Annotated in this window: 59 protein-coding genes and 1 pseudogene (2 of these 60 only partly in view); 23 read left to right on the forward strand and 37 right to left on the reverse strand. The window is 58.6% G+C overall.

What is annotated here, in order from left to right:
- Positions 1–209: the 5' portion of a c-type cytochrome gene (locus ACA059_RS00260; protein ID WP_008156007.1), read on the reverse strand. Its footprint begins 82 nt before the window's first position; only the first 209 of its 291 coding nucleotides appear in the window; the start codon lies at positions 207–209; the stop codon falls past the left edge of the window.
- A gap of 191 nt (positions 210–400) precedes the next feature.
- On the opposite strand from ACA059_RS00260, the gene yihA reads away from it, so the two are divergent.
- Positions 401–1,042: a ribosome biogenesis GTP-binding protein YihA/YsxC gene (gene yihA / locus ACA059_RS00265; RefSeq protein WP_046044882.1), complete on the forward strand. Its 642-nt coding sequence runs from the start codon at positions 401–403 to the stop codon at positions 1,040–1,042.
- Between the two features lie 301 nt (positions 1,043–1,343).
- On the opposite strand, the gene polA is transcribed toward yihA, so the two are convergent.
- Positions 1,344–4,115, reverse strand: a complete 2,772-nt coding sequence (polA, locus tag ACA059_RS00270) for a DNA polymerase I (RefSeq protein WP_497632256.1) — start codon at positions 4,113–4,115, stop codon at positions 1,344–1,346.
- 74 nt (positions 4,116–4,189) lie between these two features.
- Here polA and ACA059_RS00275 point away from each other — a divergent pair, with 74 nt between their 5' ends.
- Positions 4,190–4,480, forward strand: coding sequence for a DUF2782 domain-containing protein (locus ACA059_RS00275; protein WP_046055305.1), 291 nt, complete (start codon positions 4,190–4,192; stop codon positions 4,478–4,480).
- Between the two features lie 58 nt (positions 4,481–4,538).
- Positions 4,539–5,489, forward strand: a complete 951-nt coding sequence (locus ACA059_RS00280; RefSeq protein WP_497632258.1) for a homoserine kinase — start codon at positions 4,539–4,541, stop codon at positions 5,487–5,489.
- Positions 5,490–5,622: 133 nt separating this feature from the next.
- Here the strand turns inward: ACA059_RS00280 and ACA059_RS00285 are convergent, their stop codons facing one another.
- Entirely contained in the window at positions 5,623–6,543 is a 921-nt protein-coding gene (locus ACA059_RS00285) for a zinc ABC transporter substrate-binding protein (RefSeq protein ID WP_497632259.1), read from the reverse strand.
- Positions 6,544–6,609: 66 nt separating this feature from the next.
- On the opposite strand from ACA059_RS00285, the gene zur reads away from it, so the two are divergent.
- From zur to ACA059_RS00305, 4 genes are read left to right on the forward strand one after another with little or no spacing between them, the layout of a single operon-like run.
- Positions 6,610–7,092 (forward strand): zinc uptake transcriptional repressor Zur, encoded by a 483-nt coding sequence (zur, locus tag ACA059_RS00290; RefSeq protein WP_033059798.1) that lies wholly within the window; start codon positions 6,610–6,612, stop codon positions 7,090–7,092.
- Positions 7,092–7,877, forward strand: a complete 786-nt coding sequence (gene znuC, locus ACA059_RS00295) for a zinc ABC transporter ATP-binding protein ZnuC (protein ID WP_497632260.1) — start codon at positions 7,092–7,094, stop codon at positions 7,875–7,877. The genes zur and znuC overlap by 1 nt, the downstream gene beginning before the upstream one ends.
- Positions 7,870–8,658, forward strand: a complete 789-nt coding sequence (znuB, locus tag ACA059_RS00300; RefSeq protein ID WP_497632261.1) for a zinc ABC transporter permease subunit ZnuB — start codon at positions 7,870–7,872, stop codon at positions 8,656–8,658. The genes znuC and znuB overlap by 8 nt, the downstream gene beginning before the upstream one ends.
- A 37-nt stretch (positions 8,659–8,695) precedes the next feature.
- Positions 8,696–9,412: a PA5502 family lipoprotein gene (locus tag ACA059_RS00305; RefSeq protein WP_497632262.1), complete on the forward strand. Its 717-nt coding sequence runs from the start codon at positions 8,696–8,698 to the stop codon at positions 9,410–9,412.
- Positions 9,413–9,547: 135 nt separating this feature from the next.
- Here the strand turns inward: ACA059_RS00305 and katE are convergent, their stop codons facing one another.
- Entirely contained in the window at positions 9,548–11,686 is a 2,139-nt protein-coding gene (katE, locus tag ACA059_RS00310) for a catalase HPII (RefSeq protein ID WP_497632263.1), read from the reverse strand.
- Positions 11,687–11,949: 263 nt separating this feature from the next.
- On the opposite strand from katE, the gene ACA059_RS00315 reads away from it, so the two are divergent.
- From ACA059_RS00315 to ACA059_RS00325, 3 genes are all read left to right on the forward strand, one after another.
- Positions 11,950–12,957, forward strand: a complete 1,008-nt coding sequence (locus ACA059_RS00315) for a methionine ABC transporter ATP-binding protein (protein ID WP_056738424.1) — start codon at positions 11,950–11,952, stop codon at positions 12,955–12,957.
- Positions 12,957–13,631, forward strand: coding sequence for a methionine ABC transporter permease (locus tag ACA059_RS00320; RefSeq protein WP_033059807.1), 675 nt, complete (start codon positions 12,957–12,959; stop codon positions 13,629–13,631). The genes ACA059_RS00315 and ACA059_RS00320 overlap by 1 nt, the downstream gene beginning before the upstream one ends.
- A 79-nt stretch (positions 13,632–13,710) precedes the next feature.
- The gene (locus tag ACA059_RS00325) at positions 13,711–14,484 is read left to right on the forward strand and encodes a MetQ/NlpA family ABC transporter substrate-binding protein (RefSeq protein ID WP_497632264.1); all 774 of its coding nucleotides are present in this window, start codon (positions 13,711–13,713) and stop codon (positions 14,482–14,484) included.
- 176 nt (positions 14,485–14,660) lie between these two features.
- Here the strand turns inward: ACA059_RS00325 and ACA059_RS00330 are convergent, their stop codons facing one another.
- From ACA059_RS00330 to ACA059_RS00350, 5 genes are read right to left on the reverse strand one after another with little or no spacing between them, the layout of a single operon-like run.
- Positions 14,661–15,296 carry an SCO family protein gene (locus ACA059_RS00330; RefSeq protein WP_497632265.1) on the reverse strand — a complete coding sequence of 212 codons (636 nt, stop codon included), beginning with the start codon at positions 15,294–15,296 and terminating at the stop codon, positions 14,661–14,663.
- Positions 15,293–16,192 carry a heme o synthase gene (cyoE, locus tag ACA059_RS00335; protein WP_140676021.1) on the reverse strand — a complete coding sequence of 300 codons (900 nt, stop codon included), beginning with the start codon at positions 16,190–16,192 and terminating at the stop codon, positions 15,293–15,295. Before cyoE ends, ACA059_RS00330 begins: the two co-directional genes overlap by 4 nt.
- Positions 16,180–17,259, reverse strand: coding sequence for a COX15/CtaA family protein (locus tag ACA059_RS00340; RefSeq protein WP_123367407.1), 1,080 nt, complete (start codon positions 17,257–17,259; stop codon positions 16,180–16,182). The genes cyoE and ACA059_RS00340 overlap by 13 nt, the downstream gene beginning before the upstream one ends.
- A gap of 10 nt (positions 17,260–17,269) precedes the next feature.
- Positions 17,270–17,878, reverse strand: a complete 609-nt coding sequence (locus ACA059_RS00345) for a PA_0111/PP_0108 family redox-active disulfide protein (RefSeq protein WP_150746559.1) — start codon at positions 17,876–17,878, stop codon at positions 17,270–17,272.
- Positions 17,844–18,584, reverse strand: a complete 741-nt coding sequence (locus ACA059_RS00350; protein WP_497632266.1) for an SURF1 family protein — start codon at positions 18,582–18,584, stop codon at positions 17,844–17,846. The genes ACA059_RS00345 and ACA059_RS00350 overlap by 35 nt, the downstream gene beginning before the upstream one ends.
- Positions 18,585–18,654: 70 nt before the next feature.
- Between ACA059_RS00350 and ACA059_RS00355 the strand changes: the two genes are divergently transcribed.
- Complete coding sequence (locus tag ACA059_RS00355; protein ID WP_008152470.1) at positions 18,655–18,858, forward strand: twin transmembrane helix small protein; 204 nt, start codon at positions 18,655–18,657, stop codon at positions 18,856–18,858.
- 3 nt (positions 18,859–18,861) lie between these two features.
- Here ACA059_RS00355 and ACA059_RS00360 read toward each other — a convergent pair whose 3' ends face one another.
- From ACA059_RS00360 to coxB, 4 genes are all read right to left on the reverse strand, one after another.
- On the reverse strand, positions 18,862–19,749 hold the full coding sequence (locus ACA059_RS00360; RefSeq protein ID WP_497632268.1) for a cytochrome c oxidase subunit 3: 888 nt from the start codon (positions 19,747–19,749) through the stop codon (positions 18,862–18,864).
- A gap of 33 nt (positions 19,750–19,782) precedes the next feature.
- Positions 19,783–20,340: a cytochrome c oxidase assembly protein gene (locus tag ACA059_RS00365; RefSeq protein ID WP_497632270.1), complete on the reverse strand. Its 558-nt coding sequence runs from the start codon at positions 20,338–20,340 to the stop codon at positions 19,783–19,785.
- Positions 20,341–20,532: 192 nt separating this feature from the next.
- The gene (gene ctaD / locus ACA059_RS00370) at positions 20,533–22,125 is read right to left on the reverse strand and encodes a cytochrome c oxidase subunit I (RefSeq protein ID WP_008152477.1); all 1,593 of its coding nucleotides are present in this window, start codon (positions 22,123–22,125) and stop codon (positions 20,533–20,535) included.
- A gap of 82 nt (positions 22,126–22,207) precedes the next feature.
- Complete coding sequence (gene coxB, locus ACA059_RS00375) at positions 22,208–23,335, reverse strand: cytochrome c oxidase subunit II (protein WP_497632271.1); 1,128 nt, start codon at positions 23,333–23,335, stop codon at positions 22,208–22,210.
- 371 nt (positions 23,336–23,706) lie between these two features.
- Here coxB and ACA059_RS00380 point away from each other — a divergent pair, with 371 nt between their 5' ends.
- A complete protein-coding gene (locus tag ACA059_RS00380) occupies positions 23,707–24,357 on the forward strand; it encodes a hypothetical protein (protein ID WP_497632272.1) in 651 nt (216 codons plus the stop codon).
- Between the two features lie 119 nt (positions 24,358–24,476).
- Here ACA059_RS00380 and ACA059_RS00385 read toward each other — a convergent pair whose 3' ends face one another.
- The 5 genes and pseudogenes from ACA059_RS00385 to ACA059_RS00405 form a co-directional block, all read right to left on the reverse strand.
- The gene (locus tag ACA059_RS00385; protein ID WP_497632273.1) at positions 24,477–26,003 is read right to left on the reverse strand and encodes a SulP family inorganic anion transporter; all 1,527 of its coding nucleotides are present in this window, start codon (positions 26,001–26,003) and stop codon (positions 24,477–24,479) included.
- A gap of 90 nt (positions 26,004–26,093) precedes the next feature.
- A complete protein-coding gene (locus ACA059_RS00390) occupies positions 26,094–26,825 on the reverse strand; it encodes a carbonic anhydrase (RefSeq protein WP_033059830.1) in 732 nt (243 codons plus the stop codon).
- A gap of 243 nt (positions 26,826–27,068) precedes the next feature.
- On the reverse strand, positions 27,069–28,127 hold the full coding sequence (locus ACA059_RS00395; RefSeq protein ID WP_497632274.1) for a PA0069 family radical SAM protein: 1,059 nt from the start codon (positions 28,125–28,127) through the stop codon (positions 27,069–27,071).
- A gap of 137 nt (positions 28,128–28,264) precedes the next feature.
- Positions 28,265–28,504, reverse strand: coding sequence for a pyocin S6 family toxin immunity protein (locus tag ACA059_RS00400; protein WP_497632275.1), 240 nt, complete (start codon positions 28,502–28,504; stop codon positions 28,265–28,267).
- 14 nt (positions 28,505–28,518) lie between these two features.
- Positions 28,519–29,662: pseudogene (locus ACA059_RS00405) on the reverse strand (colicin E3/pyocin S6 family cytotoxin).
- A gap of 304 nt (positions 29,663–29,966) precedes the next feature.
- On the opposite strand from ACA059_RS00405, the gene ACA059_RS00410 reads away from it, so the two are divergent.
- A complete protein-coding gene (locus ACA059_RS00410; protein ID WP_497632276.1) occupies positions 29,967–30,272 on the forward strand; it encodes a hypothetical protein in 306 nt (101 codons plus the stop codon).
- Between the two features lie 102 nt (positions 30,273–30,374).
- Here ACA059_RS00410 and ACA059_RS00415 read toward each other — a convergent pair whose 3' ends face one another.
- The 3 genes from ACA059_RS00415 to ACA059_RS00425 are packed head-to-tail and all read right to left on the reverse strand — an operon-like array spanning position 30,375 to position 34,216.
- Positions 30,375–31,676, reverse strand: coding sequence for a c-type cytochrome (locus tag ACA059_RS00415; RefSeq protein ID WP_497632277.1), 1,302 nt, complete (start codon positions 31,674–31,676; stop codon positions 30,375–30,377).
- A 12-nt stretch (positions 31,677–31,688) separates the two neighbouring features.
- The gene (locus ACA059_RS00420; RefSeq protein WP_497632278.1) at positions 31,689–33,473 is read right to left on the reverse strand and encodes a GMC family oxidoreductase; all 1,785 of its coding nucleotides are present in this window, start codon (positions 33,471–33,473) and stop codon (positions 31,689–31,691) included.
- A gap of 2 nt (positions 33,474–33,475) precedes the next feature.
- Positions 33,476–34,216: a gluconate 2-dehydrogenase subunit 3 family protein gene (locus tag ACA059_RS00425; RefSeq protein WP_497632279.1), complete on the reverse strand. Its 741-nt coding sequence runs from the start codon at positions 34,214–34,216 to the stop codon at positions 33,476–33,478.
- A 299-nt stretch (positions 34,217–34,515) separates the two neighbouring features.
- On the opposite strand from ACA059_RS00425, the gene ACA059_RS00430 reads away from it, so the two are divergent.
- Positions 34,516–35,160: a phosphatase domain-containing protein gene (locus ACA059_RS00430; protein WP_497632280.1), complete on the forward strand. Its 645-nt coding sequence runs from the start codon at positions 34,516–34,518 to the stop codon at positions 35,158–35,160.
- Positions 35,161–35,169: 9 nt separating this feature from the next.
- Here ACA059_RS00430 and ACA059_RS00435 read toward each other — a convergent pair whose 3' ends face one another.
- The 3 genes from ACA059_RS00435 to prlC all read right to left on the reverse strand — a co-directional run bounded on the left by ACA059_RS00435 (position 35,170) and on the right by prlC (position 39,686).
- Positions 35,170–37,212 (reverse strand): M3 family metallopeptidase, encoded by a 2,043-nt coding sequence (locus tag ACA059_RS00435; RefSeq protein WP_497632282.1) that lies wholly within the window; start codon positions 37,210–37,212, stop codon positions 35,170–35,172.
- Positions 37,213–37,323: 111 nt separating this feature from the next.
- Positions 37,324–37,611, reverse strand: coding sequence for a YheV family putative zinc ribbon protein (locus tag ACA059_RS00440; protein WP_497627505.1), 288 nt, complete (start codon positions 37,609–37,611; stop codon positions 37,324–37,326).
- On the reverse strand, positions 37,608–39,686 hold the full coding sequence (gene prlC / locus ACA059_RS00445; RefSeq protein ID WP_497632283.1) for an oligopeptidase A: 2,079 nt from the start codon (positions 39,684–39,686) through the stop codon (positions 37,608–37,610). The genes ACA059_RS00440 and prlC overlap by 4 nt, the downstream gene beginning before the upstream one ends.
- A 62-nt stretch (positions 39,687–39,748) precedes the next feature.
- Between prlC and ACA059_RS00450 the strand changes: the two genes are divergently transcribed.
- Both ACA059_RS00450 and ACA059_RS00455 read left to right on the forward strand, forming a co-directional pair.
- Positions 39,749–40,294 carry a gamma carbonic anhydrase family protein gene (locus ACA059_RS00450; protein ID WP_497632284.1) on the forward strand — a complete coding sequence of 182 codons (546 nt, stop codon included), beginning with the start codon at positions 39,749–39,751 and terminating at the stop codon, positions 40,292–40,294.
- 26 nt (positions 40,295–40,320) lie between these two features.
- Positions 40,321–40,971: an HAD family hydrolase gene (locus ACA059_RS00455; RefSeq protein WP_497632285.1), complete on the forward strand. Its 651-nt coding sequence runs from the start codon at positions 40,321–40,323 to the stop codon at positions 40,969–40,971.
- Between the two features lie 117 nt (positions 40,972–41,088).
- Here ACA059_RS00455 and ACA059_RS00460 read toward each other — a convergent pair whose 3' ends face one another.
- Positions 41,089–42,165 carry an aminopeptidase gene (locus tag ACA059_RS00460; protein ID WP_497632286.1) on the reverse strand — a complete coding sequence of 359 codons (1,077 nt, stop codon included), beginning with the start codon at positions 42,163–42,165 and terminating at the stop codon, positions 41,089–41,091.
- Between the two features lie 59 nt (positions 42,166–42,224).
- Between ACA059_RS00460 and ACA059_RS00465 the strand changes: the two genes are divergently transcribed.
- On the forward strand, positions 42,225–42,647 hold the full coding sequence (locus ACA059_RS00465; RefSeq protein ID WP_497632287.1) for a PA0061/PA0062 family lipoprotein: 423 nt from the start codon (positions 42,225–42,227) through the stop codon (positions 42,645–42,647).
- Positions 42,648–42,687: 40 nt separating this feature from the next.
- A complete protein-coding gene (locus ACA059_RS00470; RefSeq protein ID WP_497632288.1) occupies positions 42,688–43,110 on the forward strand; it encodes a PA0061/PA0062 family lipoprotein in 423 nt (140 codons plus the stop codon).
- 6 nt (positions 43,111–43,116) lie between these two features.
- Here ACA059_RS00470 and ACA059_RS00475 read toward each other — a convergent pair whose 3' ends face one another.
- Positions 43,117–43,350, reverse strand: coding sequence for a DUF1161 domain-containing protein (locus tag ACA059_RS00475; RefSeq protein ID WP_497632289.1), 234 nt, complete (start codon positions 43,348–43,350; stop codon positions 43,117–43,119).
- 157 nt (positions 43,351–43,507) lie between these two features.
- A complete protein-coding gene (locus ACA059_RS00480; RefSeq protein WP_008152515.1) occupies positions 43,508–43,939 on the reverse strand; it encodes an OsmC family protein in 432 nt (143 codons plus the stop codon).
- Between the two features lie 241 nt (positions 43,940–44,180).
- Here ACA059_RS00480 and ACA059_RS00485 point away from each other — a divergent pair, with 241 nt between their 5' ends.
- Positions 44,181–45,182, forward strand: a complete 1,002-nt coding sequence (locus ACA059_RS00485) for an LLM class flavin-dependent oxidoreductase (protein ID WP_095126740.1) — start codon at positions 44,181–44,183, stop codon at positions 45,180–45,182.
- A 64-nt stretch (positions 45,183–45,246) separates the two neighbouring features.
- Here the strand turns inward: ACA059_RS00485 and ACA059_RS00490 are convergent, their stop codons facing one another.
- Together ACA059_RS00490 and ACA059_RS00495 are read right to left on the reverse strand one after the other, a co-directional pair.
- Complete coding sequence (locus tag ACA059_RS00490) at positions 45,247–45,471, reverse strand: DUF1161 domain-containing protein (RefSeq protein WP_497632290.1); 225 nt, start codon at positions 45,469–45,471, stop codon at positions 45,247–45,249.
- A 123-nt stretch (positions 45,472–45,594) separates the two neighbouring features.
- On the reverse strand, positions 45,595–45,810 hold the full coding sequence (locus ACA059_RS00495) for a dodecin (protein WP_497632291.1): 216 nt from the start codon (positions 45,808–45,810) through the stop codon (positions 45,595–45,597).
- Positions 45,811–45,965: 155 nt separating this feature from the next.
- Between ACA059_RS00495 and ACA059_RS00500 the strand changes: the two genes are divergently transcribed.
- The gene (locus tag ACA059_RS00500; RefSeq protein WP_008152522.1) at positions 45,966–46,292 is read left to right on the forward strand and encodes an ElaB/YgaM/YqjD family protein; all 327 of its coding nucleotides are present in this window, start codon (positions 45,966–45,968) and stop codon (positions 46,290–46,292) included.
- Here the strand turns inward: ACA059_RS00500 and ACA059_RS00505 are convergent.
- Complete coding sequence (locus tag ACA059_RS00505) at positions 46,289–47,182, reverse strand: LysR family transcriptional regulator (RefSeq protein ID WP_497632292.1); 894 nt, start codon at positions 47,180–47,182, stop codon at positions 46,289–46,291. The genes ACA059_RS00500 and ACA059_RS00505 overlap by 4 nt on opposite strands.
- Positions 47,183–47,294: 112 nt before the next feature.
- Between ACA059_RS00505 and trpB the strand changes: the two genes are divergently transcribed.
- The 3 genes from trpB (at position 47,295) to ACA059_RS00520 (ending at position 49,919) form a co-directional block, all read left to right on the forward strand.
- On the forward strand, positions 47,295–48,530 hold the full coding sequence (gene trpB / locus ACA059_RS00510; RefSeq protein ID WP_497632293.1) for a tryptophan synthase subunit beta: 1,236 nt from the start codon (positions 47,295–47,297) through the stop codon (positions 48,528–48,530).
- The gene (trpA, locus tag ACA059_RS00515) at positions 48,530–49,342 is read left to right on the forward strand and encodes a tryptophan synthase subunit alpha (RefSeq protein WP_497632294.1); all 813 of its coding nucleotides are present in this window, start codon (positions 48,530–48,532) and stop codon (positions 49,340–49,342) included. The genes trpB and trpA overlap by 1 nt, the downstream gene beginning before the upstream one ends.
- Positions 49,343–49,463: 121 nt before the next feature.
- Positions 49,464–49,919, forward strand: coding sequence for an anti-virulence regulator CigR family protein (locus ACA059_RS00520; protein ID WP_497632295.1), 456 nt, complete (start codon positions 49,464–49,466; stop codon positions 49,917–49,919).
- A gap of 50 nt (positions 49,920–49,969) precedes the next feature.
- On the opposite strand, the gene ACA059_RS00525 is transcribed toward ACA059_RS00520, so the two are convergent.
- The 7 genes from ACA059_RS00525 to scpC form a co-directional block, all read right to left on the reverse strand.
- The gene (locus ACA059_RS00525) at positions 49,970–51,931 is read right to left on the reverse strand and encodes a DUF7844 domain-containing protein (RefSeq protein WP_497632296.1); all 1,962 of its coding nucleotides are present in this window, start codon (positions 51,929–51,931) and stop codon (positions 49,970–49,972) included.
- The gene (locus ACA059_RS00530) at positions 51,928–52,248 is read right to left on the reverse strand and encodes a DUF2388 domain-containing protein (protein WP_497632297.1); all 321 of its coding nucleotides are present in this window, start codon (positions 52,246–52,248) and stop codon (positions 51,928–51,930) included. Before ACA059_RS00530 ends, ACA059_RS00525 begins: the two co-directional genes overlap by 4 nt.
- Before the next feature lie 27 nt (positions 52,249–52,275).
- The gene (locus ACA059_RS00535; RefSeq protein WP_497632298.1) at positions 52,276–52,593 is read right to left on the reverse strand and encodes a DUF2388 domain-containing protein; all 318 of its coding nucleotides are present in this window, start codon (positions 52,591–52,593) and stop codon (positions 52,276–52,278) included.
- A 107-nt stretch (positions 52,594–52,700) separates the two neighbouring features.
- A complete protein-coding gene (locus ACA059_RS00540) occupies positions 52,701–53,018 on the reverse strand; it encodes a DUF2388 domain-containing protein (RefSeq protein WP_008044656.1) in 318 nt (105 codons plus the stop codon).
- 145 nt (positions 53,019–53,163) lie between these two features.
- Complete coding sequence (locus ACA059_RS00545; RefSeq protein ID WP_497632299.1) at positions 53,164–53,373, reverse strand: DUF1127 domain-containing protein; 210 nt, start codon at positions 53,371–53,373, stop codon at positions 53,164–53,166.
- A gap of 258 nt (positions 53,374–53,631) precedes the next feature.
- Positions 53,632–53,847, reverse strand: a complete 216-nt coding sequence (locus tag ACA059_RS00550) for a DUF1127 domain-containing protein (protein ID WP_008154465.1) — start codon at positions 53,845–53,847, stop codon at positions 53,632–53,634.
- A 319-nt stretch (positions 53,848–54,166) separates the two neighbouring features.
- Positions 54,167–55,213, reverse strand: partial view of a succinyl-CoA:acetate CoA-transferase ScpC gene (gene scpC / locus ACA059_RS00555; protein ID WP_497632300.1) — the 3' portion only. 447 nt of this gene lie beyond the right edge of the window; 1,047 of the gene's 1,494 nt are visible here — the last part of the coding sequence; the start codon falls outside the window, past its right edge — the gene reads right to left on this strand; the stop codon is at positions 54,167–54,169.

The raw sequence follows: 55,213 nt of genomic DNA on the forward strand, positions 1-55,213 counted from the left end.
AAACCCTGGGTCACGTGTTGCACCAGCGTCTCCATACCTTTCGCCAACCTCGGCGTCCAAGCTTCCTGATCGCCCTTTTTGGGCGCCATGGGTAGTTGGCCGGAATGACAGGCACCACAAACACGGTTGTACACAGCTTCCGGATCCTGTGTAGCCTGAGCGCTGTAAAGCGGCATCAAGACACCGGCAGCTAGCAGCCATTTCGTCATAAAACGACCTTTTCAGGGTTGAGAGCGTTCTGCGTTCTAGTGCGCAATCAAGGTCAATCGCTCTCGTGAACTTCATCCTACGCTGGGACAAAGCGCACACAAAATCTGCGGCATTATATACTGGCGTCACTGAAACGGAAACGACACTGCTCGCCGCGTCCATTCCCGGCGCCGCCCACATCGGAAATCCCATGCAACTCAAGAACCCCATCCTCGGCCTGTGCCAACAGTCCACCTTCATGCTCAGCGCCGCTAAAGTCGACCAATGTCCCGACGACGAAGGCTTTGAAGTGGCCTTCGCCGGGCGTTCCAACGCCGGCAAGTCCAGTGCGCTGAACACCCTGACGCATGCCAGCCTTGCGCGGACCTCGAAAACTCCGGGTCGCACGCAGCTCTTGAACTTCTTCAAGCTAGACGATGATCGTCGTCTGGTCGACCTCCCGGGTTACGGTTACGCGAAAGTGCCTATCCCGTTGAAGCTGCACTGGCAGCGTCACCTGGAAGCCTATCTGGGTGGTCGTGAGAGTTTGAAGGGGCTGATTTTGATGATGGACATCCGTCATCCAATGACCGACTTCGACCTGCTGATGCTCGACTGGGCTGTCGCCAGCGGCATGCCGATGCACATTTTGCTGACCAAAGCCGACAAGCTGACCTACGGCGCGGCGAAAAACGTCCTGCTCAAGGTTCAGGCAGACATCCGCAAGGGTTGGGGAGATGCGATCAGCATCCAGTTGTTCTCGGCGCCAAAACGCATGGGCCTGGAAGACGCCTACACTGTACTGGCGGGTTGGATGGAACTGGCGGACAAGGGCGCCGAGCTCGCGGAGTAAGCTCATTTACAAAAACTGCGGGCAAAAAAAACCCCGGACTTCTTATGGGGAGGGGGAAGTTCCGGGGTTCAAGATCCGAACCGCTAGGGCGGGGTCCAGATATCTGCCAACACTTAACACAACATTAGGAGCATCGAAGGGCTTCACCACCCATTCAGTAACTCTGAGTGGCGATTCAGGGGTTTAGTTCAGAATTTTTTAAAAAGCCTTTGGAATAGGCCATCGAATTTTCCGAACTAAGAGCCCTTCGGTCTTTCTGCCGCGGCACTATGCCGCAGCGGAAAACGCCTTTTCAGACGGTTCAGTGAGCCTCGTCCCAGTTATTTCCTACTCCAACCTCTACCAGCAGCGGCACATCAAGCTTCGCTGCGTCGCTCATGTGCGCGCGAATTTCATCACTAACCTGGTCGACCAAATCCTCACGCACTTCCAGAACCAATTCATCGTGCACCTGCAGGATGACTTTGGCGTCCAGGCCTGATGCTGTCAGCCAGCTATCCACGGCAATCATGGCTTTCTTGATGATGTCCGCCGCGGTGCCTTGCATCGGGGCGTTGATCGCCGTGCGTTCGGCGCCTTTGCGCAGGGCCGGGTTTTTTGCGTTGATTTCTGGCAGGTACAGGCGACGACCGAAGATGGTTTCAACGAAGCCTTGTTCGGCGGCCTGGGCGCGGGTGCGCTCCATGTACTCGAGCACGCCTGGGTAACGGGCGAAGTAACGGTCGATGTAGGCCTGGGATTGCTTGCGATCAACACCAATCTGTTTGGCCAGGCCAAACGCGCTCATTCCGTAGATCAAGCCGAAGTTGATCGCCTTGGCGCTGCGCCGTTGGTCGGTGGTGACGTCTGCCAGTTCAACCCCGAAGACTTCAGCTGCGGTGGCCTTGTGCACGTCCAGGTCATTACGGAACGCGTGCAGCAAACCTTCGTCCTTGGCGAGGTGAGCCATGATCCGCAGTTCGATTTGCGAATAGTCCGCCGCCAGCAGCTTGTAGCCTTTTGGTGCGACGAACGCCTGACGAATACGACGCCCTTCGGCGGTGCGGATAGGAATGTTCTGCAGGTTTGGATCGCTGGACGACAAACGTCCGGTTGCCGCTACGGCTTGGTGGTAAGAGGTGTGAATCCGTCCGGTGCGCGGGTTGATCTGCTCCGGCAGGCGATCGGTGTAGGTGCTTTTCAGCTTGCTCATCGAGCGGTACTGCATCAGCACTTTGGGCAGCGGGAAATCCTGTTCGGCCAATTCCGCCAGCACGGCTTCGGCGGTGGACGCCTGGCCCTTGGCGGTTTTGCTGAGGATCGGCAGGCCGAGTTTTTCGTACAGGATCACGCCCAACTGCTTCGGCGAGCCGAGGTTGAATTCTTCCCCGGCAATGGCGAACGCCTCACGCTCGAGGGCGACCATTTTCTCGCCCAGCTCAACGCTCTGAATGCCCAGCAGGTTGGCATCGACCAGCGCGCCTTGGCGTTCAATCCGTGCCAGCACCGGTACCAACGGCATTTCGATTTCGCTCAGGACCTTGCTCAGGCTCGGGATGGCATCGAGTTTTTCCAGCAGGGTTTGATGCAGGCGCAGCGTCACGTCGGCGTCTTCGGCGGCGTAAGGTCCGGCCAGTTCCAGCGAAATCTGATCGAACGTCAGCTGTTTAGCGCCTTTGCCGGCGATGTCCTGAAAACTGGTGGTGGTGTGATTCAGGTACTTGAGCGCCAGGCTGTCCATGTCGTGGCGGGTCGCGGTGGAGTCCAGCACGTAGGATTCGAGCATCGTGTCGAAAGCGACGCCTTGTACGGTGATGCCGCAGCTCTGATCGCCACCGATGGCACAGTTGGCCAGGATGTTCATGTCGAATTTGGCGTGCTGGCCGACCTTGAGTTTGTTCGGATCTTCCAGGATCGGCTTCAACGCGCGCAGCACGGTGTCGCGATCGAGCTGATCCGGCACGCCCATGTAGGAATGGGTCAGCGGGATGTAGGCCGCTTCGTTGGCTTGTACAGCGAAAGACAGGCCCACCAGTTGCGCCTGCTGCGCATCGATGCCGGTGGTTTCGGTATCGAAGGCAATCAGCTTGGCGTCGTTGAGCTTCTTCAGCCACAGGTCGAAATCAGCCTGGGTGAGGATGGTGGTGTACTTGAGTTCGGTATCGACGGCCGCTTCTTCAGCCACTGGAGCGACGACTTCCTGACCGGAACGCTTGGCGTCGCGCTGGTTCTCTTCGAACCAGCTCTTGAACTCCAGCAGGGTATAGAGCTCGGCGAGTTTGTCGTGATCCGGCTTGCCCATTTGCAGGTCGTCGAGGCCGATATCCAGCGGCACGTCGATCTTGATGGTTGCCAATTGATAGGAGAGAAACGCCATCTCCTTGTGCTCTTCGAGCTTGGCTGGCAGGGTTTTGGCACCACGAATCGGCAGGGTCGGGACGATGTCGAGCTGAGCATAGAGCTCGGTCAGGCCGCCGTTCACGCCGACCAACAGGCCGGAAGCGGTCTTCGGACCAATGCCCGGAACGCCCGGAATGTTGTCGGAAGAATCGCCCATGAGTGCCAGGTAATCGATGATCTGCTCGGGAGCGACGCCGAATTTCTCCTTCACGCCTTCCACGTCCAGCGCGCTACCGGTCATGGTATTGACCAAGGTAATGTGGCCGTCGACCAGCTGCGCCATGTCCTTGTCGCCGGTGGAGATCACCACCGGGCGGTCGGCTGCCGCACTGCTGCGGGCCAGGGTGCCGATCACGTCATCGGCTTCGACGCCTTCGACGCACAGGAGTGGGAAGCCCAAGGCGATCACGCTTTGGTGCAGCGGCTCGATTTGCACGCGCATGTCGTCGGGCATGCTCGGGCGGTTGGCCTTGTACTCGGCAAACATTTCGTCCCGGAATGTCCCGCCTTTGGCGTCGAATACCACGGCGAACGGACTTTCCGGGTACTGCTTGCGCAGACTCTTGAGCATGTTCAACACGCCTTTCACCGCACCGGTCGGCAAACCTTTGGACGTGGTCAGCGGTGGGAGGGCGTGAAAGGCGCGGTACAGGTAAGAAGAACCGTCCACCAGGACGAGGGGGGCTTGGCTCATGAGCAGGATCAACCTTTTCGGCGGGTCCGGCGCTAGAATAGCGGGACCGTTGACGACAAAGGGACAAGGTTATCATGCGCACACTAAATCGCCTGTTGCTGGCTGGGTTGTTTGCATCCGTTCCGTTGGCCGTCATGGCGGCGGACGATGCACCGACACCGGAGCCGGAAGTCACTATCCGCACGGAAGGGGATAAAACCATCCAGGAGTACCGTCAAAACGGTTTCCTGTATGCGATCAAGGTCACACCGAAGGGCGCACCGCCGTATTTTCTGGTGCGCGCGGACGGGACAGATGCAAACTTCATCCGCTCGGATCAGCCGGATATGCTGATTCCGTCGTGGAAGATCTTTGAGTGGAAGTAGTTTCTTAATTTCAATCGGCGCTGGCTCAAGCAGCGGCGCCCGTACTGGCAGTTCAAACATGTCTGTGTTCACCCCGCTGGCTCGGCCCGAGCTGGAAACCTTTCTCGCCCCTTACGGGCTCGGCCGCCTGCTTGATTTCCAGGGGATTGCCGCCGGTAGCGAAAACACCAATTTCTTTATCAGCCTGGAGCAGGGCGAATTTGTCCTGACCCTGATTGAGCGTGGTCCCGTTCAGGAAATGCCGTTCTTCATCGAGCTGCTCGACGTGCTACATGACGCCGACCTGCCAGTGCCTTATGCCTTGCGCACCACCGACGGCGTCGCCTTGCGCGAACTGGCCGGCAAACCTGCGCTGTTGCAGCCACGTCTGGCCGGCAAGCACATCAAGGAAGCCAACGCGCAGCATTGCGCTCAGGTGGGCGAGTTGCTCGGCCATCTGCACCTTGCGACCCAGGCCAACATGATCAAGCGCAAGACCGATCGCGGCCTGGACTGGATGCTGGAAGAGGGCACGCAGTTGCTGTCGCACCTCAATGCCGAGCAAAGCGATCTGCTGCAACGGGCGCTGGACGAAATCACGCAGCAGAAGACGAAAATTCTGGCGTTGCCACGGGCCAACATCCACGCGGATCTGTTCCGCGATAACGCGATGTTCGAAGGCACGCACCTGACCGGGTTGATCGATTTCTACAACGCCTGTTCGGGGCCGATGCTATACGACGTGGCGATTGCCTTGAATGACTGGTGTTCGGACGAGAGCGGGTTGATCGACGGGCCACGGGCGAGGGCGTTGCTCGGTGCTTATGCAGCGCTGCGACCGTTCACGGCGGCCGAGGCGGAGTTGTGGCCGACCCTGCTGCGGGTGGCGTGTGTGCGGTTCTGGTTGTCGCGGTTGATCGCCGCCGAGTCGTTTGCCGGGCAGGACGTGCTGATTCACGATCCGATGGAGTTTCAGCAGCGTCTGGCACAGCGTCAGAAGGTCAACACCCCGCTGCCGTTCGCGTTTTAAAAGCTTCGCGAGCAAGCCCGCTCCCACATTTGATCTCAGTCGTTCACAGGATTTGTTTACAAAGGAGATCCAATGTGGGAGCGGCGGTGCGGCGATCCGACTTGCTCGCGAATGGGGCACCGCAATTTTCGAATTACAACGACTCCAGACACCCGGCCAAATCATTCCCCAACTTCTCCAGCACCTGCTCATACCCCTGAGCGGTCGCCGGCGTGTACCCGCCCAGCGCGTCCAGTTCCGCCAGCTTCACCGGCAGACCCGCCACCAGGGTTTCCGCCAGGCGCGGACGCAGAGGCGGTTCGCTGAACACGCAGGTTTTGCCGACTTCCTGCAATCGAGTGCGCATCGCCGCGACGTGCTGGGCGCCGGGCTGGACCTCGGCGGCGACGCTGAATACGCCGGCGTGCTTGAGGCCGTAGGCGTCTTCAAAGTAGTCGAAGGCCTCGTGGAATACGAAGTACGGTTTGCCCGCGATGCCGGCCAGGCGCGCCTTCAAGCGAAGATCCATTGCATCCAGACGCTCATCGAACGCCTTGAGGTTGCTCTGATAGCGCGCGGCATTGGCCGGATCGGCTGCGCTCAGGTCTGCGGCCATTTTTGTGGCGATGACACGGGCGTTGACCGGCGAAAGCCACAAGTGCGCGTCCAGACTGCCTGGACGGTGATCGTGGTCATGCTCGTCAGCTTCTTCGGCATGGGAGTGGCTATCTTCGGCGAAATGTCGCAGTTTCAGGCCCGGTAAATCCTGCACGGCGATGCTGGGCAGCGTACGACCATTCAGCACGCGGGGCAGGAAACCTTCCATGCTCGGACCGATCCAGTAAACCAGATCCACCGATTGCACCTTCCGTACGTCGGACGGGCGCAAGGCATAGTTATGAGGCGAGGCACCAGGCGGCAGCAAGACTTCCGGAATCGCCACGCCGTCCTGCACCGCCGCCGCGATCAGCTGTAGAGGCTTGATACTGGTAAGAACTTTGACTTCGGCGTGAGCTGAACTGATCAGCAGAAAACTTGCGACAAATGCGACAAAGATAGAAAAAAGTCGGGACACGATGACCACTCGAAGAGGCGAGAACGGGTAACATAATAACGTCTCTCACAAAACTCGTCGCCGCTCATGCCTAAAACACCGATTGCCAGCCGTCCCCACGACCACTCTCATTGCGTTCATAGCGCATTGTCTGAGGCCGATGCTCTGTGCGCACGTCAAGGCCTGCGCCTGACCGCCTTGCGCCGGCGGGTGCTGGAACTGGTCTGGCAAAGCCATAAACCGTTGGGTGCCTACGACATTCTCGCGGTGCTCAGCGAGCAGGACGGCCGCCGTGCGGCGCCGCCGACCGTGTACCGTGCGCTGGACTTCCTGCTGGAAAACGGCCTCGTACACCGCATCTCCTCGCTGAACGCCTTCGTCGGCTGCAATCACCCTGGGCACGCCCACCAGGGCCAGTTCCTGATTTGCCGTGAATGCCACGCCGCCATCGAGCTCGAACAGAAATCTATCAGCGACGCGATCATCAGCAGCGCCAAGGATGTCGGATTTGTCGTCGAGGGCCAGACCGTTGAAGTGGTCGGCCTCTGCTCGGGTTGCCAGGGGGTTTGATGAGCAACGCACTGATCCGCCTCGAGCAGGTTGTCGTCACCTTTGCCGGGCAAAACGTGCTGGATAACATCGAGCTGAGCGTCGAGCCAGGACAGATCGTCACCCTGATCGGCCCTAACGGCGCGGGCAAGACCACGCTGGTGCGCGCTGTACTCGGTCTGTTGAAACCGGACAGCGGCAGCGTGTGGCGCAAGCCGAAACTGCGGGTCGGTTACATGCCGCAAAAACTTCACGTCGATCCGACGCTGCCGCTGTCGGTGCTGCGCTTCTTGCGTCTGGTGCCGGGCGTGGACCGCGCCATGGCCTTGGCGGCACTCAAGGAAGTCGGCGCCGAACAGGTGATCGACAGCCCGGTGCAAAGTGTTTCCGGAGGCGAATTGCAGCGGGTGCTGCTGGCCCGGGCATTGCTGCGCGAGCCGGAATTGCTGGTACTCGATGAACCTGTGCAAGGCGTCGATGTGGCCGGTCAGGCCGAGCTCTACAGCCTGATCACACGATTGCGCGACCGCCACGGCTGCGGCGTATTGATGGTGTCCCACGATCTGCACCTGGTGATGAGCACTACCGACCAGGTGGTCTGCCTCAATCGTCACGTCTGCTGCTCCGGGCATCCCGAGCAAGTCAGCGGCGATCCGGCTTTCGTCGAGCTGTTCGGAAAGAACGCACAAAGCCTGGCGATTTATCACCACCATCACGACCACGCCCATGACCTGCATGGCTCGGTGGTCAGCGCCGCCCCGTCGGCCCCTACCCACGTTCACGGAGATGGCTGCAAGCATGGCTGATTTTCTGCTCTACGCCCTGCTTGCAGGTCTGGCCCTGGCATTGGTCGCGGGCCCGTTGGGTTCGTTCGTGGTCTGGCGGCGCATGGCCTATTTCGGCGACACCCTTTCCCATGCCGCGCTGCTCGGCGTGGCGCTGGGTTTTCTGCTGGATGTCAGCCCCACCGTTGCGGTCACCGTAGGCTGCCTGCTGTTAGCCGTGCTGCTGGTGACCTTGCAACAGCGCCAACCGCTGGCGTCCGACACGCTTTTGGGAATTCTCGCACCGAGCACGCTCTCTTTGGGTTTGGTCGTACTAAGCTTCATGCACGAAGTGCGGATCGACCTGATGGCTTATCTGTTCGGCGACTTGCTGGCGATCAGCCCGACCGATCTGGCCTGGATACTCGGCGGCAGCGCGGCCGTTCTGGCTTTGCTGGTGACGTTGTGGCGGCCATTGCTGGCAATCACGGTGCATGAAGAACTGGCCAGGGTTGAAGGTCTGCCGGTGGCGGCGTTGCGCTTGACCCTGATGTTGTTGATTGCGGTGGTGATCGCGGTGGCGATGAAAATCGTCGGTGTGTTGCTGATTACGTCCTTGCTGATCATCCCGGCGGCTGCGGCACAACGTCACGCCCGGTCACCGGAGCAGATGGCACTGGGCGCGAGCCTGCTGGGTATGCTCGCGGTCTGTGGCGGGCTGGCGCTGTCGTGGTTCAAGGACACCCCGGCGGGCCCATCGATTGTTGTGGCGGCCGCCGCACTGTTTCTGCTGAGTTTTGTCCTGCCCCGTCGAGGGGTGTAGACTTGCTCGTTTTTTGCGCAAATAGAGAGTCGCAGGAATGAAGCTGTTAGCCTCCCGTTATCTGCTCCTTGTCGCATTTTCGCTGCTACTGGGCGCTTGCCAAAGCACGCCACCGGCGGCCACCGAGGCTACCGGTGCACGGGCCACGGCGATCGCGCAGCTGCAACAAAGCCTAGCCAGCAGCGAACTGGCGACTGCCGAAGATCAGCTGGCTGCCTTGCAGGCCGAGTCGCCGAATGATCAATCCCTTGAGCAATACCAGCGGCAACTGGCCGAAGCCTATCTGCGCCGCAGTCAGATCGTGCTGCAAAAGGGCGATGTGAATGCCGCTGCTACGGCGCTGAGCCGCGCCCGGTCGTTGATGCCCAAGGCTCCGGCGCTGACTGGCGGGGTCAACAATGCCATCGTTGATGCCCGCAAAGCCGAACTGGATAGAGCCGAAGCTGCGCTCATGGCTGCCGAAGCCAAGCCACAGGCCAAGGTCATTGATCCAACGGCTGAAAGTACCACGGTTGCGTTGAACCTGACTGATATGACCAAGCTTCGTCGTCAACTGGATGCGATCGCCGCCGATGTGGTGAATTACCAGTGCGACGTGAGCATTCAGGCGCCACGCACCCAGGACTTCCCTTGGTTGACCACGTTGCTGACCAAGCGAGTGAAGAAGCTCGATTCGGATTTTGATCTGAACCTGGAAAAACAGATCCTGCGTAACATTCCTGCGCAGATGGTCTTGAGCCCGCGTAAACCCTAAAAGCTTCGCGGGCAAGCCCGCTCCCACAGTGGATAAGGGGCAGATCACAAATATTGTGACCAACCCAGAACCCTGTGGGAGCGGGCTTGCCCGCGAAGGCATTCTCGCAATCACTACAGCATTTTCTGACAGCCCTTAAGCCGGAATCGCCTTGGCCTTAGGCTCCCTGTCCCACACCCGATGCTGCCCGATCGCGGCAAAAAACGGTTTGATCAACTTCGCATCCGCGCCCACGATCAACCCCGCATCAGCCTCGAGCTTCAACACATCCAGCAACTGTTTGGCCTCGCCCTGCAGCGCAATCGCCTTCAAGTGCTTGTACGCCTCCAGCACGTAATGCAGCGCCACGCCGTCAGTGCTCAACGCCTTGATCGACGCCGCGCCACCGGGCACAAACACCGCATCGAACGCCACTGAAGGTGAACCCTCCATCGACGCATCGACCGGCAGCGTCTTGCCATCGGCGGTGGTCACCGGAGCAGACGTCGGGCCGAGCAGTTTGGCGTGCGCACCTTCGGCCTTCAGCGCTTTCTTCATGGCATCAATCGCTGCACCATCGACGCCATTGGCTGCCAGGATTGCCACTTTGCGGGTTTTGATATCCGCCGGCAGCAAGTTGGCCTGGCTCAGGGCCGGCGAGTGATCCAGTGAGGTTTTGCGTACTTCGACCGTCCCGGCTTTGGGCGCTGGCAACCCCAGGTTCTGCGCCACGCGTCTAGCCAGTTCCAGATCGATGTTGGCGAGAATCTCATTCACCTGACGCGCGCGGATGAACTCGCGCTCAACCTTGCCCAGCTCGAAGCTGTAAGCCGAGATGATGTGCTCCTGCTCGTGCTTGCTCATGCTGTGGAAAAACAGGCGTGCCTGGGAGAAGTGGTCGCTGAAGGATTCGCTGCGCTGGCGGATCTTGTTGGCGTCGATGCGCTCTGGATAACTTTCGAAGCCGCCATCCTGGGCTGCCGGCGGCGTTTCTTTCGGCCAACCGCTATCAATGGAGTTCGGCTCGTAGGACGCGCGGCCCTTGTCGATGGTGGAGCGATGCAACGCGTCCCGTTGACCATTGTGGAACGGTGCCACCGGGCGGTTGATCGGGATCTCGTGAAAGTTAGGCCCACCGAGTCGGCTGATTTGCGTATCGGTGTAGGAAAACAGCCGACCTTGCAGCAATGGATCGTTGGAAAAGTCGATCCCCGGCACGATATGCCCAGGGCAGAAGGCAACCTGTTCGGTTTCGGCGAAGAAGTTATCGGGGTTGCGGTTGAGGGTCATTTTGCCCAGCGGGGTGATCGGCACCAGTTCTTCCGGGATCAGCTTGGTCGGGTCAAGGATGTCGAAGTCGAATTTATGTTCGTTCTCCTCCTCGATGATCTGTACGCCCAGTTCCCATTGCGGGTAGTCGCCCATCTCGATCGACTCCCAGAGATCGCGACGGTGGTAATCCGTGTCTTTACCGGCGAGTTTTTGTGCTTCATCCCACACCAGCGAACAGGTCCCGGCCGTGGGGCGCCAGTGGAATTTGACGAAGCGCGATTTACCTTCGGCATTGATCAGGCGGAAGGTGTGCACGCCAAAGCCTTGCATGCTGCGAAGGCTTTTCGGGATCGCCCGGTCGGACATGGTCCAGATCACCATGTGCGCCGACTCCGGTACCAGAGAGACAAAATCCCAAAAGGTGTCGTGAGCTGAACCGCCGGTGGGTATCTCATTGTGCGGCTCGGGTTTCACCGCATGCACGAAGTCAGGAAATTTGATCGCATCCTGAATGAAAAACACCGGCATGTTGTTGCCCACCAGGTCGAAGTTGCCTTCGTCGGTGAAAAACTTCACCGCGAAACCTCGTACGTCCCGCACGGTATCGCCCGACCCGCGAGGGCCCTGCACCGTGGAGAAGCGGACGAAGACCGGGGTTTTTTGACTTGGGTCTTGTAGGAACCCGGCCTTGGTCAGCACGGAATGAGTTTCATAGCTCTGGAAGTAGCCGTGGGCACCGGTGCCGCGGGCGTGGACGATGCGCTCGGGAATGCGTTCATGGTCAAAGTGCGTGATCTTTTCACGCATGATGAAGTCTTCCAGCAACGATGGCCCGCGGGCGCCGACCTTCAATGTGTTCTGGTTGTCCGAGACTTTCACGCCCTGGTTGGTGCGCAGGGCCTGTTCAGTGGCGTCGGAGCGAAATTGCTCCAGGCTGTCGAGCTTGGCATTGGTGTTACTGCGGTCGGGGGTATCGGTCCCGGCCAATGCGCTTTTGGATGCGGCAGGCTTTTTAGTACTCATCAGACAAAACTCCTCGTTGCGATTCCCGCCGTAGCCAGGACTCTTGAGCAATACCCCAGGCACGGACCGGGGGCGTTTTCGAGTTGCCTAATTAGTGACTGATGACGTTTTGCGCCGTTCCTTTTTTCTAACCTTTGATCGCGTTATTGCCAAATGGAAGGTTGAATGCGGAATAAATGCTAATAACCTCTATACGGACAGGCTAAAATGCGCGCCCGGCTAACCGCTGATCCTTTTCCAACGCGCCCCACAAGGTTCGCTACGTGATCGAGTTTCAAAACGTCCACAAAACTTACCGCGTCGCCGGTAAGGATATTCCCGCCCTGCATCCGACCAGTCTGACGATTGAGAACGGTCAGGTCTTCGGTCTGATCGGCCATTCCGGTGCGGGAAAAAGTACCCTGCTGCGTCTGATCAATCGGCTGGAAGAGTCCAGTGGCGGCAAGATATTCGTCGACGGCGAAGAAGTCACCGCGCTCGACGCCAACAGCCTGCGGCGCTTCCGTCAGCAGGTCGGGATGATTTTCCAGCACTTCAATTTGCTGGCGTCCAAGACCGTGGCCGACAACGTCGCGCTGCCACTGACCCTGGCCGGTGAGCTGTCCCGCAGTGAGATTGACCGGCGTGTGGCCGAATTGCTGAAGCGGGTCGGTCTGTCTGACCACGCCAAAAAGTACCCGGCGCAATTGTCTGGTGGCCAGAAGCAGCGTGTCGGCATCGCCCGCGCCCTGGCGACCAAGCCGAAAATCCTGCTGTGCGACGAAGCCACCAGCGCACTGGACCCGCAGACCACGGCGTCGGTCCTGCAATTGCTGGCCGAGATCAATCGCGAACTGAAGCTGACCATCGTGTTGATTACCCACGAGATGGACGTGATCCGCCGGGTCTGCGACCAGGTCGCAGTGATGGACGCTGGCGTGATCGTCGAGCAAGGTTCGGTGGCCGAGGTGTTCCTGCATCCGAAGCACCCGACCACCAAGCGCTTCGTGCAAGAAGACGAACAGATCGACGAAAGCGAACAGCGCGACGACTTCGCTCACGTTCCAGGGCGTATCGTGCGTCTGACCTTCCAGGGCGAAGCGACCTACGCGCCATTGCTGGGTACCGTCGCCCGGGAAACGGGTGTGGACTACAGCATCCTGGCCGGTCGTATCGACCGCATCAAAGACGTGCCCTACGGGCAGTTGACCCTGGCCGTTACCGGTGGCGACATGGAGGCGGCGTTCGCCCACTTCACCGCAGCTGACGTCCACATGGAGGTGCTGCGCTGATGGAAGTCCTGACAAGTTTCTTCGTCAATATCGACTGGTTCGAAATCTGGCTGGCCACCGGCGACACCTTTCTGATGCTCTTCGGTTCGCTGTTGTTCACCGTTTTGCTCGGTCTGCCCCTGGGCGTGCTGTTGTTCCTCTGTAGTCCGCGTCAGTTGCTGGAAGCCAAAGGCGTCTACGCGATGCTGTCGCTGGTGGTGAACATCCTGCGTTCGCTGCCGTTCATCATTCTGCTGATCGTGATGATTCCGTTCACGGTGTTGATCACCGGTACGTCCCTCGGTGTCGCCGGTGCGATTCCACCGCTGGTGGTGGGCGCTACGCCATTCTTCGCACGACTGGTGGAAACCGCCCTGCGTGAAGTGGATCGCGGCATCATCGAGGCGACCCAGGCCATGGGCGCGACGACACGGCAGATCATCACCAATGCCTTGCTGCCGGAAGCCCGCCCGGGCATCTTCGCCGCGATTACAGTGACAGCCATTACACTGGTGTCCTACACGGCGATGGCGGGTGTGGTCGGCGCGGGTGGTTTGGGCGACCTGGCGATCCGTTTCGGTTACCAGCGTTTCCAGCCTGATGTGATGGTCGTGACGGTGATGTTGCTGCTGGTGATCGTTCAGGTTCTGCAAACCGTTGGCGACAAGTTGGTAGTCCATTTCTCCAGAAAATAAAGCGTTCACGTAAATAAGACATGAGCCGGCCATTCGCTGGCAGGCGCCGAATTCAGGCGCCTCACAAGGAGTTAGCTGAATGAAAAAACTACTCGTAGCGCTCGCAGCCGTTGCAGCGTTCTCTGCTCAGGCTGATGAAACCCTGACCGTCGCGGCTACCCCGGTTCCGCACGCAGAAATCCTCGAATTCGTGAAACCGGTCCTGGCCAAAGAAGGCGTGGACCTGAAGGTCAAAGTCTTCACCGACTACATCCAGCCGAACGTGCAGGTGGCCGAAAAACGTCTGGACGCCAACTTCTTCCAGCACCAGCCGTACCTCGATGAATTCAACAAGGCCAAGGGCACCAACCTGGTGGCCGTTGCCGGCGTGCACCTGGAACCGCTGGGCGCTTACTCCAGCAAGTACAAAGCACTGACCGAACTGCCAGGCGGCGCCAACGTGGTGATCCCGAACGACGCCACCAACGGCGGCCGTGCGCTGTTGCTGCTGGCGAAGGCTGGCCTGATCAAGCTGAAGGATTCGAACAACATCCTCGCGACCGTCAAGGACATCACCGAGAATTCCAAGGACCTGAAATTCCGTGAACTGGAAGCCGCGACGATCCCGCGCGTGCTGACCCAGGTCGACCTGGCACTGATCAACACTAACTATGCGCTGGAAGCCAAGCTTGATCCGTCCAAGGACGCGCTGGTCATCGAAGGCAACGACTCGCCTTATGTGAACATCCTCGTTGCCCGTCCGGACGACAAGGACAGCGAAGCGATGAAGAAGCTGATTGCTGCCCTGCACAGCCCGGAAGTGAAAGCCTTCATCCTCGAGAAGTACAAAGGCGCGGTATTGCCGGCGTTCTGATCACCTGAAGCAACGAAAAAAGGGGCGCATTGAATGCGCCCCTTTTTTACGCCTGAAACACCGTCCCTGTGGGAGCGAGCCTGCTCGCGAAAGCGGTCTATCAGCCAACAGTGATGTTGAATGTGATGGCCTCTTCGCGAGCAGGCTCGCTCCCACAGGGGTTATGCGGTGTTTATTTATTTGCGGTTAAGCATCACCGGCAACTGTGCCACCAATTTCACGTTGTTTAACGGTGCCCGAATGAACCCACGTTGCGTCCCGTCCGGCCCGATCACCGCCAGGTTACCGCTGTGGTCAACGGTGTAGTTCGGCTTGCTGGTGTCCGCCGGAATGAACGGAATACTCACCGCGTTGGCCAGTTTCTGAATGTCTTCAACCGACGAAGCCGTCAGCCCTTGGAACTGCGGATCGAAGTAGCCCAGGTATTGCTTGAGCTGCTGGGGCGTATCGCGATTCGGGTCGACGCTGACCAGAATGATCTGCAACTTATCCACCGCTTCCGGCGGTAGTTCGCTTTTGATCTGGCGCAGCTGGGCGAGGGTGGTCGGGCAGATGTCCGGGCAGAAGGTGTAGCCGAAGAACAGCAGCGACCATTTGTCTTTCAGCTCGTTGACCGCCACTGGCTTGCCGTCCTGATCGGTCATCGTCACATCCGGCAGGTTACGGCTTTGCGGCAACAGGATGATCCCGGCGTCGATCAATGCCGTCGGGTCGCCCTGGCCTTTGCCGGACAGCACTTTGTTGATGGTCAGGCCCAGGACCAGCGCGATCAGGGCAACGAGGATGAAGACGGTTTTCTGGGTTCGAGTCATAGGTTCAACAGTAAGTAGTGGTCTACGAGCAGCGCGATAAACAGCAGGAACAAGTAATAAATAGAGTACTTGAACGTGTTGATCGCCGCGTGCGGCCGAGTGCCACGGTACAGCACCACGGCCCATTGCAGAAACCTCGCGCCCAGTCCCAGCGCGCAAATCAGGTAGAGCACGCCGCTCATGTGGATCACGTACGGCATCAGGCTCACGGCCAGCAGCGCAAAGGTATAAAGCAGAATGTGGACCTTGGTGTAGTGCTCGCCATGGGTCACCGGCAGCATCGGAATGTCGGCCTTGGCGTATTCTTCTTTGCGGTGAATGGCCAGGGCCCAGAAGTGCGGCGGGGTCCAGGCGAAGATGATCAGCACCAGCAACAGTGGTTCGGCGCTGACATGCCCAGTGGCGGCGGTCCAGCCGAGCAGCGGCGGGGCGGCGCCGGCCAGGCCTCCGATGACGATATTTTGCGGCGTCGCGCGTTTCAGGAAACCGGTGTAGACCACCGCATAGCCGAGCAGCGAGGCCAGGGTCAGCCAAGCCGTCAGTGGGTTGGTGAAGGCCAGCAGCACGGCTTGCCCAAGCACCGCCAATACCAAGGCAAACGTCAGCGCAGCCGCCGGTGACACTCGACCTTCGGCCAAGGGACGTTTGTGCGTGCGGGCCATGACCGCATCGATGCGTCGATCCACCACATGATTAACGGCTGCCGCGCCACCGGCACACAAGGCGATCCCCAGATTGCCGAACACCAGCACCGTCCACGGCACCCCGGCGCGGGTCGCGAGGAACATGCCGACCAGCGAGGTGATGAGCATCAGCACCACCACTTTCGGCTTGGTCAGCTCCAGGTAGTCACGCCAGATCGCCTGACTGTGACGTGCGCCGATCAGAGTCGCCATGGCATCTCTCCTTTTATTGTTATGGGCCCGGCTGAATGTTTGCGCGGGCTGAACCGCCAGCGCGCAGGGGGTTGCTGCTTGACCCGAACCAGACTGGTTCGCGCGTGATAATTGACCAGCACCATCGTCAGCAACAGCGCCGCGCCGCCCGCGTTATGCGCGACGGCCACTGGCAGTGGCAAGTGGAACAGCACATTGCTGATGCCGAGGGTGATCTGCGCGGCGAGTGCGATCAGTACCAGCCCGGCCAAGCGCGTCATGCCGACCACCTTCAGTTGCCAGGCCAGCCCCAGCAACACCAGGGTCACCAGCAATGCGCCGATGCGGTGAGTCAGATGAATCGCGGTGCGGGCATCGCTGTCCAGTTGCCCGCCGAGGTAATTGGGGCCGATGTGTTGAGTCAGGTGAAAACCGTTGGCGAAGTCCGCGGGCGGCAGCCATTGCCCATGACAGGTCGGGAAGTCGATACAGGCCACCGCCGCGTAGTTGGAACTGACCCATCCACCCAAGGCAATTTGCAGGATCACCAGCAGCAACCCGGCGGTCGCCCAGTACTGCAAACGCCGTGGCACGGTCAGCGCCGGCAACACGCCGGACAATCGCAATGTCAGCAAAAACAGCAGGCTCAACGTCGCAAAGCCACCGAGCAAATGCCCGGTGACCACTTGTGGCCAGAGCTTGAGCGTTACCGTCCACATGCCGAATGCCGCTTGGGCAATCACCACGGCCAGCAGGAACAACGGCAACTTCACCGGCTGCCCTGGATGACGACGATGAACCCAGGCGCGGCCGGCCAATACCGAGATCAGCAGCCCCAGCGTGCCGGCGAAGTAGCGATGAACCATCTCGTTCCAGCCCTTATGGGCTTCGACGGGAGCGTCGGGAAAATGCAGTTCGGCGTGGGCCAATTGAACTTCGCTTTTCGGCACGCTGATAAAGCCATAGCAACCCGGCCAGTCCGGGCAGCCGAGGCCGGCGTGGGTCAGGCGGGTATAGGCGCCGAGCAACACCACAATCAGTGCCAGCAAGGTGGCAAACAGCGCGAGGCGAAATCCAGGTTTGGCCATGACGATGCCCTTATCCGATGTTCGACAGTTTCAGCAGATGGCGCAGGTCGTTGAGCAAATCTTTACCCTTCACCGTCGGGTCGTAGCGCAGCACCAGATTGCCGTGAGGGTCGATGATCCACAGCTGTGGTGCGGTCTTGTCCCCGGTGCCGGCGGTTTTGTTGAAGGTACTGAAGGTGGCAAGGTCCAGGGGATACCGTTGCAATTGAGGATACTCGCGCGTCAGCTTGGCGTCGTATTCACTGCTCAGCGGTTGTGCCGCGGCCAAGGCATGGCTGGCGCGCCCGGCATCACGGCCGAGGCCGATCTGGATTTGCCGCGCCAGGTACACCAGTTGCTGGCAGTCCACCGAGCAATCCTTGGGCGCGGTCACCAGTATCTGCCAACGATCCTCCTGCGCCTGCACGCCGAGGTCGGCGCGGGTCTGGCCGTTGCCGATCAGTTCGCCGTGATAGCTGCGACCTTCCGGCACCCAGAACTGCAATTTGTACATGCCGGTGGCGAGGATCATCGGACCGATCACCCCAAGCAGGATCAGCAGCAACTGCAAGCGGCCTTTACGCCGACTCGCCGGCGTTTTCGCCTCAGACATGCTGGGTGGATTCATGGCCGCTCCCATGGTGTTTCTCCTTTGCGTTGTGCCAGCCGAGATAGAGATAAAGGCCGAACAGGGCGATCGACATGGCGAACCACTGCACGGCATAAGCCAGGTGTTTTTCCGGTCCCATGGCGACTACCGGCCAGTCAGCCTGGTAAGTCGCGGGACCGCTTTCTGCGCGTAATTCGTAGGCAAAACCTTCGCGATCCAGCGCCGTCCAGAGCTTGGCTGGTTCAACTGCGGTAACCAGTTGTGGCCACGTGGTGGTCTTCGGGTCGGCGTGCAGTTGGAAGGCGGCGCCGGGGGAGACGTAGACCCAGGCAACGAGACTCAAGGCCTGAGTCGGTGTGGCGAATTGCGGTGGGGTGCGGCGATCCGGCCACGGCAGCCAGCCGCGATTGACCAGCAGCCAGAGCCCGGTCGCCTGATCCTGAAACGGTTGCAGCAGTTCGACACCAACCTTGCCGTCGCGCTGACGGTTATCCAGCAACAGGCTGTGGGCGGCATCGAACTGGCCGTGCAGGTGAACCCGGCGGAAGGCCGGATCTGCGGTGTGTTGCAGCTCGGTGCTGGCCATCGGTTCGGCGGCACGGCGCTCGGTGTAGCTTTGCAGCAGCGCGCTTTTCTCTGCGCCCCGGCTCAATTGCCAGAACCCGAGTGACACCAGCATGGGCAACAACACTGCGACCACCAGGGTCGGCACGATGCCCGGCCGGAAACGCTTCATGGCGTCGCCAGAAAGTCGGTAGTCGCGATAGCTATACTCAAGTGCATCGCCTTTCCCCCGGAGTTTCACCATGCTCAAAGCAGCCATCGTCCTGATGCTGATTGCCACGGTTGTCAGCCTGTTCAGCGGCCTGTTTTTTTTGGTCAAGGACGACAGCAGCTCGAACCGCCTCGTCATTGCCTTGAGTGTTCGTGTCGCGTTGGCCGCTATTACCGTCGGCTTGATTGCCTGGGGTTTTTTCAGCGGCCAGTTGGTGTCGCACGTACCTTGGTGAGCCTCAGAGCACGTAGACGAAAACGAACAGACCGATCCACACCACGTCCACGAAGTGCCAGTACCAGCTCGCCGCTTCAAACGCGAACTGGTGGTCGGCGTCGAAGTGCCCGCGCATGACCCGCATCAGCATCACAAACAGGATGATGGTGCCGATGGTCACGTGGGCGCCGTGGAAACCGGTGAGCATGAAGAAGGTCGCGCCGTAGATGCCCGAACCGAGCGTCAGGCCCAGTTCGTGGTAGGCGTGTATGTATTCTTCGGCCTGAAAACCAAGGAACGCGCAGCCCAGTAACACGGTGAGCGCCAGCCAGATTTTCAGCGCGCCGCGATGGCCCTTTTTCAAGGCGTGGTGAGCGATGGTCACGGTGACGCTGGAACTCACCAGCAGAACGGTATTGAGCAGCGGCAGGCCCCAGGGGCTGATGACTTCCTTGGGTGGCGGAAAGAGTTTCGGGTCAGGGGTATGCAGCAATGGCCAGGTGAACTGGAAGTTCGGCCAAAGCATATGAGCGATGCCTTTGACCCCTTCACCCCCGAGCGCCGGGCCGGAAATAGTTCTCACATAAAACAGCGCGCCGAAGAACGCGATGAAGAACATCACCTCCGAGAAGATGAACCAGCTCATGCCCCAGCGGAACGAGCGATCCATCTGTGCGCTGTACAACCCCTGGCGGCTTTCCTTGATCACCGTACCGAACCAGCCGAACAGCATGTAGGCCACCAGCAGGCCACCGACGAAAAAGATCAGCGGGCCGTGGGACTCCGGCCGCGCCGCCTTCAGGTCGTTGAACCAGGTGGCCAGGCCGAACACGGTGACGAACATACCGACCGTGGCAATGATCGGCCATTTGCTCTGGGCCGGAACGTAATAGTGTTCATGAGTTGCCATTTATTGTTCTCCTTATCGGGCACGCTTTAACGCCTAGCCACCGGTGTTTGCAGCAACAGCCGCGGGTGGATGACGTGCGGTGATATCGAACAGCGTGTAAGACAGCGTCAGGTGCTTCACATCCTTGGGCATGTCACGGTCAACGATGAAACGTACCGGCATCTCGATCCGTTGACCGGGCTGCAGCACTTGCTGGGTAAAGCAGAAACATTCGGTCTTGTGGAAGTACGCCGCCGCGGCGCTGGGCGCGATGCTCGGAACTGCCTGGGCGCTCATCGGGCGATCGGTCGGGTTATGGGCGATGAAAATCATCTCGTTCACCGCTCCCGGGTTGGCGGTCAGTTCGTCACTTTTAGGATAAAAATCCCAGGACATGTCGGCGGCATTGGTCGACAGAAACTGCACGCGAACCTGCCGCGAGTTGTCGACCGTTTGTTCGCCCTCATACTGTCCGCCGGTCTTGCCGTTGATGCCGAACGCCTTGCACATCACGTCGTAGATCGGCACCAGGGCAAACCCGAAGACAAACATCGCCACCACCACCAGCAACAGGCGCGTGACCAGCTTCTTCAACGAAATCGAGTCAGCCACGGTGCTTAACCTCTGTGCAAAACCCTGTGGCGAGGGGGTTTACCCCCGTTCGGCTGCGAAGCAGTCGTAAAACCAGCGCTTGCGGTATGCCTGATACATCACGGTCACAGGTTTTGGGGCCGCTTCGCGACCCAACGGGGGTAAACCCCCTCGCCACAAAGGCATGGCCAGTACTCACCAGGGTAGAGGCGTTCATTTCACTTCCGGCGGCGTGGTGAAGGTGTGATACGGCGCCGGTGACGGGATGCTCCATTCCAGGCCTTCGGCCCCATCCCACGGTTTGGCCGGTGCTGGCGGGCCACCACGGATGGTCTTGATCACGATGAACAGGAAGAAGATTTGTGTGGCGCCGAACATGAACGCACCGATCGACGACACCATGTTGAAGTCGGCGAACTGCAGGTTGTAGTCGGGAATCCGCCGCGGCATGCCCGCCAGCCCCACGAAATGCATCGGGAAAAACGCCATGTTCATGCCGATGAACGAGAGCCAGAAGTGCAGCTTGCCAAGGGTTTCGTCGTACATGTGGCCGGTCCATTTCGGCATCCAGTAGTAAGCCGAAGCGAAGATCCCGAAGATCGCCCCCGGTACCAGTACATAGTGGAAGTGCGCGACCACAAAGTAGGTGTCCTGGTACTGGAAGTCCGCCGGGGCGATGGCCAGCATCAACCCGGAGAAACCGCCGATGGAAAACAGGATCACGAACGCTACCGCAAACAGCATAGGTGTCTCGAAGGTCAGCGAACCTTGCCACATGGTACTGGCCCAGTTGAACACCTTGACCCCGGTGGGTACGGCGATCAGCAACGTGGCGTACATGAAGAACAACTCGCCCACCAACGGAATGCCGACCACGAACATGTGGTGCGCCCAGACGATGAACGACAGGAACGCGATACTCGCCGTCGCATAGACCATCGAGGTGTAGCCGAACAGCGGCTTGCGCGAGAAGGCCGGAATGATCGAGCTGACGGCACCGAAGGCCGGCAGGATCATGATGTACACCTCGGGGTGACCGAAGAACCAGAACACGTGCTGGAACAACACCGGGTCACCGCCACCGGCGGCACTGAAGAAGCTGGTGCCGAAGTGGATGTCCATCAGCATCATCGTCACGCAGCCGGCCAGTACCGGCATCACCGCGATCAGCAGGAACGCGGTAATCAGCCAGGTCCAGACGAACAGCGGCATTTTCATCAGCGTCATGCCGGGGGCGCGCAGGTTGAGGATGGTGGCGATCACGTTGATCGCGCCCATGATCGAACTGATCCCCATCAAGTGGATGGCGAAGATGAAGAAGGTCACGCTTTCCGGCGCGTAGGTCGTCGACAACGGGGCGTAGAACGTCCAGCCGAAGTTCGGTCCACCGCCGGGGGTGAACAGGGTCGATACCAGCAGGATGAACGCCGCCGGCAATAGCCAGAAGCTGAAGTTGTTCATCCGCGGCAGGGCCATGTCCGGTGCGCCGATCATCAACGGGATCATCCAGTTGGCGAGGCCGACGAAGGCCGGCATCACCGCACCGAAGACCATCACCAGACCGTGCATGGTGGTCATCTGGTTGAAGAACTCCGGCTGGACGATTTGCAGTCCCGGCTGGAACAACTCGGCACGAATCACCATCGCGAACGAGCCACCGAGCAAGAACATGGAGAACGCGAACCACAGGTACAGCGTGCCGATATCCTTGTGGTTGGTGGTCAGCACCCAGCGCATCAGGCCTTTGGCGGGGCCGTGGGCGTGGGCGGTGCCGGTATGAACATGGTCATCGACTACAGCAGTCATGTCCTGTCTCCTGCAAACAGATGGGCTGGGCTGGCCGGGGCGCGATGCCCCGACTGGTTCCTTACGTGCGCAATAGACCGGGTCATTTGCTTTCCGCCTGTTTCAGCTCCAGCACTTCTTTAGGGGTGACCATGTCGCCCTTGTTGTTGCCCCAGGCGTTACGTTCGTAGGTCACGACCGCTGCGATATCGACTTCCGAGAGCTGCTTGCCGAACGCCGCCATGGCGGTGCCGGGCTTGCCGTGGAAGACAATGCCCAAGTGATCCTTGATCGGTCCGGTAGCGATTTTCGAGCCCTTGAGCGCCGGGAACATCGGCGGCAGGCCCTGACCTTCGGCCTGGTGACAGGCGACGCAGGTGGTGTGATAGACCTTGTCGCCACGCTCTTTGAGTTCGTCGAGGGTCCATTCCTTGCTGGTCAGCTCTTTAAGCTGCAGGGCTTCAGCCTTGCGCTCGCCCAGCCATTTTTCGTAATCGGCCTTTTCCTTGACCTCGACCACGATCGGCATGAAGCCGTGGTCCTTGCCGCACAATTCGGCGCATTGACCGCGGTAGAGGCCGGGCTTGTCGACGCGGGTCCAGGCTTCGTTGACGAACCCCGGAATCGCATCGCGCTTGACCGCAAAGGCCGGCACCCACCAGGAGTGGATGACGTCGGCGGAAGTCACCAGGAAGCGCACCTTGGCGCCGATCGGCAGCACCAAAGGCTTGTCGACCTCAAGCAAGTAGTGCTCGCTCTTGGCTTCCTTGTTGTGGATCTGATCGGCGGGGGTGGTCAGGTTGCTGAAGAACTCAACGTCCTGGCCCAGGTATTTGTAGTGCCACTTCCACTGATAGCCGGTGACCTGGATATCGATATCCGGCTCACTGGCGTCGTACATCTTGATCAGGGTTGCGGTTGCGGGAACCGCCATGGCCACCAAAATCAGGAAGGGCACGATGGTCCAGAGGATTTCAACGGTGGTGCTTTCATGAAATTTTGCGGCCACCTGCCCGGTCGAGCGGCGGTGGAGAATCATCGACCAGAACATGGCGCCGAAGACGATGATGCCGATCACTACACAGATCCAGAAAATGGTCATGTGCAGGTCAAATACTGCGTGACTGATTTCAGTCGCTCCAGGTGCCATATTCACAGTCCAGGCCGCTTGTGCCTGACTGAAAATCGACCACAACAGGAGGCCCATCCAGACGTGTGGATGTCGCATCATTGCGGGTTCCCCTTATCGTTCTTTTTATCCCGCCGGCTTTCACCTGCGGCAAGGGAGCGGCTTTTTCAGACTACGAACTTGAATCGCCGAGCCTTGCTGCGTGTGCAGTCGGGTGTCATCAGCTAACTCCATTCCCACCCGAGTATAGACAGCGACTGCCACCTCGCAACGTGATGGCGTAAATCATCTGAAACAGCTGGGACTTGCGTTCCAGGGCACGAATGGAGAAGGATGCAGACGAGTGGTGGCAAACCGATATAACTTTGATGTCTCAAGGATGAAATAATTATGACAAATGCGTCTTAGCATTTTTCGTATGCCAGCTAAGTTATGTCTTCCCTATTTCATTGCCTTTGTTTCCTGGAGTTTTCATGAACACCGCCGCATTGCGCGAGCAGATCCAAAAAGCCCAACAACACGAAGCCGAAACCGGCCTGCTGACTCGTCAGCTGGAAACCCAACTGCCACACCTTCACTCCGCCATCCAATTGCCGGATGTCGACGCCAACGGCGTGATGACGCGTTTTGTGGCCGCGTATATAGAGCAAGTGCCGGACCTGCTGGACGCAGCCAATGAAGTCGCCAGGGAAGCGGGTATCGAATCACAGATCAAACCGGTGCTGAAAATCGCCGAGCAGTTCTTCCTTCAGCCGCCGGCGATCATGATCGGTCACGTCGGTCTGGACAGCCTGCTGGACGAAGCCTATCTGGCGCACCGCCTGGTCGAAGAGGTCAATGACCTGTACATCAAGCATTTTGGCCAGCCACTGATCCCCTTGGACATGACTGTTGCCAACCTGATTGCCCACCAACTGATCGGCGAGGAGTTTGCCAATCAACTGGATGAGGCGGTGCATCACGCTGTGGACGAGATGCTCAACGAAGACAGTTTCGCGCTGGAGTCCGTCGAGGCCTACCGCGAGAAGCTCAACAGCCCGGACACCGGCGCTGCATGGAAGCGCTGGCCGTGCCTGTCGCGCCAGCTGGGCGTAGGGCTGGAGCTGGATCAGCCAGCGGCTTGATCCATAGATCAACGCAATCCCCTGTGGGAGCGGGCTTGCTCGCGAAAGTGGCGTGTCAGTCAACATTAATGTTGAATGATTGACCGCTTTCGCGAGCAAGCCCGCTCCCACATTGTTATCTACGCGGCTGAACCTACTCCGGTAGTGGTCCGCAATCGCCCTTCAAGCCTGCGCTTCAACCCCCGCGCTTCAATCAACAGTTTTGATCCCTTCGCCGCATTGGCCCGACCCCATTCCTCCAGCAATTCCAGACACGAGTGATCGATGTAGCTCAGGTTATTGAGCGGCACATGCACCGTCGCGCCCGCCGGAATGGTCCCCAGCACTTGGGTCAGCGCCGGCACCTTGAGAAAAGTCGCTGCGCCTATCAATCGCAGTTCCATTTCGCCGTCCTTGGGTAGATCGATCAGGCTGATTTTCAGCCGCGAAGCCTTCCAGGCCAGTTTGGCCAGAGTCAGGCCGAAGCCGATCAGCACGCCGGTCAGCAGGTCGGTGAAGATGATTGCCAGAGCGGTCGCCGCGTAAGTAAACATCGGCATCCGGCCATAACGGCCCAGACCGCGAAAGGCCTTGAGGTCGACCAGTTTGAAGCCGGTGTAAACCAGAACGCCCGCCAGGCTCGCCACCGGAATGCTTTGCAGCACGCTGGACAGCAGCAACACGAAAGCCAGTAACCACAGGCCATGGAAGATCGCCGACAGTCGCGTGGTGGCGCCGGCCTGGACGTTGGCCGAACTGCGCACGATCACGCCGGTCATCGGTAGCGCGCCGAGCAGACCGCAGAGCATGTTGCCGACGCCTTGAGCCGACAATTCCCGGTCGAAGTCTGAGCGCTGGCCGCTGTGCATGCGGTCCACCGCGGCGGCCGAGAGCAGGGTTTCGGCGCTGGCGATAAACGCCACGGCAAATGCGGCAATTAGCAGTGTCGGATCAGCCAGGTTGAGTAAATCTGCGGGTTTCAGCCAGTCGATGGCTTCCGCCAGGTTGGCTGGGACTTCCACTCGTTTGACCTGCAAGGCGAGCACCAGGCTGGCGACGGTCGCCAGGCCTACCCCAAGCAGTGCGCCAGGAATGAAGCGCAGGGAATGGGGGCGGAATTTCTCCCACAGCCACATCACCGCAATCGTCGACAGCCCGAGCAAACCGGCTTGCCAGCCAAAGGACGGCAAGGCCTGGACGACGGCGGCCGGGAAGGCTGCCAGGTTATCCAGCCCGGAAGGCTTGGGCACGGCGTCAAGCATCACATGCACCTGTGACAACACGATCAGTACACCAATCCCGGCGAGCATGCCGTAGACCACCGCCGGCGCCGTCACCCGGAACCAGCAGCCGAGTTTCAAACGCCCGGCCACCAGCTGCAGAAAACCGGCCAGCAGCAGGATTGGCCCGAGCATGGCGATACCGTGCTGGCGCACCAGTTCGAACACCAGAACCGCCAAACCGGCCGCCGGGCCGCTGACTTGCAGTGGCGAACCGGCAATCCAGCCCACCACCAAGCCACCGATGATCCCGGTGATCAAGCCTTTGGACGGCGGCAGCCCCGAGGCGATGGCGATGCCCATGCACAAGGGCAGGGCGACGAGAAATACAACCACGGACGCCAGCAGCTCCCGTGGCAGAACAGCTTTAAGTTGAGCAGCACGCATGGTGACTCTCCCGAAGTTTTCTTCAGGCGTGGCGAAGCCAGGCTGCTTGATCAGCAGCCTCGGCTAAACCACACAATGATTTAGGAAGATCTAGAAGCGCGCTTTGGGCGTCGCCACCGGAATCGGATGGCTGCCATCGAGCGGCAGGAAACAACCCTTGTCCGCGTCGTAAGCTCTGATTTCGCTGGTTTCGATGTTGTAGATCCAACCATGGATAAACAGCTGACCATTGGCCATGCGCGAGGCTACCGACGGGTGCGTGCGCAAATGTTGCAGCTGAGCGATCACATTCTCCTCGGTGAGGACGTGCATGCTTTCGTTTTCGTCAGCGCAATGGCAGTTTTCCTGGACCATGGTTTTTGCCACTTCGGCATGACGCAGCCAGGCTTTGACCGTCGGCATTTTTTCCAGGCTTTGCGGGTTGAGCACTGCGCGCATCGCGCCGCAGTCGGAGTGCCCGCAGATGATGATGTGCTGCACGCCGAGGGCCAGCACTGCGTATTCGATCGCCGTGGAAACACCGCCGTTCATTTGCCCATAAGGCGGCACAACGTTGCCGACGTTACGGGTCACGAACAAGTCGCCGGGGGCGCTTTGGGTGATCAGCTCAGGAACGATGCGCGAATCGGCGCAGGCGATGAACATCGCTCTGGGGCTCTGGGCCGTGGCGAGTTTTTTGAAGAGTTCTTCCTGCTGTGGAAAAACTTCGTGATGAAAATGCAAAAAGCCGTCAACGATATGCTGCAGCGCTGCATCGGCGGTTTCCGCCTCCGGTTGGGCTGAAGCCGACGCAGCCAACGGCTGTTTATCCTTGTCACTCATGATTCATCCTCTTTGGCGGAGTCAGGGGATTTTCCCGTTTTGTCCGGTGTGAAGCCAGTGGCTGTTTAAAAAACATCCAGGCCGAGAATCTCGACCCATTAGTCACTCGATGAACAAGGTAGCGGCCGAAACTTAACTCAAACTGAATAAAACGCTCTAGAACGTGTGTTCCAGGTCACAAAAAACGTGACCGGCGTAGTGGCAAAGTGCATTTCACTCTACTCAACCATAGGTCAATTGTCCTCAAATCAACGACATCTGGCGACCCGGCGGACAGAAGGCTTCGCAGTCCAGATTGAAACCTTCCCGACGATTGAGCCCCAGGCGTTTGATGGTTTTGGCAAAGCGTTGCGCCAGCAGATCGGCAAACGGCCCTTCGCCACGCATCCTGGCACCGAAGCGACTGTCATAGAGCTCACCACCACGGCTCTGACGAATCAGGCTCAACACATGAGCGGCACGCTGAGGATAGTGGGCCGCCAGCCATTCTTCGAACAGCGGCGCGACTTCCAATGGCAAGCGCAGCATCATGTAGGCCGCACTTTGCGCCCCCGCGGCATGAGCTTCGGTGAGCAGGCTTTCGAGTTCGCTGTCGTTGATCATCGGAATCATCGGCGAGCACAGAACGCCCACCGGAACTCCCGCTTCACGCATCACGCGGATCGCCCGCAACCGAGCCTTGGGTGCAGCGGCGCGCGGTTCGAGGATGCGTTTGAGCTCATCGTCCAGGGTGGTGAGGCTGATCATCACCGCCACCAGCCTTTGCTCGGCGAGTTCGGCCAGCAGGTCCAAATCCCGCAGAATCAGCGAGCCCTTGGTAATGATGGTCACCGGGTGACGATAACGCAGCAGCACTTCGAGGGTTTTGCGGGTGATTTTGTGTTCGCGTTCGATCGGCTGATAAGGGTCCGTGTTGGAGCCCAGATTGATCGGCGCGCATTGATAGCCGCGCTTGGACAGTTGTTCTTCCAGCACATCGGCGGCGTTGGTCTTGGCGATCAGTTTGGTTTCGAAATCCAGCCCTGGCGACATGTCCCAATAAGCGTGGCTGGGCCGCGCGTAGCAATAGATGCAACCGTGCTCGCAGCCGCGATAGGGATTGATCGAACGATCGAAGGGCAAGTCCGGCGAGTTGTTGCGAGTGATGATGGTTTTCGCCGTTTCGATGCGCACCTCGGTGCCTTGGGTGATCAGCGCTTCCTGATACCAGCCGTCATCCTCGGCCACCGAGCGATTCGGCGCGAAGCGGTTGTGCGGGTTGGTGGCGGTGCCGCGGCCGCGAGGTGGCAAAGGTGTGGACATTGAAATGCGCTCGGTGGCTGTATGGGCATACAGTACATCGCACTGCATGCCCATGCCAGCACCGCTCGGCGCCTCATTCTTGATGTCAGCACTTCAAGGGTTACGGCTGTAAGTCCCTTATGGAGGCAAAAGAAGAACTACGCCTCAACCCCAATGAATAAATCAAGGTCGCTTGGAATTGGTTGGTTGATCAGTAAAGCGATTTGCTGAGCCTGCTCCGCTGTTAGCAGCCATTCTCCGCTAGCCATTTCGTTTAGACTTTTATGGCCTAGAAGCTGCACGATTTGGTCATTGAAGGTTGAATCCACATCAAGCTCATATTTCAGTGAACTATCTTCAAAACTGTCAGGCAAAAAACCAGTGATGCACAGATACATAAATACCTCTCAATCTATTTAGGAGTGGTTCTTCCCGGTTTTGCGGCCTTGGTCTGTTCCCCTGTCTCAGGGTCGAACTCGCCTAGGTGCTTTCCTTGCTTGTCGTACATTTCAACTGCCCCGTGCTGGCTATCCCACTCGTAAATGCGACCTTTGCTGTCTTTCCAGCGTTTACGCTGTCCGCCCCCGCCTTGAACATTGTTTTTTGCTTTATCTTTCACCGCATCAGGAAAGGCTGTCAGTCCTTTAGGCGCCGGGTGATAGCTATGGTCACCTGAGACACTCAGCGAAATATAAATCGGCTGAATCCCGGTGTTTGGAAACGAGATGATTGCGTCTTGGTAATCTGGTGGGTGCTTCGGGTTGACCAATATCTTATTGGCCTGTTCGGTCGGCGGATACACCCACACAGTCGGTAACTGTGGCGCGCACTTCCAGTGCAGGAATGCCTAGCACACCGTCAGGGCTCGCCGTTGGCGTCCAAGTGAGCCCAATCCCGTTGCCGATGTCAGCAACGTATTTTTCACCGTCTTTCTTGCCCTCGATGACAGGGACATTTTCCCAGTCTTTTTTGCCACCCGTGTAGAACCCGTAAACGTTTACTGAACCATTCGTCAGGGTCTTCGCATTGACACGGACACGTGTACGACCAGCATCAAGCGTTGCGTATTGATCGTTCGTGTAGAAGGCACTGTCTGGTGAAATGCTGGTGTTTGGCATCAGTAACGCAACGGTACCCAAAGCAGCGCCAGCAGCAATAACTGTTGATCCTTCCAGCAAAGTAAGTGCAAGTGAACCGCCAAGACGTTGAGCAATTGCACTGCCACTAGCAGACCCGCCCACCATTCGCAGTGGAGTGCCTTGGGCGGTAATTGATGCCCCAGTTCCAAGCACAGACCACATTCCGTAGTCGGCCAGTTTCTCAACAGGCACAAATCCGGCTGGGTTGTTGTAATTGATTACGCCGTCAGGGAGGTTACAGCTCTTGGCGAACACACAGCCAAAGGTAGGGGCATTTGCCGATGGTTCTGTTGATGCTTCGTTCCGTCTGGCTTCATCACGAGCCAATCCTTTTTCATACCGAAGGGTATCTGCCTGTTGGCGCCGGATGTCCTCCGAGGTGGGTTTGCGGGGTCTGCAAATGGGGCAACCACACATAGCAAAGCTTCCATACTTCCATGAAAAATGACCACCCTAACGGAGGGCTTAAACACTGGCTGTAGGAAGAGTCCCAAAAACAATACTGAATATTCCCTATGTTCCTCATCATGTGCTGGGGCGAAGGATAACTGTGTGGGGCGCCTGTTAATGCTAAAAAAGCCTGGTTCTTTGTATTTCTACCGATTGATTAAAGCGTTCGTCACCATGAGATACATATAACAAGTAGCGTGTTTATAAGGGCTATTAGTAATATCCGCCTCACACGAAGTTGTCGTGTTCAATTATTAAATGGAATTAAATAATGTCGAATTACAATCGCCGCGGTATTTTTTTACAACTGTTGCCGGCCTCCATTGTAAGTCCAAAAGAAGTTCGGGTTTCCATGCAGTTTGCATTAAAGGAAGAGGGTTACGATGCGGAAAACCGTGCTGTCACTTACGCTCTGCTGGACTCGAGCACCCGCGAGGCCGTATCGAACGACGGCGGCAAGACTTTCACCATGGGTCCCGCCCGTACTGACGTAGATGGTGATGGTGACATCGACGCACAAGACAAGGCCGTTCTGCTGGCCTTGGCGGGTGCCTATTCGAAGATCGTCAATCCGTAATCGCGATTGAGCGCATGCAGTAGGTAAATATTAAGTGCGCGGTAGTTTGTAACTGAACCTAAAAAAGCGGTATGGAGTTTCCATGCCGCTTTTTTATTTTATTTAATGAGTCGTCGCTTGGCCAATGTCATCATTTGAAGTCGTTTTCATATCGTCTTCCCTTAACGCCATTACATCACTGGCTTTAACAGTGGCACCTTTATTGCCCCAACTAGTGGCAATGAAACTCACCACATTCGCCACTTCCTGATCCGACAAGCGCCAGGCGAATCCCGGCATGGTAAAGGTCGAAGGCGCCGTGTGAGTCGCCGGCAGCGTGCCGCCCTTGAGCACGATGTGAATCAGCGACGTCGGATCCTGCGACTGCAACACCGGGTTGCCCGCCAGCGCCGGGAACACTTTGGTGTAGCCATGGCCATCGGTACGGTGACAGGCCGCGCAGTTGTCGATGTACACCGAAGCGCCGGGCTTGCTGTCGTCCCCGTTCCACAGCGCCTGTGCGACCTGTTTGTCGTACTGGTGCGGCTGGTCGTCGGGATCATTCGCCGGCAAGGACTTGAGGTAACGGGCAATCGCGGTCAGATCGTTGTCGGTCATGTATTGCATGCTGTGTGTCACCACATCACTCATGCCACCAAACACTGCGCTGCGATCACTGCGACCGGTCTTGAGGAACTGCACCAGTTGTTCTTCGCTCCAGCTGCCGAGGCCGTCTTTGTGATCGCCGCGCAGACTTTTCGCGATCCAGCCTTCAAGCGGCGCACTACCTGACAGAAATGTACTGCCTTCGCCCGCATTCAGGGCTTTTTCCTGCATGGTCAGGGCACGCGGCGTATGGCACGCGCCGCAATGTCCGAGGCCTTCCACCAGATAAGCCCCACGACTGACCACGGCATCTTCGCCGGGTGCCGCTTTGTAGTCCGCCACAGCCGGGGCAAACATCCAGCGCCAGCCCGCAAGTGGCCAGCGCATGCTCAAAGGCCAAGGGATGTCGCTGTCCTTGTTCTCCTGAGCGACAGGTGCCACGCCGCGCATGAAGTAGGCGTACAAGGCTTTCATGTCGGTTTCGTTGACGCTGGCGTAGGACGGATAAGGCATCGCCGGGTACAAGGTACTACCGTTTTTGGCGACACCATGGCGCACGGCTTTGTCGAAATCCTCAAAGCTGTAGTCACCCAAGCCGGTTTTATCCGGCGTGATATTGGTGGAGTAGATCGTCCCGATCGGCGTTTCCATCGGCAGACCACCGGCGAACGGCTTGCCGTCCTTGGCGGTATGGCAAGCCACGCAGTCACCCGCGCGGGCGAGGTATTCGCCTTGTTTGATCAGGTTTTGATCGATTTCTGCGGCGTTGATCGAGCCACAACCGAGCAGCGCCAGGGTCGCGATAACAAGTGCTTTCATGGTCATCGCTCCTTAAGCCTGAACCAGCGGACCGGGGTTTTGCAGGTACTGCTCGCGGATTGCGCGGGCCGACCAGTAGGTCAACGCTGCCACCAGGCCGGTAGGGTTGTAGCCCAGACCTTGTGGGAAAGCTGATGCTCCAGGGACGAAAACGTTGTGCACATCCCAGCTCTGCAAGTAACGGTTCAGGGCGCTGGTTTTCGGATTGGTGCCCATGATCGCGCCACCGTTGAGGTGGGTGGTCTGGTAAGACGCGGTGTTGAAGTGATCGCCAACCTTCTTGCCAATCACGGCGATGGCTTTGGGGCCCATCGCTTCGGCGATCTTGCCCATTTTTTCGACCATGAAGCGGTTCATCTTGATGTCGTTTTCCTGCCAGTCGAAGGTCATCCGCAACAGTGGCAAGCCGTAGGCATCGCGGTACACCGGGTCCAGATCGAGGTAGTTGCCGCGGTAGGATTGATGCGCGCCGTGGGCATCCATCGACACTTGATGGGTGTAGTAATCGGCGGTGGCACGTTTCCAGGCACTGCCCCAGGCCGGGGTGCCCGGCGGGTTGGATGTGCCTGCGATTGGTCGGCTGCCGGCCTGGTTGACCCACATCGGCGAGCCGCCGACGAAGCCATGGGGCCCGTGATCGAAGTTGTCGGCGTTGAAGTCGTCCACCGCCACGCCGTTACCGCCGGCACCAATAAAGTTATTGGTGTGGGTGTCTTTGTCAAAGTAGGCCTTGATGGTGGCCATGTTCTGGTAGGCGAAGTTCTTGCCGACCACGCCTTCGCCGCTGATCGGGTCATACGGCTTGCCGATACCCGAAAGCAACATCAGCCGCACATTGTGGAACTGGAAGGCACCGAGGATCACCAGATCTGCCGGCTGCTCGATTTCCCGGCCCTGGCCGTCGATGTAGGTGACGCCTGTCGCCTTGCTCTTGGTGCTGTCGAGATTGACCCGCAGTACGTGGGAGTTGGGCCGCAGCTCGAAATTGGGCAGCGGTTTGAGCGCCGGCAGAATGTTTACGTTCGGCGATGCCTTGGAATACATGTAGCAGACATAGCCGCTGCAAAAACCGCAGAAGTTACATGGTCCCATCTGCGCGCCGTAGGGGTTGGTGTAGGGGCCTGACGTATTGGCCGAGGGCAGGTTGTAGGGTTTGTAACCCACCGCGGTGGCCGCTTTCTGAAACAGCTGTGCGGAGACAGTGTTCTTCTGCGACTCCAGCGGGAAATGATTCGAACGATCCGGCGCGTAGGGGTTGCCGCCCTTGCCTTCGCCGACCAACTGACCCTTCACCGTCCAGGCTTGACCCGACGTACCGAAGACCTTCTCGGCGTAATCGAAAAACGGTTCCAGTTCTTCATAGCTGACGCCGAAGTCCTGGATGGTCATGTCCTTGGGGATGAAGCTTTTGCCGTAGCGTTCTTCGTAGTGGCTGCGCATGCGCAACTCGATCGGGTCGACCCGAAAGTGCACGCCGGACCAGTGCAGACCCGCGCCGCCGACACCATTGCCGGGCAGGAAGGCGCCCAATTGGCGGTTCGGCAACGCGATGTCATTCACGCTATGGCGAATGGTCACGGTCTCTTTGGAAATGTCCTGGAAGAGTTTTTTCCGCACGCTGTAGGTGAGTTCGTCGATCACCTGTGGGTAGTTGCCATCGGGGTAAGTGTCCTGCATCGGCCCGCGCTCCAGCGCCAGCACATTGAGGCCGGCTTCTGTCAGCTCCTTGGCCATGATCGCGCCCGTCCAGCCAAAACCGACGATCACTGCGTCGACCTTCTTCATTACCGTTGCCATGCTTACGCCCTCTCGCCGCGAATCGAAACTGCCGGGAAGGGGTATTGCTCGTTGCGTTCCACCCAATCCATGAAATCGGCGCGGGCGCCGGGGAAGCCGATCATGGTCCAGCCGACCATGCCTTTATTGCCGCCGTGAATCGGGTCGCAGAAGAACCCTTCTTTGGTGTTTTGCAGCAGCAGGTTGAAGAAAATCTTCGCTGGAACACTGTCGAACTGAGGTTTTCCGGCCTCGAGTTGTTTGAGCAAATCGTCTCGGGTAGCGCTGTCTTGCTCAGCAAATACTTTACCGTTCAACGCTTTCGACCATGCATCCGTAGCGGCGATGCCCAGGCGATAAATCTCTTTGGGCACCAATTTGCTCTGCCAGCCCATTTCTGGAGCGGCGTCTGCGTTGAACGGCCCCTGCATGAACCACAGCGCGCCGGCCGCGTAAGGCGTGTTCATCTGGCGGTCGATGTATTCGGGCACACCGGCTTCCAGGGCGCCTGGCCCTTGGGCATCGCTTGGAATCAGCTGGGCGACAGCCGCCTTGATGAACGTCCATTCTTCGGCGGTGAAGTAGCTTGGTTCATAGGTGCTGGTGCTGACCGGCGCTTTGCCGGAACTGGCCGGGGCTGCTTCGGGCGCGGCCATCAGGACCGTGCTGCCCAGACCGGTGCTGGCAACGGTGACCACCGGGATCAAGGTCAGGGATTTGCGCAAAAACTCACGCCGCGGGTTGTCTCGATCTTGATCGGACATAGGGTGGCACCTCATCAGGCATAGCGGTTTTTCAGCCGTCTCGCAGGACGACTTTTCGTTTTGGCACCGATGAAGTTCGCCAGTAAGCGGGGAGCAATAGGGCGCATCGGTAATATGGAGAAACAAATGGTAGCAGGCTAAGCATAAAGATGAACCGATTCAGCTAAAAAACCTCGGTTTTGCGACGAAAGCGATCGGCTGATTCACGATTCTTTGACAGAGGGGTCACAGGCCTTTGACCGCTCGGGGTTGAAGCTCGGTGTCATCTTCCCGACTCTTCCTGAACGGTCACCCCGAGCATGTCTCTACTGCGTTGTATCCCGGCGATTTGCCTGTCGCTGGCCGCACTTTTAAACCTGACGCTGGCCCTTGCCGACGACAGTGCATTGCCCCGACCTGCGGAGTGGGCTCAATTGGTCGAGGTGCAATACAACCTCTTCAAAATGTCCCCGACGCTCTATCGCAGTGCATTGCCCGACAGAGGCGCTGTGCCGTTACTGGAAAAACTCAAGGTCGGAACGGTTATCACGTTCCTGCCCGAGTCGGATTCAAGCTGGTTATCGACGCCAGGAATTGCGCAAATACAGCTGCCCTACCGCACCAACCATGTGGATGACGCGGATGTACTCAACGCCCTTCGTACGATCCAGACTGCCGAAGCCACGGGGCCGGTGCTGATGCACTGCAAACATGGTTCGGACCGCACGGGCCTGATGGCGGCCATGTACCGGGTCGTGGTGCAAGGCTGGAGCAAGGAAGACGCCCTGAACGAAATGATCCAGGGCGGCTTTGGTGACAGCACTCATTTCAAGGACGGCATCCGTTACATGATGCAGGCCGATGTCGACAAGCTCCGCACCGCGTTGGCCAACGGCGATTGCAGCACGAGTCCGTTCGCCAGTTGTTCGATGAAGAGCTGGTTCAAATCGGCCCATGTCGAGTAAACCGTTGCCTCAGCGGGTAACGGTCTCTGACGAAAGCGCGAACAGATCTTCGGCGATCGGCCGTTCAAGAAACGCTTCCAGGGCGGTCAGCAAGGAGCGCGAATCGCTTGGAGAAAAAAACGCCTCGCGAAAGGCTCGCCCTGTTTGCGCATTGAAGACCCAGTCCTGACGGAATCGCTTGAAGGCTTCGTTGGCCAGTACGCCTGACCACGTGTAGGCGTAAACGGAGGCGGCGTAACCGGTCACCATGTAGTCAAAGCCGTTTGCGAACCGACAATAAGACGGCAGTTGCACGTGGGGAATCTCCTGCTGAACGTCTTCGAATACCTGCTGAATGCTACGGCCATCGCCTTGGCTGTGGTGCACTTCGAAATCGAACATTGCACCCATCAGCAAGAGTGCGGTTTGTCTGCTGGTCCGGGTTTCGAGGGCTGCCAGTGCCGCGTCTACCCGCGTCTCGGTCAAGCGTTCACCGCTTTGGTGGTGGGCACCGAGCCATAATAGAAACTCCCGTGACAGGCACCACTGCTCGAATACTTGCCCTGCGAACTCCACCGTATCGCGCCCCAGTTGGGAAATGCCGGAAAGGTTGTGATGCGGCGAACTCGTCAGCACGTGTTGCAGACAGTGACCGAATTCATGAAAAAGCGTCCGCAGATCCTTGTGCTCAAGCAGGCACGGATGGCCGTCGACCCCAGGCGTGAAGTTGCAGTGAAGATCGGCAATCGGTAGCGCTGCCCGGCCTTCGGCGTTTATTCGTCGGTTTCGCAGTGTGCCGGTCCAGGCGTAATCCGGAGCTTCTTTGCGGTGGTACGGGTCAAGATAAATATGCCCGATGGTCTGACCATGCTCGCTGATCTCAAAGAGGCGCACGTCGCTATGCCAGCGACTGAATTCAGCCTGCTCGAGGATCCGGATCCCGAACAGGCGTTCGCAGAACAGGCAGAGTCGTCGCAAGGTGCCGTCCAGGGGAAAATAGTCGCGCAGATTCTTCAGGGCTTCAGGGAAACGATGGTGGCGCAGTTGTTCAGCGAGAAATTCGCGGTCCCAGGCGTGTACTTCCGAGATGCCCCGTTCGAGCGCAAACTCTTTCAGCTCCTTTGAATCCCGTGCAAGGGGCGGTGTGTTCAATGTCACTTGCCGACGCAGGAAACTACGAACTTGATCGGTGGACTCGGCCGCTGCGGTGGCCAGACGCAGTTGCGCGAAATTATCGAAACCTAGCAGTTCGGCTTTCTGGTGGCGCAGCGAAAGCAGCAACGTCAGTACAGGATCATTATCGAACTCGTCGGCATGCGGGCCTTGATCGGACGCGCGCGTGGAGTACGCCACGAAATACTCCTCTCGCAATGCCCGATTTTCGGCGTACCTCATGATTTGCTGGTAGGTGTTGTGGTCCAGGGGAATCAGCCAGCCTTCATGTCCTGCCTCTTTGGCCAGGCGCATCAGACGATCTTTTACGGTGGGGTATAAACCTTCCAGTACCGCAACGTCATCGACGTGCTTGGTCCATGCAGCGTTGGCGCTTTTCAGATGGATGAGAAACAGCTCTTCGAGGCGATCGATGTCGAGGTTCAATCGGGCCAGCTTTTCCCGTTGCCTCAGGGGCAAGTCGATTCCCGACAATTGAAATTTGCGCAGAATCTTGGCCAGCGCGGCCTTGCGCGGTTCATCGAAATTGAGGGCGATCGAACTGTCCGCCAATCGCTGGTATGCATCAAACAACGGACGATTGCTCATTCTTTCGGATCGGTACTGCGCCCCGGCGTCGCTGCATACAGCAGCTGCGGTGTTCCAGGCGGTATCGTTGTGTTTCGTCATCGACAGGATCTGGATGATGCTCAAAGCCTCGCCCAGGCGAGCATCGATTTCATCGATGGCCAGAACCAGGTCATCCCAATTGGGGAATACGGATTGGCTGGTGATGGTTTCGGCAATGACCTGCCGGTTGTCGGTAATGATGGCTGTGATTGCCGGCACGAGGTGTTCGGTGCGGACCTCCGACCAGGGCGGCAGGTCCCAGGCCTGTAAAAGCGGATTGGTATCGGGCATGGCGGCTTCCTTGGATGGCGACTGATTTCGGTCAGCCTATAAAGGAGGCGCAGGGGAAAGGTGGTAGATAGTTACCACCCCCACACCGCAAGGTGTGGAGGTGGCGGTGACTCAGTGTTGCTCGTCAGGCTTTTTCTTCAGCTTCGGGTTCGGGAAAAACTGCACGGCCTGAACCTTGGCGTCCGGTACTTTCAGCGCCGAGGTGTTGACCCGCGTGCCCAATTCCTTGGGCACGGACAGGCCTTGTTCATTCAGCGTGTCCGAATAACCGCAGGCCACGCACTCACGATGTGGGACTTCGTCTTCGTTCCACATCATCAACTTGTCCGGCTCGCTGCAGGCCGGGCAGACTGCCCCGGCGATAAAGCGCTTTTTCGTGATCACAGTACCCTCACTCATGCTGCCGCGACCTCACTCAGGCCGCTGTGGCGCAAGAGTGCGTCAATCGACGGCGGGCGTCCGCGGAAGTCGACGAACAGCACCATCGGTTCCTGGGAGCCTCCGCGCGCCAGGATCGCTTCGCGGAACGCACGACCGGTGTCGGCGTTGAGCACACCGTCTTCTTCAAACTTCGAGAAGGCATCCGCCGACAGCACTTCAGCCCATTTGTAGCTGTAGTAGCCCGCCGCATAACCGCCGGCGAAGATGTGCGCGAAGCTGTTAGGGAAGCGGTTGTAGGCCGGTGGACGCATCACCGAGACTTCGTCGCGCACACCTTCAAGCACTTGCGCCACGCTACGGCCGTCACCGTGGGTGGCGTGCAGGTCGAAGTCGAACAGCGAGAACTCCAGCTGACGGACCATCATCAGACCGGACTGGAAGTTCTTCGCCGCGAGCATTTTCTCCAACAGGTCCTGAGGCAGCGGTTCGCCGGTTTCGTAGTGACCGGAGATCAGCGCCAGACCTTCCGGCTCCCAGCACCAGTTCTCCATGAACTGGCTTGGCAGCTCGACCGCATCCCAGGCCACGCCGTTGATGCCGGATACGCCGGCGTGTTCAACGCGGGTCAACAGGTGATGCAGGCCGTGACCGAATTCGTGGAACAGGGTGGTCACTTCATCGTGGGTCAGTAGGGCCGGTTTGCCGCTGTCGGCAGGGGTGAAGTTGCACACCAGGTTCGCCACCGGACTTTGCAATACGCCGCTGATCGTGCGGCGACGGTCGCGGGCGCCGTCCATCCAGGCACCGCCGCGCTTGTTGGCGCGGGCGTAGAGGTCGAAGAAGAAGCGACCGACGTGCTGGCCGTTTTCCTTGATTTCGAACAGGCGAACATCCGGGTGCCAGGTGTCGAAGCCTTTCTGCTCGGCGATTTCGATGCCATACAGGCGCTGAACGATAGCGAACAGACCGCCCAGCACTTTGTCGATCGGAAAGTAAGCGCGAAGGGTTTCCTGAGCGACGCTGTAGCGCTGTTCACGGAGTTTTTCACCGTAGAAACCGCTGTCCCAGCTTTGCAGGTCCGGGCAGCCTTGTTCGGCAGCGTAAGCCTTGAGCTGTTCCAGATCCTGGGCGGCGAACGGCTTGCTGCGCTTGGCCAGATCGCGCAGGAAACTCAGGACCTGATCGCTGGATTCGGCCATTTTGGTGGCCAGGCTCAGCTCCGAGAAGCTGGCGAAACCGAGTAGCTTGGCCAGTTCCTGACGCAGGTCGAGGATTTCTTCCATGACCGGGCCGTTATCGTTCTGACCGGCATTCGGGCCTTGGTCCGACGCCCGGGTGCAGTAGGCGGCGTAGACTTCTTCGCGCAGGGTGCGGTCCTGGGCGTAGGTCATCACCGCGTAGTAGCTCGGGAACTCTAGGGTGATCAGGAAGCCTTCCAGACCTTTGGCCTGTGCAGCCGCGGCCATTTGCGCCTTGGCCGAATCGGTCAGGCCGGCGAGGGTAGCTTCATCAGTGACGTGTTTGGTCCAGGCCTGAGTGGCGTCGAGCAACTGGTTGGAGAAGCGGCTGCCCAGCTCCGACAATTTGCTCTGCACTTCGGCGTAACGCTTTTGTTCGGCTTCCGGCAGGTCGATACCCGACAGACGGAAGTCACGCAGGGAGTGTTCCAGGATAGTTTTCTGCGCCACCTCGAAACCGGCAGCTTCGGGGCTGTTAGCCAGCGCTTCGAATGCCTCGAACAACTCGCGGTTCTGGCCCAATTCGGTGGAGTAGGCGCTCAAGGCCGGCAGGCAGGACTCGTAGGCTTCGCGCAATTCGGCGCTGTTGCACACGGCATTCAGGTGGCTGACCGGGCTCCAGGCAGCGCCCAGGCGATCATTCAGCTCGTCCATCGCCAGCACCAGGCCGGCCCAGGTCGGTTGTTTGCCCTGGGTTTTGAGGATCTCGATAATGGCGGCGCGGTTGTCAGCCAGGATCTGTTCGATGGCCGGTTGCACGTGTTCGGCACGGATCGCCGAGAACGGCGGCAGGTCGTAGGACTGCAAAAGAGGGTTGTTCACGCTCACGGTTGGCACCTTGGCTGGAAGAAACATTGCGCCATCTTAATTACAATCGACGCTCACCGCAGCTATCAGCAAAAGAGAGAGAGCCTATCGTGACCCTTCGCAAGTATCAGAACCACACGCCGCTGCTCGGCAAAGGCGCCTTTGTCGACGGTTCGGCGGTGGTGATCGGCGACGTTGAAATCGGCGAAGACAGCTCGGTCTGGCCGCTGACGGTGATTCGTGGCGACATGCACCGCATCCGGGTCGGCGCGCGCACCAGTGTTCAGGACGGTTGTGTGCTGCACATCACCCATGCCGGGCCGTTCAATCCCGATGGCTTTCCGTTGCTGATTGGCGACGATGTGACCATCGCGCATAAAGTCATGCTCCACGGCTGCACCGTGGGCAATCGGATTCTGATCGGCATGGGCAGCATCGTCATGGACGGTGCGGTGGTTGAGGATGATGTGATCATTGGCGCTGGCAGCTTGGTGCCCCCGGGCAAACGCCTGGAAAGCGGCTTCCTTTATGTGGGCAGCCCGGTGAAACAGGTCCGGCCGCTGACTGACAAGGAAAAAGCCTTTTTCACCTACAGCGCGGCGAACTACGTGAAGCTCAAGAATTTGCATCTGGCCGAAGGCTACGACCAGCTCTGACCCTGCGCCCTTATTCAGGATTCAACATGCATTACCAAACCGTATTGTTCGACCTCGATGGCACCCTGACCGATCCACGCGAGGGCATCACCCGTTCGATCCAGTTCGCCTTGAGCAAACTGGGCATCGATGAACCCGACCTGACCAAACTTGAACACTTCATCGGCCCGCCGTTGTTGCAGGCGTTCATGCAGTTCTACGACTTCGACGAGCCCAAGGCGTGGGAAGCGGTGAACTTCTATCGCGAACGCTTCAAGGTCACCGGCCTGTACGAAAACCGCGTGTTCGACGGCGTCACACCACTGTTGGAAACCCTCGGCGGGCAAGGGCGACAGCTGTACATCGCGACGTCCAAACCGTGGATTTTTGCCCGGGAAATTGCCCGGCACTTCGACTTCGCCAAGCACTTCAAAGTGATCTATGGCAGCGAACTGGATGGAACCCGGACCAACAAAGTCGAGCTGATCGCCCACTTGATGGCCGAAGAAGGCCTGGACCCGGCCAACACCTTGATGATCGGCGACCGTAAACACGACCTGATCGGTGCGCGCAGTAACGGGCTGGATGCAGCGGCTGTTGGTTATGGTTTTGGCAGCCGGGAAGAGTTGAGCGCTGAAGCCCCGACCTATCACTTCGAGACGCTGGAAGAGATGCATCAGGCGTTTTCGCGGCGCTGACACTGAATTGTGGCGAGGGAGCTTGCTCCCGCTGGGTCGCGCAGCGGTCCCAATCCGGCAGACCTCGCATGGCGACGGCTTTGCCGCCGAACGGGAGCAAGCTCCCTCGCCACAAGATTATTTGTCTATCAGCTTCCTCAGTGCGGCTTTTCGCTCTCCAACGGGCAACCCGCCCAACTTCTCCACTGCCGCATAAAACCTCACCCAATCCCCACCCACCTGTCTGAACAACGCCGCAAACGCCGGCACCCATTGGTCGTACAGCCCAAACGGCAACAGACGGGCATTGTTCATCGGCGCATTGATCCACGCGTCATAGCGTTTGTCCCCGGCCCATTGGCTGTCGCGCAACTGCCGGTATTCACCCCGCAATCTTTCGAACTCGTCGGCTTTGCGCTGGCGCATCTGGTCGGCGGGCAGGGGCAGGGTGTACAGCCGTTCGAGTCGCGTGCGGGTATCCAGAACCAATTGAATGAACTGGTCCCGTTGCTGCACCTGCGCCCCGCTGTCTGGCGCCAGGCCGCGGAATGCACGCCATTGGCGGGTGCCTTCCTGTTCGACGAAGGTGGCGAAAGACTCATTGAACTCGGTGTCGTCCTTCACATAAAAACGTTGATGCGCCAGCTCATGGAAGATCAGCGAGGCCAATCGTTCGTCACCCCAGGCCATCATCGAACTGATAATCGGATCGTTGAACCAGCCGAGCGTCGAATAAGCCTCGACGCCACCGATCGACACGTCCATACCTTGCAATCGTTGCAACGCAGCCTCACCGCGGGCCGCGCTCTGGCTGTAGTAACCGCGATAGGCGACGCAACCGGCGACCGGGAAGCAATGATTCTGTGGCGTCAGGGAAAATTCCGGCGTGGCGAAGACATTCCAGACTACGAACGGCCGGCCAATGTCGGCGTACAAACGGTAACTCTGGTTATCCGGCAGCTGCAGCTGTTGGCTGGCGAACGTGCGGGCCTTTTGTGATTGAGTCAGGTGCGCACGCAATAATTGATCGCGACCGGGATCGGCAATCACTCTGGAAACCGGCTCGCGTGCCCGCAGCAATTGCAACTGACCACTGGCCAATTGGCCGTAATAGCTGACGCCGGCGCAGCCGTTGAGCAACAAAAACAATACGCCCGGAAACAAAATGCGTAAAACGCGATCAAGTAACCCAAGGCTTGGAAGCGGCCTGATCAAAATGAATCATCCCTGGAGAGTCTGCCCGCAAGACTATCCCGCCTGACTGGAGCTCCGCTATGCGCACGTTGATGCTGACAGGAAGCCTGCTGATGCTGGCAGGTTGTGCTGGATTCGGATTACCCCCCCATGATCCGGCTCAAGCATGGATCGACCTGGATTCGAAGCAGGAAGACACCGCGCTGCAAGCGCTGGAAGTCGATGACAAGGCCGCCACCGACAAGCGCTATTTCGAGGTTCAGCCGGGTAGCCATGAGTTGACGGTTCGTTACCAATTCCCGGTCGCACCGACCAACATCGGCCCAGACGCCGAGCCTCTATGGCGTGATTGCCAGTTGAGCGTGAAATTCAACGATTTCAACGCCGGCGAGCGGTATCAGCTGAAAGCAGGAAATATCGGCTTTCGGCCGTGGGCAAAGCTCTATGATCAGCAGCGAAAAGTGATTGGCCAAGGTGTACCGGCAGGCTGCCAACGCACCTGATCGGCGTTATTCTAAAGGACTAGTCCTTGAGAAAATCATCATGCGCAGGTTAACGCTGTTACTTGCTGCAAGCATCGTTGCTGGCTGTCAGAGCCCGTTGCCAGCGGTTAATCCGCAGATGGCCTGGGTCGAGTTCTCGACGCCCTTCCCCAACGATAAGTTGTTGATGGCCGAACGTCTGGACAAGCAGCGATTGCGCGACGGGCGTTTTTTCCAGGTCACTCCCGGTAGCCATGAGCTGATCGTTCGATTCGACTTCGAAGTGCCCGGTGGTGGGGGCTTAGGTGTGATGAACGGTCCCTCGGAACGGCTGTGCTACCTGACCATCAACTATGATCATTTCGAAGCCGGCCAACGTTATGTGCTGGTAGGCCAGTCGATAGCGTTTAATCCCGGCGCCCGGTTGTACAACGCCAAGCGTGAAATCGTCGCGGAAGATCGAGAGTCCTATTGCCTCATGTGAGGTGAATCAGCGGTCGTTCTTCTGGTAGATGATTTTCTTCGTGCCGCCGTCGCACGTGCCAACGACCATATTCTGATCGTGTACTTCGTCGTTGGTGACGATTTCCAGCGTGTAGGACGAGACGTTATTGGCCTGGATCTTGGCTTCAATCTCGGCCTTGAGTTCTTCACAGGATTTCGTTGCCGCCAGGGCCGATGTGGCCAGCGCGCAACAGATAACCGCCAAGGCGAAACGTTTCATGGTTGAAGCTCCTTTGAGGCAGCGCGCACGATGATGCGTTTTAGCTGCTGTCATTTATTCGACCACAATCTCGCCAGCCAGGTTTTGTTTCAGGGCAAAAAAAGAACGCAGCCCGCCGAGGCTGCGATCTTTTATCGGGGAGCGCGACAACCCCTTATCAGCTGACCAATGTTGCATCCAGACTGATTTTCGCATTCAACACTTTGGAAACCGGGCAGCCTTCTTTGGCTTTATTACTCAATTCCTCAAATTGAGCCTGAGTCGCCCCAGGAATCTTCGCTTTGAGGATCAGTTTCACTGCCGTGATCGCGAATCCGCCGTCCACCTGGTCCAGGGTGACTTCGGCATTGGTATCGATGCTGTCAGCCTTGAGACCGGCATCGCCGAGAATCATCGAAAACGCCATGGAGAAGCAGCCCGCGTGCGCTGCGCCGATCAACTCTTCCGGATTGGTGCCCTTGCCGCCTTCGAAACGGGCCTTGAAGCCGTAGGGCGCTTCTCTAAGGACACCGGTTTCCGTGGAAATCGAGCCGATGCCGGTTTTCAGATCACCTTCCCAATGAGCTGATGCTTTCTTTGTGATAGCCATGAATGCCTCCTCAAGATCCGGCGCGAAGCGTCGCGCCTTTGTGGTTTTCGGTTGCTAGGGTTCTGAGGATAGACCGTGGTGCAAAGTTCACCTCATCTGATCTTTCTTCAAATTCGGTAGGAATTTTGCCTCTGCTATTGAAACTCGGGTATATGCCCTCATTGCATGAATCACGCTTATAGATTCGGCAGGTTTTCGTTTGTAAGAAAAAACCTGCGCCCTCAATTGGAGAAGCAGGCTTATGAAACGACTGTCCGATATCAAGTTCTCGACCCTCGATCTGGTGCCCGTGCGGGAGAACGGCAGCGCGGCTCAGTCGCTGCGCAATTCCCTGGACCTGGCGCAGCACGTCGAAAAATTCGGCTACAACCGTTTCTGGGTTGCCGAACACCACAACATGGACGGCATTGCCAGTTCGGCGACTTCGGTACTGCTTGGCTACCTGGCTGGCGGCACCTCGACCATTCGTGTTGGCTCGGGCGGTGTGATGTTGCCAAACCACGCGCCGCTGGTGATCGCCGAGCAGTTCGGCACGCTCGAAAGTCTGTACCCGGGCCGGATCGACCTGGGCCTGGGCCGTGCTCCCGGTTCCGATCAGATGACCGCCCGCGCTTTGCGTCGTGAACGCTCCGGCAGCGCCGACGAGTTCCCGGAAGACGTGGCGGAGCTGATGCGTTACCTCGGCCCGCGGACCCCGGACCAGCGGATCATCGCAATGCCAGGCACGGGCACCAATGTCCCGGTCTGGCTGTTGGGCTCCAGCCTGTTCAGTGCACAACTGGCGGGTGAACGCGGTTTGCCCTACGCCTTCGCTTCACATTTCGCGCCGCGCTTCATGCATGAGGCCATTCGCGTCTATCGCAATCACTTCAAGCCTTCAGCAATATTGGATAAGCCTTACGTGATGCTTGGTGTGCCGTTGGTGGCTGCCGACACCGACGAGCAGGCCGATTATCTGGCGACCTCGGTCTATCAGCGGATTCTCGCCCTGATGCGTGGCCAGAGCCTGGTGCAACGTCCTCCGGTAAAAACCATGGACGGCCTGTGGCTGCCTCATGAAAAAGAGGCCGTCGGCGATTTCCTTGGCTTGGCGATGGTCGGCAGCCCGCAGAAAATCCGCGCCAAACTGGAAGTGCTGATCGAGCAGACCCAGGCGGACGAGCTGATTTTTACCTGCGACCTGTACGAACATGCCGATCGCGTGCACTCCTACGAGCTGCTGGCCCAGGTCATGAAGGGCTGACGCTCAAATAGCGAGCACAAAAAAGCCGACGTCATTGCGTCGGCTTATTCATTTTCGAGGGAGGTCAGCCCTGCTTGTAGACAATCTGCTTGGAGCCTTTTTCACAGGTGCCGACGATTTTCCCGCCAGCAGCAGCGCCTTTATCGACAATTTCCAGCGAATAATTAGAAATGCCCTTGGCATCAAGTTTCGCGGCGATCTCGGCTTTCAGCTCTTCGCACGACTTGCCCTGAGCCAGGGCTGTTCCCGCAAAAATCAACAAACCTACCGCTAAAATAAAATTCTTCATCGGGTCGCATTCCCTGGTCGGATCAATAGGGGCACCCAGCAATCAGCCGGATGTAAATATGTAGCGCTTTGCCATTCCCTATGGCGCTCGGCCAGCGCGCAGGCTCAGAAGATTAGCTCAAACTCAGCTACTGGCAATCCGGAACCCGACTTTGAGCGTCACCTGAAAGTGCGCTGCCTTACCGTCCTTGATCTGCCCGCGGGTTTCGGTCACTTCAAACCATTCCATATATTTGAGGCTTTTGCTGGCCTCGGCCAGTGCGTTGTTGATGGCGTCTTCAATGCTGCTGGTGGACGAACCGACGAGTTCGACTTTCTTGTAGGTGTGATGGTCAGTCATGGCGTTCTCCTCAGGGTGTGAAATACAGCCTAGCAGTGATTTTTCGTATTACTTCTGTCGGCCAATCCGAAGTGGAAGTTCAGATTTACTGCACTTTCTCGAACCCCTGAAGTCCCAACCAACACACTCAACTCAATCAATGCAGGAGAGCCACCATGGCCAACACCTCTTTACGTAAAGCCTCATTGCAAAGCATGGAAGCCGAGATCGAGAGTCTGCTGAAGTCTTTGGAAAACCTGAAGGACGACGCCTCTGACGAGTCGCGTAAAACCCTTAAAGCCTTGAAAAGCAACGCCGAGAACGCGCTGAAGCATTCGCGCCATCTGCTCAGCGATGCGTACGAAGAAGTCAAAGTCAAAACCCGTGAAACCGGGATTGCCACACGGGACTACGCCCAGGAACACCCTTGGACGACAGCGGGTGTGGCCGTCGGTGCATTGGGTCTGCTCGCGGCTTATCTGCTATTCAAACGCGGTGACTAATCCGTCTGGCGCAGCTCGTTTTTGAGCCACTGCGCCAGTTGCCGAGCTCGCCCGTCCGCGGCGCGCTTGGGTAGCCACAACGCCAGTTGCGCCGGGGTTTCACTGAAGCCCCATGGCGCAACCAGGCGGCCGGCCTTCAAGTCCTCGGCCACCAGCGGCTCGGGCGCAATCGCCACACCCAGGCCGGCCACTGCGGCTTCCAGCAGATAATACAAATGCTCGAAACTCTGTCCGTACTTCAACGCTTTGGCGTCGAGGTCGCTTTGCTGTGCCCAGCTTGGCCAGGCCTGAGGGCGTGAGGTGGTGTGCAGCAATGGCTCGCTCAGCAGCGCTGCGGGCGGTGCGTCTTGCAGTCGTTCGTAGCCCGCGAATCGCGGGCTCATGACTGGGCCGATCCGTTCGCTCGCCAACTCATAGACTTGCATGTCCGCTGGCCACGGTGGCTCGGCAAACACCAGCAAGGCGTCCAGTCCCGGGCGACGAGGATCGAGATCGCCCTCGCCAGCCGACAGGTGCAGGCGCAGGTCAGGCAGGTCGGCATTCAATCGTCCCAACCTGGGAATAAACCAGCGAGCCAACAAGCTGCCCGAGCAACCCAGTACGAACGGTGCATCGGCGGTGCTCTGGGTCAGCTCTGCACAAACAGTCCGTAAACGCTCGAACACCTCGCCGCTGGCATCGCGCAAACGAATGCCGGCATCTGTGAGTTTCAGGCCGCGACCATCCTTGATAAACAGGCTTACGCCCAAGTGTTCTTCAAGCACCTTGAGTTGCCGGCTGACCGCACCATGGGTCACGTGTAGCTGTTCGGCGGCCTTGCTGACGCTGTTCAGGCGGGCAGTCGCTTCGAAGGCCCGAAGGGCGTTCAGCGGGGGAAGGTCATGGCTCATGAGATCTGTGAGTTTTCCTGACAGGTTGCAGCAATCTTATCGGTTTTCAGCTCAAGGCGTCAGGGGTAGAGTTAACCCCATTGTCTTCCCACGCATTCAACTGGAGCGACCCATGACCCAGACTAATCTGCGCAACGGCCCCGACGCCAACGGCCTGTTTGGCGCGTTCGGCGGCCGTTACGTCGCCGAAACCCTGATGCCGTTGATCCTCGATCTGGCCAGTGAATACGAATTGGCCAAGGATGATCCTGCATTCAAAGAAGAATTGGCCTACTTCCAGCGCGACTACGTGGGTCGTCCAAGCCCACTGTACTTTGCTGAACGTCTGACAGAGTTCTGCGGCGGCGCGAAGATTTACCTCAAGCGCGAAGAGCTGAACCACACCGGCGCGCACAAGATCAACAACTGCATCGGCCAGATCCTGCTGGCGCGGCGCATGGGCAAGAAACGCATCATCGCCGAGACCGGCGCTGGCATGCACGGCGTGGCAACGGCGACCGTGGCTGCACGTTTCGGCCTCGATTGCGTGATCTACATGGGCACCACTGACATCGAACGTCAGCAGGCCAACGTATTTCGCATGAAGCTGCTGGGCGCGGAAGTGATCCCGGTCGTGGCCGGTACCGGCACCCTGAAAGACGCGATGAACGAAGCCCTGCGTGACTGGGTGACCAACGTCGACAGCACCTTCTACCTGATCGGCACTGTCGCCGGTCCGCACCCTTATCCTGCGATGGTTCGCGACTTTCAGGCCGTTATCGGCAAAGAAACCCGTACTCAACTGCAAGACCAGGAAGGTCGTCTGCCAGACAGCCTGGTGGCGTGCATCGGTGGTGGTTCCAACGCCATGGGCCTGTTTCACCCGTTCCTCGACGACAAAAGCGTCGAGATCATCGGCGTTGAAGCGGCCGGTTACGGCATCGAAACCGGTAAACACGCGGCCAGCCTGAACGGCGGCGTACCGGGTGTACTGCACGGCAACCGTACCTTCCTGCTGCAGGACGACGATGGCCAGATCATCGACGCTCACTCGATCTCTGCCGGCCTCGACTATCCAGGCATTGGCCCGGAACACGCCTGGTTGCATGACATCGGCCGCGTTCAGTACACCTCGGTAACCGATGACGAAGCCCTCGACGCGTTCCACAAATGCTGCCGCTTGGAAGGGATTATCCCTGCACTGGAAAGCGCCCATGCCCTGGCCGAAGTGTTCAAGCGCGCACCGACCTTGCCAAAAGATCACCTGATGGTGGTCAACCTGTCCGGCCGTGGCGACAAAGACATGCAAACCGTGATGCACCACATGGAACACTCTCAACAAGAGCAATCCAAGCAGGAGAAACACTGATGAGCCGCCTGCAAACGCGTTTTGCCGAACTCAAGGAACAGAATCGTGCCGCCCTGGTGACCTTCGTGACCGCTGGCGACCCGAGCTATGACACCTCGCTGGCGATCCTCAAAGGCTTGCCCGGCGCTGGTGCCGACGTGATCGAGTTGGGCATGCCCTTCACTGATCCAATGGCCGACGGCCCGGCCATCCAGTTGGCCAACATCCGCGCCCTCGGCGCCAAGCAGAACCTGGCGAAAACCCTGCAAATGGTTCGCGAGTTCCGTGAAGGCAATGCCGAGACGCCGCTGGTGCTGATGGGTTACTTCAACCCGATTCACATGTATGGCGTGCCGCGCTTCATTGCCGATGCCAAAGAGGCCGGTGTTGACGGTCTGATCGTGGTCGACTTGCCGCCCGAGCATAACGGCGAGCTGTGCGACCCGGCCCAGGCTGCCGGTCTGGACTTCATCCGTCTGACTACCCCGACGACCGATGATGTGCGCCTGCCGACCGTCCTGAACGGCAGCTCCGGCTTCGTCTATTACGTATCTGTCGCCGGTGTGACCGGTGCGGGCGCGGCGACGCTGGAGCATGTTGAAGAAGCGGTTGCGCGTCTGCGTCGCCACACCGATCTGCCGATCAGCATCGGTTTTGGTATTCGCACACCGGAGCAAGCGGCGTCCATCGCGCGTCTGGCTGATGGCGTGGTGGTGGGTTCAGCGTTGATCGATCACATCGCCAATGCCTCGACGCCGGATCAGGCAGTTGATGGCGTGTTGAGCCTTTGCTCGGCTCTGGCAGACGGCGTGCGTAAAGCCCGCGTCAGCTGAAGGTAAAGTTCCTGATACAGAGGAATTAGAGCCTCGCGGCACAGACTAAACAGCAAGACCGAGGGCTTCAGGACTGCGTTCTGAAGCCCTTTTTGCTGTATGTGCAGTGAGGAAAGCCCCGATGAAAATGCCGAAACGTCTGATTGCCAGCCTGGGTGTGCTGATGCTCAGTGCCACCCCGTTGCTGAATGCGAGTGCTGATCAGCGCGACGATCACGACCGCGGCGGCCCGCAGCAAGGCCACTACGATAACCACGGTGACAATCATGGCGACGATCACCGTGGCCCGCAGGACAATCATCGCGGCGGCCCTCCGCCACGGGACTTCGGCCCGGTACGCCAGACTATCCACGATAACCATGGTTATTTCGTGCGCGGTGCTCCGCCACCTCCGGGTATTCATCTGGTGCGTGGCCGGCCATTGCCTCACGGCTATTACGGCGAACGCCTGGATAACCGTGCCTTGGGCCGGCTGCCGTATTACCCAGGGTACGAATGGCGCCGTGCGGGCGGCGACATTGTGTTGATCGCCGTAGGAACCGGGATCGTTTATGAAATTCTCGAAGGGGTACTTTGAATAGCAGGTAAGTGTTGAAGGCTTCGCGGGTTAGCCGCGAAGCCTTTCGTTTACGGCAACTCCAAGCCGCCCGCAGCCTTGTGCAACTTCCTCAGATGCTCGCCAACCTGCTTCAGGTTGGCTTCATTGGCGGCCATTTCGGCCGCACGGCTCGGTTCGAGCAGCGCTCTCACTTCTTTGTCCAGATCGCCTGTCAGCGCCTGAAGCTGCTTCTGCCGCAGGCTGCTTTCCGATTCCAGACGCTGCCACTCATTTGGCTGCGGCAATCCATAACCACCGGTGCCGAGCAGCTCCGCCGGACGGCTGAGGAAGCCGCTGTTGGCAAGAATTTGCTGCAAAGTTGCGTTGGCTTTGTCCATGCCGCCGTTCTTCAGTTCCCGAGCGCCCAGATAGCGCTGCTTTACTTCGTCCTGGGCCAGCACCAATTGTTGGCGGAAGGCTGCCTGCTCCAGTAACAGTAATGCTGCGCTGGTGCGCAAATCGGCTTGGTCGATCCATTGCCGGCGCTCTTCAGCTTTTAGGGAGAGCCAGTCTTCGACCTTTTCTTGCTTGATCGGCAAATGCTTCTTCAGCACTTCGAACATCGCTTGATAACGATCGCGGAAGGAGTCGAATCGGTAGCCCAGGCGCAGCGCTTCGCGGGGATCATCCAGCACGCTGGTATCCGCCAGTCCGCGGCCCTTGAGCACTTCCAGCAAACCGTTGGGCATGATGCTGTCTAACCCGACCAGTTTTGTATTGTTAGTGCTGCTACGCAGTAGCTTCAGGCCCTCTACGGCGCAGTTATTGGACAGGAAGAAGTAGTTGCCGTCGTAACTCCAGTGCATTTCAGCGGCGTGTTCCACCACGTCTTCGATCTCGTTGCGCGACAGGTTCAGCGGCACCGAGGCCAGGCTGCGCAGTTCGGTCTTGGTGTATTCGTCGATCACCTGCGCCAGCGGCAGGACAAACAGGCGTGACGGATATTTGCCCACCAGTCCATCCCAGCTCGACAGCTGTACGTCACCGACGAAGGCGCGGTAGGACAACACCAGATGCTGATCCAGATCCAGCCGACAATCTGGCCCACGTGGCCGGCCGGGTGCACAGATCACCAACCGCAACATGCTGTGACCCCAGCGGCTGACCCAGTTCTGGTTGGCTTCTGCCAGCAGATAGTCGACGGCGTAGACCCGTTCCGGATCTACCTGGCCCAGTGGCGTTTTGGCGAAATCGTTGCCAGCATTGAGGAAGGAGAAGGTTTTGCCACATGCGTCTTTAGCGGCGGGCGCCCAGCCGAAATGTTCTTTGTAGTAGCGGTACAACGCAGGACGGCGACAGGCGTAGGCCGGGTCGAGAAGGAAATACTCCATGTTGACCGCGACGAACTCCTTGGGGCTGCTCGTCTCGTAAATGTCCGGGCTGCGGGCAATTTGCCGGTTGTACTGTTCGCGTTCGCCACGACGGCCGACATACTGTGGCCAGCCGGCGAGGTCGAGCAGGTGCGGGTCGTCGCTGAGCGTAAAGCGTCGGTCGGACTGGCCGCGGCATTCATCGGGAATGCCAATCAGCCCTGAGCTGCTGTTGCGCCGGGTGCAGCGCTGAATCAGCGTGCGCTCCGCGTCTGGCCACAGGCGCGAGCGGTCATAGATGTGGGTGAGTTCATGCAACACCGTGGCAAGCATTTCGCGGCGCACGTTGCCATGGGGGCGATAAGTCTTCTTGGTCGCGGCGCTGCCGTCAGTGAGGCTGGCAAGCAGGTTGCGGTTCAGATCGAGCTCGGACACCAGCGACGCCTGGCCATAAGCGTTGCTCGGCATGTCATCGGTCCAGCCGACGTCGATGCGTCGGTCGAGCTGCTCGATGAACCGCGGCGGCAGCGCCTGCATGGCTTCATTTAGCAACGCCTGACTGGCCTGTTGTTGAGCGGGGCTGAGGCCTTCGGTTTTAAGCCTTAATTGCAAGTCAGCCTGGGCCGTGTTGCCGAGCAGCAACATGACCCCGGCCAACAGCCAGGCGCCTGGCGACCTCACAGTGCGAGGATGGCTTCGGCGAGAACCTGATCACTGGCGTCGCGGGCTTCCGGTACGCGGGTACGCAACGTATTGAAGGCCGCTTCCAGGTGCGCGCCACGAATGTCGCCATCGCTGGCAACGAAACTGGCGGCATCGTCGTGGGCTTCACGAACGATCTTCGAGTCACGGATGGACGTCGTGGTATCGGAAGTGAAATCAAGCGTGCGTTGGGTGGCATTGATGATGATGTTACTGGTGGCGACCAGAGTGTGCGCCTGGGCAACATCGGCCAATAACAGCAGGCCAAGGGCGGCAACAATCAGAGGGCTACGCATGGAACGACTCCGCAAGAACAAGGATAACTATTGGACGAGAATTGCCTGCGCCAGTTCAAGGTCACTGGCATGAAGTTTTGGCTGGGTCCGGCGCAGATAAATCAGGGCGGACTCCAGTTGTGCTCCTCGCAGGTGGCCGTCACTGGCGATGAACGCTGCAGCGTCATCTTGTGCCGCGACTAGCAGCTTACGGTCGAAGGGGGCGGAGGTCACCATGCTTGTGGCGTAGCCGGTAGCCACGATGCCTTGTGTAGACAGATTGAAGGCGTCATAGGCATGGACCGAGCCCACCCAGCAGGCTGCCACGAAAAGCGGAGAGATCAACAGATTTGAAGGAAAACGCATGGGACTCGATAGCTGAAGGCGAGTCGCAAGGCTAGCGCAACGCCCGGTCTAGAGCCAGCGCCGAAACATTGGGACACGGCTGGCGTGTCCCACGTCAGTGGTGACGCTTAGATAGTCAGTATGGCTTGCGCCAGTTGTGCGTCAGTCGCGTTCAGCTGAGGTGCCTGGTGGCGAATATGGTCGAGTGCGCTTTCCAGTTTCACGCCACGAATGGCGCCTTCGCTGGCCACGAAGCTGGCGGCGTCGTCACGGGCGGCGCGTACGATTTTGTCATCGCGAAAGGAAGAAGTGACATCGGAGGTCGCATCGGACGTGGCCTTGAGCGCGCCGACGACGGCATCGGTGGTCACGATAAAGCTGGTGGCGTGGGAATTGGCGGCCACGGCAAGCAGGGCTGCAGCGCTGAGCAGACGAAGACGGGACATGGTGAAACTCCTTTGGGGAAACTGATTGAGAGGTGGCGCAGTGTCTGTTGAGTCAGACGCCAATCATGCAGCGTTCGCCACGTTTCATCTGGATATTAGGCCTATGAGTGTCGGTTCGAACAGTCCCGTCTGTTCAAGCAGGAAGCTAGCGCCAGAACGGTTTATCCAGCTCGTTGAGACGATCCGCGAGGCTGATGTTCAAGTCTGAGAGCTGCCGGTCATTGAGTTGACCCAACAAACGCCGGGTTCGAGCCCTTTCCAGGCTATTGGCGAGGCCCCTCAGCAATCTACGAACCCAGTGGTAGCGAGGCGTTGATTGAGACGTGGAAACGGAAACATCCAGTAAGTGATTCATGGCGCGGTCCTTTTGCGGGCAGTTCGGGATTTCATGGTGATCCCGTCCTCTTCTCCACAACAGACACACTGCACTGAAATTGTACTGGTTCAGTTGTTGAAATAGTAAAACTGTACCTATTAAGCGGGGTCTCTACTGTATGACCCATGTAGAGGGTCCAAAACGACAAAGCCCGTCGTGGTTTCCCACGACGGGCTTTGTTTTTTCAATTTGGAGTGCTGGCGGTGGACCCGGTGGGTCAGAGCCAGCGACGCTAACTTAGCGCCAGAACGGCTTGCTCAGCTCTTCGTAGCGTTGTGCTTCGCTAATCCCTGCGTCAGCCAGCAGACGCGAATCCAGACGAGCCAGTTGATGGCGGCTGGAGATGCGGCGCTGCCACAGCATCAGGTTGGCGAGAACGCGAAGAGGCGTCGAAGCCTGGGTTTTTACAGCGTTGTCTTCGAAAAACAGCTCGGAACTGAGTGTACGTTCCATGGTTGACATCCTTCCGCTTATGGCGGGATTAGGTAGTGGTTTAACTGATGCCAATGATCCTCTCGTTTGGCCAGTCTCTCTAGATACAGTTCACCTGTATTGTGAGGGACCAGTTAACTGTTAAAAGGTGGTGTACTGGTCGAAATTGAGGCAACTGTACTTGTCTGCACTAATATTGTGCATTTTTGGTTAATTGACTCGGAAAGGTAGGTAATTACGGTAGGAAAAGACCGGTACAGCAGTACAGTTTTGTTCGGAATTTTGTCTGGCAACAGCGAGCTGACGAAACTGTGTTTGCGTCAGCTGCTATCTGTACCAATTACACCGCCAGCATGCGCCCGGTTTCTTCCAGGTTTATGTGCCAGCTCAGGGCATCGCGCAGGATATGCGGCGTATGTCCGCCGAGTGCACACGCGGCTGTGAAGTAGTTATCCAGGGCTTGGCGATAGTCCGGGTGCACGCAGTTATCGATAATGACTCGAGCGCGCTCTCGCGGTGCCAAGCCACGCAAGTCCGCCAGACCGATCTCGGTGACGAGGATGTCGACGTCATGCTCAGTGTGATCAACGTGGCTGACCATCGGCACCACGCTGGAGATCGCGCCGCCCTTGGCGATCGACTTGGTCACGAAGATCGCCAAATGCGCGTTGCGCGCAAAGTCGCCCGAGCCGCCGATGCCGTTCATCATCCGCGTGCCGCAGATGTGGGTGGAGTTGACGTTGCCGTACAAGTCGAACTCAAGCGCCGTATTGATGCCGATGATGCCGAGTCGGCGCACCACTTCCGGGTGGTTGGAAATTTCTTGCGGGCGCAGGACCAGTTTGTCCTTGTAGCGCTCAAGGTTGCCGAAAACATCGGTATTGCGACGGCTCGACAAGGTGATTGAACTGCCTGAAGCAAAGCTCAGCTTGCCGGCGTCGATCAGGTCGAAGGTCGAGTCCTGAAGCACTTCGGAGTACATCGTCAGGTCTTCGAACGGCGAGTCGATCAGCCCGCACATGACCGAGTTGGCGATGTTGCCAATCCCGGCTTGCAGCGGGCCGAGCTTGTTGGTCATGCGCCCGGCAGCCACTTCCTGTTTGAAGAAGTCGATCAGGTGGTCGGCAATGGCCTGGGTATCAACGTCCGGCGGCAGTACGGTGGACGGCGAGTCAGACTGATTGGTGATCACGATTGCGACGATCTTTTCTGGCGGAATCGGGATGGCTGTGCTGCCAATGCGATCGTCGACCTTTACCAGCGGGATCGGCGTGCGGGTCGGCCGATAGGTCGGGATATAGATGTCGTGCAGACCTTCGAGATTCGGGTTGTGCGCCAGGTTGATCTCGACGATCACCTGTTTGGCGAAAATCGCGAAGCTGGCCGA

The organism is Pseudomonas sp. LBUM1647, assembly GCF_059716175.1.

Bases quoted from the DNA above. Each gene is read 5' to 3' on its own strand.
- ACA059_RS00395 (WP_497632274.1), bottom strand. From the start codon at position 28,127: ATGTCCACACCTTTGCCACCTCGCGGCCGCGGCACCGCCACCAACCCG.
- ACA059_RS00490 (WP_497632290.1), bottom strand. From the start codon at position 45,471: ATGAAGAATTTTATTTTAGCGGTAGGTTTGTTGATTTTTGCGGGAACA.
- ACA059_RS00350 (WP_497632266.1), bottom strand. From the start codon at position 18,584: ATGAAGCGTTTCCGGCCGGGCATCGTGCCGACCCTGGTGGTCGCAGTG.
- ACA059_RS00505 (WP_497632292.1), bottom strand. From the start codon at position 47,182: ATGAGCCATGACCTTCCCCCGCTGAACGCCCTTCGGGCCTTCGAAGCG.
- ACA059_RS00325 (WP_497632264.1), top strand. From the start codon at position 13,711: ATGAAAAAACTACTCGTAGCGCTCGCAGCCGTTGCAGCGTTCTCTGCT.
- ACA059_RS00500 (WP_008152522.1), top strand. From the start codon at position 45,966: ATGGCCAACACCTCTTTACGTAAAGCCTCATTGCAAAGCATGGAAGCC.
- ACA059_RS00465 (WP_497632287.1), top strand. From the start codon at position 42,225: ATGCGCACGTTGATGCTGACAGGAAGCCTGCTGATGCTGGCAGGTTGT.
- ACA059_RS00275 (WP_046055305.1), top strand. From the start codon at position 4,190: ATGCGCACACTAAATCGCCTGTTGCTGGCTGGGTTGTTTGCATCCGTT.
- ACA059_RS00435 (WP_497632282.1), bottom strand. From the start codon at position 37,212: ATGCCCGATACCAATCCGCTTTTACAGGCCTGGGACCTGCCGCCCTGG.
- ACA059_RS00340 (WP_123367407.1), bottom strand. From the start codon at position 17,259: ATGGCCAAACCTGGATTTCGCCTCGCGCTGTTTGCCACCTTGCTGGCA.
- ACA059_RS00380 (WP_497632272.1), top strand. From the start codon at position 23,707: ATGAACACCGCCGCATTGCGCGAGCAGATCCAAAAAGCCCAACAACAC.
- ACA059_RS00430 (WP_497632280.1), top strand. From the start codon at position 34,516: ATGTCTCTACTGCGTTGTATCCCGGCGATTTGCCTGTCGCTGGCCGCA.
- ACA059_RS00530 (WP_497632297.1), bottom strand. From the start codon at position 52,248: ATGCGTAGCCCTCTGATTGTTGCCGCCCTTGGCCTGCTGTTATTGGCC.
- katE (WP_497632263.1), bottom strand. From the start codon at position 11,686: ATGAGTACTAAAAAGCCTGCCGCATCCAAAAGCGCATTGGCCGGGACC.
- ACA059_RS00480 (WP_008152515.1), bottom strand. From the start codon at position 43,939: ATGGCTATCACAAAGAAAGCATCAGCTCATTGGGAAGGTGATCTGAAA.
- yihA (WP_046044882.1), top strand. From the start codon at position 401: ATGCAACTCAAGAACCCCATCCTCGGCCTGTGCCAACAGTCCACCTTC.
- ACA059_RS00415 (WP_497632277.1), bottom strand. From the start codon at position 31,676: ATGAAAGCACTTGTTATCGCGACCCTGGCGCTGCTCGGTTGTGGCTCG.
- ACA059_RS00305 (WP_497632262.1), top strand. From the start codon at position 8,696: ATGAAGCTGTTAGCCTCCCGTTATCTGCTCCTTGTCGCATTTTCGCTG.
- ACA059_RS00420 (WP_497632278.1), bottom strand. From the start codon at position 33,473: ATGGCAACGGTAATGAAGAAGGTCGACGCAGTGATCGTCGGTTTTGGC.
- ACA059_RS00390 (WP_033059830.1), bottom strand. From the start codon at position 26,825: ATGAGTGACAAGGATAAACAGCCGTTGGCTGCGTCGGCTTCAGCCCAA.
- ACA059_RS00470 (WP_497632288.1), top strand. From the start codon at position 42,688: ATGCGCAGGTTAACGCTGTTACTTGCTGCAAGCATCGTTGCTGGCTGT.
- ACA059_RS00485 (WP_095126740.1), top strand. From the start codon at position 44,181: ATGAAACGACTGTCCGATATCAAGTTCTCGACCCTCGATCTGGTGCCC.
- ACA059_RS00455 (WP_497632285.1), top strand. From the start codon at position 40,321: ATGCATTACCAAACCGTATTGTTCGACCTCGATGGCACCCTGACCGAT.
- ACA059_RS00280 (WP_497632258.1), top strand. From the start codon at position 4,539: ATGTCTGTGTTCACCCCGCTGGCTCGGCCCGAGCTGGAAACCTTTCTC.
- ACA059_RS00410 (WP_497632276.1), top strand. From the start codon at position 29,967: ATGTCGAATTACAATCGCCGCGGTATTTTTTTACAACTGTTGCCGGCC.
- ctaD (WP_008152477.1), bottom strand. From the start codon at position 22,125: ATGACTGCTGTAGTCGATGACCATGTTCATACCGGCACCGCCCACGCC.
- ACA059_RS00475 (WP_497632289.1), bottom strand. From the start codon at position 43,350: ATGAAACGTTTCGCCTTGGCGGTTATCTGTTGCGCGCTGGCCACATCG.
- ACA059_RS00440 (WP_497627505.1), bottom strand. From the start codon at position 37,611: ATGAGTGAGGGTACTGTGATCACGAAAAAGCGCTTTATCGCCGGGGCA.
- ACA059_RS00545 (WP_497632299.1), bottom strand. From the start codon at position 53,373: ATGAATCACTTACTGGATGTTTCCGTTTCCACGTCTCAATCAACGCCT.
- polA (WP_497632256.1), bottom strand. From the start codon at position 4,115: ATGAGCCAAGCCCCCCTCGTCCTGGTGGACGGTTCTTCTTACCTGTAC.
- ACA059_RS00345 (WP_150746559.1), bottom strand. From the start codon at position 17,878: ATGGGAGCGGCCATGAATCCACCCAGCATGTCTGAGGCGAAAACGCCG.
- ACA059_RS00550 (WP_008154465.1), bottom strand. From the start codon at position 53,847: ATGGAACGTACACTCAGTTCCGAGCTGTTTTTCGAAGACAACGCTGTA.
- ACA059_RS00400 (WP_497632275.1), bottom strand. From the start codon at position 28,504: ATGTATCTGTGCATCACTGGTTTTTTGCCTGACAGTTTTGAAGATAGT.
- ACA059_RS00385 (WP_497632273.1), bottom strand. From the start codon at position 26,003: ATGCGTGCTGCTCAACTTAAAGCTGTTCTGCCACGGGAGCTGCTGGCG.
- ACA059_RS00535 (WP_497632298.1), bottom strand. From the start codon at position 52,593: ATGCGTTTTCCTTCAAATCTGTTGATCTCTCCGCTTTTCGTGGCAGCC.
- ACA059_RS00360 (WP_497632268.1), bottom strand. From the start codon at position 19,749: ATGGCAACTCATGAACACTATTACGTTCCGGCCCAGAGCAAATGGCCG.
- ACA059_RS00320 (WP_033059807.1), top strand. From the start codon at position 12,957: ATGGAAGTCCTGACAAGTTTCTTCGTCAATATCGACTGGTTCGAAATC.
- ACA059_RS00355 (WP_008152470.1), top strand. From the start codon at position 18,655: ATGCTCAAAGCAGCCATCGTCCTGATGCTGATTGCCACGGTTGTCAGC.
- prlC (WP_497632283.1), bottom strand. From the start codon at position 39,686: ATGTTTCTTCCAGCCAAGGTGCCAACCGTGAGCGTGAACAACCCTCTT.
- ACA059_RS00495 (WP_497632291.1), bottom strand. From the start codon at position 45,810: ATGACTGACCATCACACCTACAAGAAAGTCGAACTCGTCGGTTCGTCC.
- ACA059_RS00330 (WP_497632265.1), bottom strand. From the start codon at position 15,296: ATGACTCGAACCCAGAAAACCGTCTTCATCCTCGTTGCCCTGATCGCG.
- znuC (WP_497632260.1), top strand. From the start codon at position 7,092: ATGAGCAACGCACTGATCCGCCTCGAGCAGGTTGTCGTCACCTTTGCC.
- ACA059_RS00520 (WP_497632295.1), top strand. From the start codon at position 49,464: ATGAAAATGCCGAAACGTCTGATTGCCAGCCTGGGTGTGCTGATGCTC.
- ACA059_RS00425 (WP_497632279.1), bottom strand. From the start codon at position 34,216: ATGTCCGATCAAGATCGAGACAACCCGCGGCGTGAGTTTTTGCGCAAA.
- trpA (WP_497632294.1), top strand. From the start codon at position 48,530: ATGAGCCGCCTGCAAACGCGTTTTGCCGAACTCAAGGAACAGAATCGT.
- coxB (WP_497632271.1), bottom strand. From the start codon at position 23,335: ATGATGCGACATCCACACGTCTGGATGGGCCTCCTGTTGTGGTCGATT.
- znuB (WP_497632261.1), top strand. From the start codon at position 7,870: ATGGCTGATTTTCTGCTCTACGCCCTGCTTGCAGGTCTGGCCCTGGCA.
- cyoE (WP_140676021.1), bottom strand. From the start codon at position 16,192: ATGGCGACTCTGATCGGCGCACGTCACAGTCAGGCGATCTGGCGTGAC.
- zur (WP_033059798.1), top strand. From the start codon at position 6,610: ATGCCTAAAACACCGATTGCCAGCCGTCCCCACGACCACTCTCATTGC.
- ACA059_RS00540 (WP_008044656.1), bottom strand. From the start codon at position 53,018: ATGTCCCGTCTTCGTCTGCTCAGCGCTGCAGCCCTGCTTGCCGTGGCC.
- trpB (WP_497632293.1), top strand. From the start codon at position 47,295: ATGACCCAGACTAATCTGCGCAACGGCCCCGACGCCAACGGCCTGTTT.